Below are 57,302 nucleotides of genomic sequence, written 5' to 3'. Positions count from 1 at the left end.
GCCGCGCACCAGCGCATGCCAGACCGAATGGTCGCCCACATGTGCAGAGGCGATGCCCAGTTTGCACTTGGCGCGGCCAGTCACCGCAGGTGCCGCCAGCCCTGATCGGGCCGCCCAGCCGGCCATCAGGCGAGCGCACAGCGCGCCATAGGTACCCAGCACTTCGCGGTTGTTGTGGGCGTCATAGGCCAGGTAGAAAGGCTGCTGGGCTCCGACGGCCGAGTGGGCATCATTGGGCTGGTGCACCGTGAGCCAGCCCTGGAACTTCTTGAGCTCCTTGGCAAAGCTCTGCACCCCTTCTTGCTGCTCGGCGACGGTCTGGGGCACGGCCGGCAATTGCGCCATGACCAACCCCCAGCGCGCGGCGACGAATTTGCCGTCCAGCGCGGCTGCGGCCCGGTAGGACTCGCGCGCGGCGGTGGCATCGCCCTGACGCATCAGCGCGTTTCCCAGCCATAACAGCGCATCGGCTTGCCGAGGCTGGGATTGCAGCGAGCCGCGCAGCAGGACCGCGGCTGTGTCCCATTGGTCCTGCTGAATGCGCAGCATGGCCAAGTTGAAGCTGGCCTGCGCCAGATCAGGCCGAAGTTGCAAGGCCCGCTCCAGGTGGGCACAGGCCTCATCGGCGCGGCCCAGGCGCTTTAACAACGCCCCCAGGTTGGCGTGCGCATCGGCGTGCGACTCCTCCGCCACCAGCGCTGCATGGTAGTGGTCCATGGCGCCATCGAAGTCCTCTCGCGCCAACTGGATGTTGCCGAGGTGAAACCGGGCATCTGCCAGCCCCGGCTCGAGCGCTACTGCGGCCAGCAGCAAGTCGCGCGCCTTGTCGACCTGGCCCAGCCTGATCGCCAGCAAGGCCAGATGCAACCGGGGTTCGGCGCTGTCAGGCGCCAGCTTGAGTGCCTGCTCCAGCCGTTCCCGCGCCGCTGCCTGGCGTCCGGCCGCCAAGCAGGCCCGCCCCAGCGCGGTCAACAGCAACGCGTCCGCCGATGTGCCGCGCGGCGCCTTGTCAAGCAAGCGCTGGCCTTGCACGACATCGCCCTGGTCCAGCGCCAGGGACCCGCAGACCAGCAGAGCCTCCACATTGCGCGGATCGGTGGCCAGCAGCTGGGCAGCGGCACGTTGTGCGTCTTCCCGCAGCCCCGCGCGGTACAGCGCCCAGGCCTCGGCAAATCCTGCCGGTAGAAGCGCAGTCGCGGGCGGCGCCTGTGCCTCCTCCCGCCCAGCCTTTACCCATGTCGAAAGAAACTTGATCAGCATGCAACTTGACGCGCACACGGCGCGGTCCGTTCTGTTGTGCCTTGGCTCAAGACATCATTTGATGCACACCGACCGGACCATCTTCAGGTCGGTCAGCCCCATCATGATCTTTTCCATGCCGTCCATCTTCAGCGTACGCATACCGCCTTCCACGGCGGCGGCGAACAGCTCGGCCACCCTGGCGCGCTCCTGGATCAACTTCTTGACACCATCGTCGGCCACCAGCAGCTCGTGCAGACCCACCCGGCCCTTGTAGCCGGTCTTGTTGCACTTGTCGCAGCCGACGGCGCGGTAGAACTTCAGCTCACCGTTCTCGCCATAGGTTTCGACCCATTTGTCCATCAGCTTTTCGAGTTCACGCTCGTAATTGGCCTTCCAGGCGGCTGAGTGGCGCAATTCCTCGGCGTATTCCATCGCGAAGGTACGCAGCTCTTCCAGCGACGGCACGAAGGTTTCCTTGCAATCGCACAGTTTCTTGGCCAGGCGCTGGGCCAGGATGCCCAGGAGCGCGTCGGCGAAGTTGAACGGGTCCATGCCCATGTCCATCAGACGGGTGATGGACTCCGGCGCCGAGTTGGTGTGCAGCGTGGAGAACACCAGGTGGCCGGTGAGCGAGGCTTCCACGCCCATGGACACGGTTTCCTTGTCGCGCGACTCGCCCACCATGATGATGTCCGGGTCGGCGCGCAGGAAGGCGCGCATGATCAGCGCAAAGTCGATGCCGGCCTTTTTGTTGATCTGCACCTGGCGCAGGCCCTTCTGGGTGATTTCCACCGGGTCCTCGGCGGTCCAGATCTTGGTGTCGGGCGTGTTCAGGAATTTCAGGATCGAGTGCAGCGTGGTGGTCTTGCCCGAACCGGTGGGGCCGCACACATAGAACAGGCCATACGGCTTGCTGACGGTGGCCTGCAACCGCTCCTTGTTGTGCGGCGTCAAGCCCAGCTTCTCCATGGGAATGGGCTCACCGGCGGCCAGGATACGCATCACCACGTCTTCCACGCCGCCGGCCGACGGGATGGTGGCCACGCGCAACTCGATGTCCAGCGGGCCGTACTTCTTGAACTTGATCTTGCCGTCCTGCGGCTTGCGGCGCTCTGAAATGTCGAGGTCGCACATGATCTTCAGGCGCGTCACCATGGCCTGGCGGAAATGCGCCGGCACCTCGATGTAAGGCTGCAGCGAGCCGTCAATGCGAAAGCGGATGCCGGTCTTGAACTTGCCCGGCAGCGGCTCGACGTGGATGTCCGACACCTTCTGGTTGTAGGCATCGATGATGATCTTGTTGACAAACTTGACCAGCTCGTTGTCGGCGGCAGCGGATTCCAGGGATGACTCGTCGCTGGTCCCATCGTCATCGGCGCTGCTCAGGCCGGCCAGCATCTCGTCGATGGAGCCGCTGGTGGCCTCGGTGCCGTACAGCTGGCTCAGCGTCTCCTCGAACTCGGTCTGCGTGGTCACCTTGTAGGAAAACTTGGTCGAGCGTGGGAACACCTGAGGCACCACCCGCGAACCGCGCACCGCCTCCGGGTCCATGCACATGATGACCAGGCCTTCCGGCGACTCCTCCAACGGGATCCAGCCCTGCTCCTCCAGAAAGTCGCGCTTCAGCGGCCCATGCAGCATCTCTGAGCGGATGCGGCCCGGGTTGAAGGGCTCATAGGGCACGCCGAAGAATTTGGACAGCGACGGGCCAATCTGCGCCGGCTTGATGTGGAAGCTGGCCATCAGCACATGCTCGACCGAGCGGCTGTCAGCGCGCGCGGTCTGTATGGTCTGCTCCAGCTCGTCGCGCGTCAGCACACCATCGTGCACCAGGCCATCAAACTTGGTGGCTTTGCGCTTGTCGCTGTCGCCGGCCGCACGGTGCATGCGCTGGCGTATCGCCGTGGCCAGGGTCTTGCACAACTCCAGCACACCGTCGATTTCCAGTTCGCTGAAGGGCTGGTCGCTCTTGTTGTTGATGACCTGCAACACGCCGTGCAAGGTCTCGCCTTCCAGCACGGGCGCGGCCAGCATCTGCTTGGTGCGGTAGCCCGAGCGCTTGTCCACCTCTTTCAGGAAGGTCAACTGCGGGTGAATCTGCTTCAGGGCCTCGTCGTCATAGACGTCGGGCAGGTTGACCAGGTTGCGGCTGAAGGCGGCGTAACCGGCGAGGCTTTGCGGTGTGATGGGCAGCTTCAGTTCGCGGCTGCTGTTCAGGCCCACCTTCACCTTGGAAATGATGGCGGTGCCGTCCTCGGTGACAGCGTACAGCGTCAGCCGGTCCGCATTGAGCAGCTTGCAGATGTCCGGGCTGACCTCCAGCATGATCTGCTCGACGTTCTCGGTCTCATGGATGCGCGCGGTGACATGCTGCAACTGCCGATAGAACAGCGCCTCGAACGTCATGCCGCGCTTGTCCGGCGGCAGCTTCTGCGACTCCAGAAAAGCCTGCTCGCCTTTTTCCGGTCCACCCGGCTTCATGACGGCGCTCATATTTCAAACTCCTGCCCCGCACGCAACCACCGGATGTCGTGGGTCACGTTGGGCCCGAAAGCAGCGGTCTGGTCGAATTTCTGGATCTCGGCCATGATCAGATCGGTTTCCGCCGGCTTGGTGTGGGTGATGTAGATGGGGAAATTCTTGCCCTTGGCGATGCAATCCAGCTCATCGGCCAGCACCATGGGCGACAGGTGCAGGCTCAGGTGGGCCAGATCCTTCTCGCGGTTGCTGAATGCGGTTTCTATGACCAGCATGGCCACATTGAGTTCATTCACCCGCGCCCACAGCGCCGGGTTGCGCTCGGTGTCGCCGGTGAACACCCAGCAGCCATTGCCCGTGGTGACGGCGAAGCCGGCCGCCGGCACCGTGTGCACAGCGGGCAGCACCTCGATCAGCTTGCCGCCCAGCTGCAGCGTGCCGCCTATGCTGATCTCATGGAAGGTGATGAACGGCGCCTCGGGCGTGGGGATGCGGCTGAAGTCGGGCCAGATGACGTTGTTGAAGATGTGCGCCTTCAGCGCCGCTATGGTGCCTGGCAGCGCATGGATCTGCAATGGCTCCTTGCGCGTGGCGGCGGTGGAATCCACCATCAACGGCAGGGCCGCGACGTGGTCCAGGTGCGAGTGGCTGAGCAGCACGTGCTGAATGCGGCCCATCTCCTGCAGGCTGAGGTCGCCCACGCCGGTGCCGGCGTCCACCAGCACGTCGTCATCAATCAGGAACGACGTGGTGCGGCAATCCTTGGCGATGGCGCCGGAGCAGCCCAGCACACGCACTTTCATCGCGAGGACCTCTTGCTACTTGGTTTCATAGTTGGTCGCACCATCCCATTCCGGATCAAACGGCAGCAACCTCATGGAGGCCACACGCTCCGAGTAGATCCGGTACAGGTACTTTTTGCCGTCCATGCGCAACAAATTCAGCATCAGCATATCGCACTGGTCCCAATCCTGGTTGCGATAGGCCTTGACGAAATTCGCCCAGGTTTTCAATTCCGAACTCTTGGCGCTGTCTATCTCGGCCCTCATGCCCTCGGGCCGGAAGATGGCCACCGCCTGCTCCTTGCCCTTGACGCGCACCTTGTCCAACTCCTGCCACGCGAAGTCGTCACCGGCCAGTTGGCGCGTGGTTTCGCTGATCACGATGTCGGTGCCGTAGGCCTTGGACAGGCCCTCCAGGCGTGAACCCAGGTTGACCGCGTCGCCAATCACAGTGTACGCCTTGCGGATATCCGAGCCCATGTCGCCCACGCACATGCTGCCGGTGTTCACCCCGATGCCAATGCCGATTTCGGGCAATCCCTTGGCCCGGTGTTCGGCATTGATTTCAACTATGGCCGTCACCATTTCCATCGCCGACTTGATGGCTAACCTGGCATGGTCCGTTGTTTCCACCGGCGCGCCCCAGAATGCCATCACGCAATCGCCCATGTACTTGTCAATGGTGCCGTTGTTGTTGCGGATGATGGCGGTCAGCCGGCTGAACACGCCCGTCAACAGCGCCTGCAACTGCAGCGGCTCCATGGTTTCGGACATCTTGGTGAACCCGCGCATGTCGCAGAACATCACCGTCAATTCCTTGTTGCGCGCCTCCATGCTGTAGGCGGCCGGATCCTTGGCCATCTCGTCCACCAGCTCGGGCGGCACGTAGGTGCCGAACAGGTTGGCCAGCTCGCGCTTGGAGCGGCTTTCAACGAAGTAGCCGTAGCTCATGTTCAGGCCGAAGGCGGCCATGGCCATCAGCAGCGCGGAAGCCAACGGCAGCACCAGACCGGCACCCAGGTACAACCACAGGTTGCTGGCCACCAGCACGGCAATCACGCCGCCGCTGAGCAGGATGGCGCGCGGCGCCGACAGCAGCGGCAGACCGAAAGCCAGGATCAGCCCGGCCAGCGTCAGTATCAACACCTCGTACCCGTCCGACCAGTCTGGCTTGTACAGCACCTTTTCATCCAGCAGGCCGCTGATCACATTGGCATGCGCCTCCACGCCGGGATAGACCTCGCCCACCGGGGTGATACGCAGGTCGTTCAGACCAGCGGCGGTGGTGCCCATGATGATGATCTTGTTCTTCAGCGTGCCGGGCGGCACGCGCTTGTGCAACAGGTCGGTGGCCGACACGTATTTGAACGACCCGCCGGTGGGGCCGCCCAAGCCGCGGTAAGGCACCAGCATGCGCACGCGGTCGTCCACCGGAATGGCGCGGCTCTGGCTGCCACGCGTCAGGATCACACTGTCCAGGTTCTGGTAATTGCGCCCGGCCAGACGCTCGGTGGCAAACCCCGGCGCCATGCTGGGCAGGCCGACCAGCATGCGGAACATGGCCACCGACAGCGACTCGTAATAGGCACCCTTGTACTCCGCCGCCACCGACACCGAGCGCACCACGCCATCGTTGGACACGGCGGGGTTGAAGAAACCGGCCATGGGGGCGGCCTTGCCCAACGCCTCGATGTTGCTGCTGTAGCCCTGGAAGCGCTCGAAGGCTATTTTGCGGCCCTGCATGGCCTCTTTCTGCATCACCGGCTTGGGCAGCACGCCCTTGACCTGACCGTCACCGTCACCGCCGATGAACACATAGCCCAACACCACGGCGCGGTTTTGCAGCGACTTGGCGAACAGCGCATCGTAGTTCAGCGGCTCCTGCAGCTTGGCCAGCTTCTCGGCAAAGCCGGCCTCGCCGCGCAACTCATTGCCGCCCAGTTCGTTGAGCACCTTCAGGCCCGAGCTCTCGTCGGACTCGGGGAACACCATGTCAAACCCCACCACGGCGGTCTGCTGGCGTTCGAACAGCTCGTTCATCAACTCGGCCAGCCGGTTGCGGCTCCAGGGCCAATGGCCGACTTCGAACAGGCTTTTCTCGTCGATGTCGACGATGACGATGCGGTCATCCAGCGTGCGCGGCATGGTGGCGCGCAGGCGCGAGTCGTAGATGATGTCCTCGAAGCGCTGCAGCACATCCAGGCGCAGCAGGCCCGTGGCGTGCGCCAGGGCAAACAGCAAAGGCAGCAGGGTGACGCCTATGCGAGCCCAGTGCTTGGCGAGTGCGGCCATGTGAGGTGTGTCAGCGGGCCGGGCTCAGGGCTTGGCGACTGGTCCCGGGTGCCGGCTCAACTCTGCACAAACTGCATCTGCGTGCCGGCCAGCTCGATCAGGTCGCCGCTCTTCAACGCCACCGGCTCCACGCCTATGGGGGCGCCGTTGAGGGTGGGGTTGCCGGCCCCTTCCACGTGCGCGACCACAAACCCGTGGTGGCGCCGCGTGATGGCCGCCACCGCCACGCCGGGCTTGCCGATGGTGGTGACCACCTTGGTCAGCGGCACCTCACGGCCCGAGGCCGCGCCGCTGAGCACCTTGATGGTGGCATTGAGCACCGGCATGGCCGGCGCCGGCGCGGCAGCGGGCGCCTGCGTCGGGGCGGAAATGGTGCTGGACTTGACCATCATGGTCTTCTCGAAATTGTCGGACGCACCTTCGCCCACGAACTTGATCTTGTACTTGCCCACCTCCACCACGTCGCCGTTCAGCAGCGGCTGCTTCTTGATGGCCTTGCCGTTGACGTAGGTGCCGTTGGTGCTGTTGAGGTCCTCCATGTGGACTTCGGCACCGCTCATCTGTATCACCGCGTGCTCACCGCTGACGGCCAGGTTGTCAATGACGATGTCGTTGTACGGACGCCGACCCAGGGTCGTGCGATCCTTGGTCAGCTGGACTTCCTTGATGACAACACCATCGATGGACACGATCATTTTCGGCATGCCCGACTCCTGTTCCTGATACTAGATTTTCCGATTCCCATCACACCACCGTTATTTTCCCAGCAACCTGGAGATTAAACCGCGCTTTTCGGGCGAAGCGGTGGCCTGGGTCAGCAATACCGTGATGTTATCGCGCCCCCCGTTCTCGTTGGCCAAGTCCACCAGGCTGCTGGCGCGCTGCTCCAGTGCCGCGTCGGACGCCAGTATGGTCTGTATGCCAGCATCATCCACCATGTCGGACAGGCCGTCCGAGCACATCAGGTAGATGTCACCGTCCTCGACGAAATGGTCATTGAGCTCCAGCGCCACGGCGTCTTCCACGCCCAGTGCGCGCGTCACCAGGTTCTTGTTCAGCGAGGTGGCGGCCTGCTCGGGCGTCAGCAAGCCGGCGTCGAGCTGCTCCTGCAGCAGTGAATGGTCCTTGGTGATCTGCTGCAGTTCACCATTGCGCAGCCGGTAGCAGCGCGAATCGCCAATGTGGCCCAGCATCAGCTTTTCATCCTGGAACACACCCACCACCAGCGTGGTGCCCATGCCCGAATACTGGGCATTGGCATTGGCGGCGTTGAAAATGGAACGGTTGGCGTTGTCGACGCAAATTTCCATCGCCCGGCGTATGTCGCGCGACTTGGCGTGCTTGCCAGCCTCGGCCAACCAGCGCGCCATCTCGGACTTGATGAAGGCCGTGGCCATGCCGCTGGCGATCTCACCGGCGTTGTAGCCGCCCATGCCATCAGCCAGCACGGTGACTTGCGTGGCCTCGTCAAAAGCCGCCGAGTCCTCGTTGTTGTCCCTGGCCCGGCCCGGATCGGTGTGCATGCAAAACTTGTAATTCATTGTCTGCCCAGGCTAAATCTCGATGTCGGCCGATCCGCCGCCGCTGGCCGGGCTGGAACCGGGTGCAGGCGCAGGTGCCTGCTGCACCATGGTACGGTCAAAATCCTGTGCCGCCGGCGCTGCGGGCTTGGCACCGCCGGCTGAAAACGCCATGGTCTTGTCACTGTCGGCCACCGCAGCCGCGGCACCTGCCGCTGCCGGAGTGGCACGCGCCATGCCAGCGCCGCTGCTCTCCATGCCGCCGCCGGCCATGGCCGCACGCAATTCGGCGGCGAACTGGTCGCCGTCCTGGTAACGGGCGTCCGGCGACTTGGCCATGGACTTGGCGACCACGGTCACCACGCCGTCGGGCAATTCCTTGCGGATGATGCGGATGTCAGGCGCCTCTTCGTTGGCGATCTTGAACATCAGCTCGGCCATGGAGTCACCGCGGAAGGGCAGCACGCCGGTCAGCATCTGGAACAGCATCACGCCCAGCGAGTACAGGTCGGATCGGCCGTCCACCTTCTTGCCGGCCAGTTGCTCGGGCGACATGAAGCTGGGCGTGCCCAACACCAGGCCGGTCTTGGTCTTGCTGGAGTCGGTGATGCGGGCGATGCCGAAATCGGTCACCTTGACGGTGTCGCTGTCGATTTCGTACATGATGTTGGCCGGCTTGATGTCGCGGTGCACCACGTTCTGCCGGTGCGCATAGGCCAGTGCCTCGGCCACGCGCGCGATGATGGACAGCACCTTGGGCACCGGCAGCAATGCGCCGTCCTTGCTGAAGTCCACCAGGTCCTTGCCCTTGAGGAATTCCATCGCGATGTAGGCCAGGTCATGCTCCTCGCCGGCATCGAAGATGGTGACGATGTTCTGGTGCTGCAGGCGCCCGGCCGTCTCGGCCTCGCGGAAGAAGCGTTCACGCGCGTCAGTCAGCTCGTCGCCTTCAAACTCCTGGCTCAAGGCCATGGTCTTGATGGCCACCACACGGCCGATCTTGGGGTCCTTGCCCAGGTAGACCACGCCCATGGCGCCCTTGCCCAATTCCTTTTCCACCTGGTAGCGTCCCAGCATGGGCTTTTCCACCGCACCGCCGTCCAGCAGCATGGTGCCGCCGGGATGGGCGCCGCCACCGCCCAGCATCACCGTCTCGGACAGGTTCTTGGCGCGCGACATCTTGGCCTTCAGGTCCTTGTAGTCCTTGTTGTACGCAGCCATGTGCTCGTACACCGCCTCGGCTTTGTTGAACTGGCGCTTGCGCTCGAAATCCAGCGCCAGGCTGTACAGGTTGCCCATCACGGCGTCATTCATGGGCACGCGGCGGAAACGGTCGAAAGCCGCGTCCAGCTGGCCCTGGCCTTGCAGCGCCAGGCCCATCATGCGGTTGGTCTCGGCGGATTCCTCGTCGGCCTTGACCTTGCCGGCCTCGGTCATCAGGAAGCGCTTGGTGGTCAGCCCCAGGTGGCCGATGACCAGCAAGGCGGCCGGAAACACCAGCTGCAGCCAGACACCGCCGCCCGCCAACAGCCCGAATTCGGCGCCCAGCAACGCGATGAACAGTGCCACCGTGACGCCGGCGGCCAGACCGGCCGACAAGCGCGGCAGAGCCGCGACCAGGTAGGCCGCCACCAGCAGGCAGATGCCGAACACGGCGATGCCGCCCCAGCTGGGCTCGACGATGAAATGCTCGCTCAGGATGCTGGAGGTGATGTTGGCAATGATCTCGGCCGGCGAGGCGGCCGGCGCAGCCGGCGTGGCGAACTGCGTGCCCACCCCGGTGGCGGTGGCACCGATGATGACGACCTTGTCGGCATACTTGCTGGCGGGAATCTTGCCGGTCAGCACGTCAAAGAACGAATCCACCGGGAACGCCGGCTTGCCGTCCTTGCCCTTGTAGAACAGCGGGCGCATTTGCGCCACCTCGTTGGTCTTGATGCGCAGCTTGCCGATCTGCACGACGCCTTCGCTGGCCAGGGGCTTCAGATCGGCGGTGTTCAGGTTCAGGCTCTTCATCGCCGCCAACAGCGAGATCGACGGCACGTCCTTGCCGTAGTAGTTGACCAGCAGGCTCTCCACGCGGATGGCGCCATCGGGGTCGTTGGTGTACTGGTTCAGGTGGCCCACGCCAGCGGCGGCGCTGCCCACGGACTCTATGGGCTGCTGCTGCTTGGAGGCGGGGATGGAAAAGCCACCGGCATCGTCGATGGCGCTTCGGAGCGCAAAGGCCGGCAACGGTGCGTCCGGCTTGCCCTGGGGTTCGCCTGGCACCAGCGTGAAAAAGGAGGGCACAGACACGTTGCCGGCTTTTTTCATGCTGGCCACCAGCTTGGCATCAGAGTCCAGCGCGCCCTCGGCTTCGGTGACCAGCTGACCCAGCTGCTCCATCACCGGCGCGGGTGTGGCGGCCGGGTCGGTGCCGGCAGCCATGGCGTCCTTGATCTTGCGGATGTAGGTCAAGCCGCGGTCGGTCTGCGGCTCGAAGAAAAAGGTGGTGTTGACGATGGCCTTGGCCTTGGCGCCGGCCAGCTGGTCGATCATCTGCGCCTGCACCTCGCGCGGCCAGGGCCAGCGGCCGATGTTGGCGATGCTCTCGTTGTCGATGGCGATGACGGCGATGCGGTCAGAAGGCTGCTTGGAGCCGCTGGTGCTGCCGAAGTCGTAGAAGCGACGCTCCAGGCCGCCGAACAGATCGGTGGCGCTGTTGACAATCAGCACGGCCAACACGAGAAGCACACCCACGAACCAATCGGTGCGCCAGAACTTCCCCATTTTTTTCGATGCCGCCACTGAATGCCCCTGCTACTCCGCCCGGTGTGGGCCGCCAAAACTGTAGCCCCCACCCTCAAAATGGCTACACCATTTTGAACTGCGTCTGTATAAAGGGCAGACCTTAGCAGACCCGCCCGGGCGCGACAAGGGCGCGGGCGGCGAGGGCGTGTCGTTTTTTTGCAAAATGCCGGAAATCCGCCAGGCGGCAGACTCAGCCGGCTGAACGGCCCTGCCGCAGCTTGCCCACCCCCAACACCACCACCACGCCCAGCGCGGCGGCCGCGTAATGCAGCCACGGCATGGTGTGCACGACGTCCTTCAGCGCAGCGTCGCTGGCCACGGTTTCGCCGCCCACCCAGCCGATCAGCGCGGCACCCAGGATGACGATGACGGGATAGCGCTCCATCAGCTTGATCATCAAGGTGCTGCCGAAGATCACCAGCGGGATGCTGATGGCCAGGCCCAGGATCAGCAGCAGCATGCTGCCCTTGGCCGTGGCGGCCACGGCAATGACGTTGTCCAGGCTCATCACCAGATCGGCCACCAGGATGGTGCGCACCGCGGCCGACATGCTGCCATGGTGCTTTTCAGTCTCGTGCGCGTCGTCCTCTTCGCCCATCAGCTGCACCCCGATCCACAGCAGCAGCAGGCCACCGACGATCTGCAGGTAGGGCAGGGCCATCAGTTTGACGGCCACCACGGTCAGCACGATACGCAGCAGCACCGCCGCGCCCGAGCCGAACAGCACCGCCTGGCGCTGCTGCGCCGGCGGCAGCGTGCGCGCCGCCAACGCGATGACCACCGCGTTGTCACCCGACAGGATGATGTTGATCCAGACGATCTGCAACAGGCCTATCCAGAAATCGGCACTCGTCAGGAAATCCATGGTGCTCCCAAGGCAAAGTCAAAAACATGGCGGCAACCGCCACAAAGCAAAAGGCGCCCAAGAACCGGTCTTGAGCGCCTTGAATTGTGCCGCATGGCAGGCGTCAAACGACCGGGTGCAAACCCGGCTGCGGCTGACGCCCCGCCCGGCTTAGAGCAAGGCCTTCAGCAACTTGGCCATTTCAGACGGGTTGCGCGTGACCTTGAAGCCGCACTCTTCCATCACCGCCAGTTTGGCATCCGCCGTGTCAGCGCCGCCGGAGATCAGCGCACCGGCATGGCCCATGCGCTTGCCGGGGGGGGCGGTGACGCCGGCGATGAAGCCGACGATGGGCTTCTTCATGTTGGCCTGGCACCAGCGCGCGGCTTCCGCCTCGTCGGGGCCGCCGATTTCACCAATCATGATGACGGCGTCGGTGTTCGGGTCTTCGTTGAACAGGCGCATGACGTCGATGTGCTTCAGGCCATTGATGGGGTCGCCACCGATGCCGACGGCGCTGGACTGGCCCAGGCCGATTTCGGTCAGCTGCGCCACCGCTTCATAGGTCAGCGTGCCGGAGCGGCTGACCACGCCAATGCGGCCCTTGCGGTGGATGTGACCGGGCATGATGCCGATCTTGATTTCGTCGGGCGTGATCAGGCCGGGGCAGTTCGGGCCCAGCAGCAGCGTCTTCTTGCCGCCTGCGGCTTCCTTGGCGCGCATCCTGTTGCGCACTTCCAGCATGTCGCGCACCGGGATGCCTTCGGTGATGCAGATCGCCAGGTCCAGATCAGCCTCGACGGCCTCCCAGATGGCGGCGGCGGCACCGGCCGGCGGCACGTAGATGACGGACACGGTGGCGCCGGTTTCACCGGCGGCTTCCTTGACCGAGGCGTAGATCGGGATATCGAAGATCTTCTCGCCCGCCTTCTTGGGGTTGACGCCGGCGACGAAGCAGTTCTTGCCGTTGGCGTATTCCTGGCATTTTTCCGTGTGGAACTGGCCGGTCTTGCCGGTGATGCCTTGGGTGATGACTTTGGTGTCTTTGTTGATCAGTATGGACATGATGCTTCCTAGGTCTGGCGTGCTCGGGCTCAGGCGCCCTTGACGGCGGCCACCACTTTTTGTGCAGCTTCGGCCATGGTGTCCGCGCTGATGATGGGCAGGCCGGACTCGGCCAACATCTTCTTACCCAGGTCTTCGTTGGTGCCCTTCATGCGCACCACCAGCGGCACATTCAGGTTGGTCGCCTTGCAGGCGGTGATGATGCCGGTGGCAATGGTGTCGCACTTCATGATGCCGCCGAAGATGTTGACCAGGATGGCCTTGACCTTGGGGTTTTTCAGCATGATCTTGAAGGCCTCGGTGACCTTCTCGGGGGTGGCGCCGCCGCCCACGTCCAGGAAGTTGGCCGGCTCGGCGCCGAACAGCTTGATGGTGTCCATGGTGGCCATGGCCAGGCCGGCACCGTTGACCAGACAGCCGATGTTGCCGTCCAGGCTGATGTAGGCCAGGTCGAACTTGCTGGCTTCGATCTCGGCCGGGTCTTCCTCGTCCAGGTCGCGGAAAGCCACGATCTCGGGGTGGCGGAACAGCGCGTTGGAATCGAAGTTGAACTTGGCGTCCAGCGCCTTGATGTTGCCGTTGCCTTCCAGGATCAGCGGGTTGATCTCGACCAGGCTGGCGTCGGTCTCCATGTAGACCTTGTACAGCTTTTGCAGCACGTCCACGGCTTGCGCGGTGGATGCGGCCGGAACACCAATGCCATCGGCCAGGCCCTTGGCTTGCGCGTCGGTCAGGCCAACGGCCGGATCGACGAAAGCCTTGATGATCTTCTCGGGCGTGGCGTGCGCCACTTCCTCGATGTCCATGCCGCCTTCGCTGGAGGCCATGAAGGCCACGCGCTGGGTGGCGCGGTCGGTCACCGCGGAGACGTAATATTCTTTCTTGATGTCGGCGCCGTCTTCGATCAGCAGGCGGCGCACCTTCTGGCCGGCCGCGCCGGTCTGGTGGGTGACCAGTTGCATGCCCAGGATTTCGCCGGCCAGCTTTTTGACGTCGTCCACTGAGCGGGCCAGCTTCACGCCACCGCCCTTGCCGCGGCCGCCGGCATGGATCTGTGCCTTGACCACCCACACCGGGCCGCCCAGTTTCTGCGCGGCTTCCACCGCTTCTTGCACCGTGAAGGCGGGAATGCCGCGCGGCACGGGCACGCCGAAGTTGCGCAAGATTTCCTTGCCTTGATACTCGTGGATTTTCATGAGGTCTCTCTCAGGAACAGAACTGGTAGATTATCGTCGCCCGGCCGCCGTCTGAAACGGATACGCTAAACCGGCGCAGGCACTGGACAGGGGGCCCCAGAACTGTATCATGCTGCGACGCACCATCCTTTACCCCAGCTTACGCGCAACCATGGCGGTTGTGGTAGCTTATACGTACCATGTACAAAGTTTTCATCGACGGTGAGGCTGGCACCACCGGCCTGCAAATTCGCGAGCGCCTGCATGGCATGGCGCAGATCGAACTGCTGAGCATCGCGCCGGAATTGCGCAAGGACCCCACCGCCAAGGCCGCGCTGATGGCCCAGGCTGACGTGGTCATCCTGTGCCTGCACGACTCGGCTGCCAAAGAATCGGTCGCCATGATCGACGCGCTGAAGGCTACCCGCGTGCCGGGCGGCCCGAAGGTGATCGACGCCTCCACGGCCCACCGGGTGGCGGATGGCTGGGTCTACGGTTTTCCCGAACTGAGCGGCACGCAAACCGCAGCCGTACGCCAGGCAGGCCGCGTCAGCAATCCCGGCTGCTACGCCACTGGCGCCATTGCGCTGATTCGCCCACTGGTGGATGCCGGCCTGGTGCCGGCCGACTTCCCATTGGCCTTGCCCTCCGTCAGCGGCTATTCCGGTGGTGGCCGCAGCATGATGGAGGCTTATGAGTCGGGCACGGCGCCGGCCTTTGAACTGTACGCGCTGGGCCTGAAGCACAAGCACCTGCCCGAGATCATGAAGTACACCGGCCTGAAGCGCCGGCCCATCTTCATTCCCGCCGTGGGCAATTTCGCCCAGGGCATGCTGGTGCAGTTGCCATTGCACCTGGACACGCTGCCGGGCAAGCCCATCGCGCAAGACCTGCACGACGCACTGGCCAAGCATTACGCCGGCAGCGAGTGGGTGACCGTGGAGCCGGCCACCGAGGACGGCAAGCTGGACCCGTTGGCGCTGGTGAACACCAACAAGATGGAGCTGCGCGTGTTCAGCAACCCGGCGGCCGACGCCGACGGTTTCGCCCACGCGGTGCTGGTGGCCCGCCTGGACAACCTGGGCAAGGGCGCCAGCGGCGCTGCGGTGCAGAACCTGAAGCTGATGCTGGGGCTGTAACGCCCTTCGCCCTTCAAATTCCCAGCGCCAAGTTGGCTTGAGAGATCAGGCCGACACGGCACTCGGCTCCGCGGCTGTCCCCCGGGCCTGCGGCCCTCCTCCTTGATGCCGCTGCGCCGAATGCCGCATCGACCTGATCCTGCGAGCATGGCTGGCGTTCCGGCGTTCTGGTGTCCCAACGTCACGCACGCCAATTGACCCGATGTCGCTGGGGCGCGTGGCGGAGGGAAATCAAGGGGGAGGCCGAAGGCCGGAGGACATTCCCGTAGCCACGCGCCCCAGCGGCGTCGGCAGCCTACCAACTGGCGGTATTCGCAGCGCGGCGCGCTAATCCTCGTCACCACCCTTGACGACCCGGCCGATCACTTCGGCCGTGAACCCGCGTGCCGCCAGAAAGCGCGCTTGACGGCCACGCTCCGTAGCGTCCGTAGGCGGCTCGCCGAACTTCTTGAGCCAGATCTCGCGGCAACGCTCCAACTCGGTGGCGCGCAGGGACGTGACGGCTTCGGCCACCAACTGGGCGTCCAGGCCCTTGTTTTGCAGCTCCTGGCGTATGCGCATGGCGCCCAGCTTGGGCGCGCGCTGGTGGATCACCGAGGCCACCACGCGCTGCTCGCTGATGAAACCCTTGGCCTGCAGCTCATCCAACGCGCGCGCCAGGCTGCCCGGCTCTTCCTCGTAAGCGGCCAGCTTGCGCTGCAGCTCGACGCGGGAATGCTCCCGGCCACTGAGCAGGCGCAGGGCGCGCCCTTTCAGCGACGGCGCAGGACCCCCTCGCATGCCTGTGTCAGCCCCTTACTTGCCGTCCGTGAGCACCGTCGGCAGCAACGGGATGCCCAGCGACTCGCGCACCTTGTTCTCGATCTCGTGCGACAGCGCGGGGTTCTCGCGCAGGAACTCGCGCGCGTTGTCGCGGCCTTGGCCGATCTTTTCGCCGTTGTAGGCGTACCAGGCGCCGGATTTCTCCAGGATGCGCGCTTCCACGCCCATGTCGATGATCTCGCCGTGGCGGCTGATGCCCTCGCCAAACAGGATGTCGAACTCGGCCGTCTTGAAGGGCGGCGCCACCTTGTTCTTCACCACTTTGACTTTAGTCTCGTTGCCGATGGCGTCTTCACCGCGCTTGATGGTGCCGGTGCGGCGGATGTCCAGGCGCACCGAGGCGTAGAACTTCAGCGCATTGCCGCCGGTGGTGGTTTCGGGCGAGCCGAACATCACGCCAATCTTCATGCGGATCTGGTTGATGAAGATCACCATGCAGTTGGTCTTCTTGATGGTGGCGGTCAGCTTGCGCAGCGCCTGGCTCATCAGTCGGGCTTGCAGGCCGGGCAGCGAGTCGCCCATTTCGCCTTCCAGCTCGGCCTTGGGCGTCAGCGCCGCCACCGAGTCCACCACGATCAGGTCCACCGCGCCAGAACGCACCAGCGAATCAACGATTTCCAGCGCCTGCTCACCGGTGTCGGGCTGGCTGATCAGCAGGTCTTGCAGGTTAACGCCCAGCTTTTGCGCGTACTGGATGTCCAGCGCGTGCTCGGCATCGACGAAGGCGCATTGGCCACCCTGTTTCTGCATTTCGGCAATCACTTGCAGCGTCAGCGTGGTCTTGCCCGACGATTCCGGGCCGTAGATCTCGACCACCCGGCCGCGCGGCAGGCCGCCCACGCCCAGCGCAATGTCCAGCCCCAGCGAGCCGGTGGAGACCACCTGGATGTCCTCGATCACCTCGCCCTCGCCCAGGCGCATGATGGTGCCCTTGCCAAACTGCTTTTCGATCTGTGCCAGTGCGGCCTGCAAGGCCTTGGCTTTTTCACTGTTGGGGGCGAGACCCTTGACTGCTGCGTCCATGATGAAAACTCCTTGTGAATCAACCGTTTAGGCCAAACTTTGAACAGGTTATATTCACAGTCTGGATGCTTGAACAGTAGTCTAACGCAGCCAGTCACGCGAAGTAAACAGGATTTTTAGTCAGTTTGCATTACTATTTATGCATGGCATCGACCGACCCTGACCAGCGCTGGCGCGACGCCCACATGGGCCAGTTGCTGGCACTGGCGCTGCGCCGCTTTGATGCCCGGGTGCTGGCGTTGATGGCTCAAAGCGCCGACGTGCCGCTGGGCCTGGCCAATCTGGCGGCGCGCCAGCAAGTGGGTGCAGCCCACATGCAGATCACCCGACACCTGGCGCTGCAAGGCATGCGCCTGACCGACCTGGCCGCGCGCGCCGGCATGACCAAGCAGGCCATGGGCGCACTGGTGGACCAATGCGAGGCCTGGGGCTTGATCGAGCGCAAGCGCCACGCCCGCGACGGCCGCGCCAAGTGGGTGGCCTTCACCCCTTTGGGTTTAACATGGCTGGGCGCTTTTCAACAGGCGGTGGCGCAGGCCGAGGCCGAGTTGCGCCAGGCCGTGGGCGATGAGGTCGCCACCGTGATTGCCATTGGCCTGGAAGCGTATGGCGTGTGAGTGACGCGTTGGAATAAAACACCAGAAAACCAGGAGACTTGGGCATGCGGATATTGATCGCCGAAGACGACCAAGTGCTGGCCGATGGCCTGCTGCGCACGCTGCGCAGTTCCGGCGCGGCGGTGGACCATGTGGCCAGCGGCACCGAGGCCGACGCGGCACTGATGACCAACACCGAATTCGACCTGCTGATCCTGGACCTGGGCCTGCCCAGGCTGCACGGGCTGGAGGTGCTGAAAAGGCTGCGCAGCCGCGGCTCGGCGCTGCCGGTGCTGATTCTGACCGCCGCCGACAGCGTGGAGGAGCGCGTCAAGGGCCTGGACTACGGCGCCGACGACTACATGGCCAAGCCCTTCAGCCTGCAGGAACTGGAGGCGCGTGTGCGCGCACTGGTGCGCCGCGGCATGGGCGCTTCCAGCAGCACCATCAAGCACGGCCCGCTGACCTACGACCAGGCTGGCCGCGTGGCCACGATTGACGGCAAGATGGTGGAGCTGTCGGCACGCGAACTGGGCCTGCTGGAAGTGCTGCTGCAGCGCGCTGGCCGCCTGGTCAGCAAGGACCAGCTGGTGGAGCGGCTGTGCGAATGGGGCGAGGAAGTCAGCAACAACGCCATCGAGGTCTACATCCACCGCCTGCGCAAGAAGATCGAGAAAGGGCCGATCCGCATCGCGACCGTGCGCGGCTTGGGCTACTGCCTGGAAAAAATCCCCAGTTAAGGCCAGACTGCGTGGCCGCGCGATGAAATTATTCCAGCGCGAGCAACGCTCGCTGTTCGGCGAAATCCTGGACTGGATGCTGACGCCGCTGCTGCTACTGTGGCCGGTCAGCCTGGTGCTGACCTGGCTGGTGGCGCAGGGCATTGCCGGCAAGCCCTTTGACCGCGCGCTGGAGTACAACGCCAGCGCGCTGGCCCAGCTGGTCACCTACCACAACGGCCGCGCCCAACTGAACCTGCCACTGCCAGCACGCGAGCTGCTGCGCGCCGACGAGTCGGACACGGTGTTCTACCAGGTGCTGGGCACGCGCGGCGAATACGTCAGCGGCGAGCGGGATTTCCCCGGCCCGCCTGAGGACGAGGCCACCGCCGTGGGAGAGATACGCCTGCGCGCCGACGACTACCGCGGCCTGGGTGTCAAGGTGGCCTACACCTGGGTCAACCTGGAAGTCGCCGGTACCAAGCCGGTGCTGGTGCAGGTGGCCGAGACGCTGGACAAGCGCTCCACGCTGGCGACCGAAATCATCAAGGGCGTGATGCTGCCGCAGTTCGTCATCCTGCCGTTGGCGGTGCTGCTGGTGTGGCTGGCACTGGTGCAGGCCATCAAGCCGCTGAACCAGCTGGAAGAGCGCATACGCGCGCGCAAGCCCGACGACCTGAGCCCGCTGGACATCCAGGCCGTGCCGCTGGAGGTGGCGCCGCTGGTGTCCTCGGTGAACGACCTGCTCACCAGGCTGAAGGACTCCATCGCCACGCAAAAGCGCTTCCTGGCCGACGCCGCCCACCAGTTGAAGACACCGCTGGCCGGCCTGCGCATGCAGGCCGACCTGGCGCAGCGCGAGGGCGCCAGCGCCGACGACCTGAAGTTGTCGCTGCGCCAGATCGTGCGCGCCAGCATGCGCGCCACCCACACCGTGAACCAGCTGCTGGCGCTGGCCCGGGCCGAGGGCAGCGGCACCGCGATGACGCGCCAAAACTGCGACCTGGCGCGCCTGACGCAGGAAGTGGTGCGTGACAGCGTGCCACGCGCGCTGGAAAAGCACATCGACCTGGGCTACGAGGGTGCCACGCCCGACGCTCCAGGCGGCCAGCTGCAGGGCAACCCCACGCTGCTGAAGGAACTGGTGCGCAACCTGCTGGACAACGCCATCGCCTACACCCCCTCCACCCAGGCGAGCCCGGCGATGATCACCGCGCGGGTGCTGGCCGACCCGTTCGGCAAGGTCATCGTGCTGCAGGTGGAGGATTCGGGGCTGGGCATCGCGCCGGCCGAGCGTGAGCTGGTGTTCCAGCCGTTCTACCGTGCTTTGGGCACCGAGACCGACGGCTCGGGCCTGGGCCTGCCCATCGTGCTGGAGATCGCCCACCAGCACAACGCCACGGTGGTGCTGGACGACACCCGGCCGGGCCAGGTGCCGCCAGGCGCGCGCTTCACCGTGCGCTTTTCGGTGGAGCAGAAGCCTGAGGAGCGTTAGAAGCTGTTGGGGCCGAGGCGCCACGCGGCGCGGACGCGGCACTGACTGCTGACGCCGGCGCAGACGCCGCGCCAGCGGGGCCAGCAGCCGGCTTGGCGCAGGCACGCAGCGGCTTGCCAGCCAACTGCGCCTTGATCTCATCCAGCTTGGCGCGCAGCGCATCGTCCACCACCGGCAGCTTCAACTGGCTGCCACGCACCTCGGCATGCTCCTGCACCACCTTGGCGGTGTGCACGCCGCGCTTGCCCAGGCGTGCCAGCTCGGCATTGGCGTCCGCTTGCGTGGTGAACGCGCCCAGCGACAGCCCCGGCTGCAGCGCGGGGTTGCTCAGCACCTCGTATTTCAGGTTCAGGTTGACCAGCTCGGCGCGCTTCTTGGCCAGCGTGTCGTCGTTCGGGTAGCGGCCCATGTAAACAATCCAGCGCGCCGGCTCCACCGCGTCGTCGAACTGCCAGGCGCCCGGCGCCGGCAGCACACGGCCCAGTGCGGCGCGCAAGGCGGTGGTCTGGGCGGCGTCGAACAGACCCGCCTGCAGGCACTCGGCCGGCTTGACCGCTGCCGCGGCGGCGGCAGCCTGGTCAATGCGTCGCAATTCATCGTTGCTGAGCACCCGCACCCCTTCGGGCCGCAGTTGCTGCGCCAGACGCTGCGGCTCGGTCTGCTGCATCGGCCCGCTCCAGGGGCGCAGATGGCCCTGGCTCCAGGCGTAATAGCCGGCGTTCAGCAGGATCAGCGCCAGAACAAGCAGTCGCAGCATGAATCAGTCAAGGTCGGTATCGGCGTCATGGCGGGGCACCACCGGGCGCACGCTGACTTCCGAGCTGGTTATTTTTGTCACTCCGGCAGCAGTATGCACCAGCAAGGCACCGCTTTCATCCACCCCCATGGCCACGCCCACGGTGGCGTCGCTCAGCTCCACCGGTCGGCCGGCCAGCGCGTCCAGCGCGTTGAAGCGGGCCTGGAAGGGCGCGAAACCCTGGGCTTCGAAGTCCTTGATGGCGCCCACCAGTGCCGGTGCCAACAGGCCCAGCGCCTGCGCCGCGTCCAGCCCCGGGCGCAGCTCCTGCACACAGGCCGGCGGCACCGACAGGCCGTCTCCCTCTGGCGGGCGGATGTTGATGCCCACGCCCACCACCACGTAGCGCAACTCGCCCACGCTGGCGGTCTCAATCAGGATGCCGGCCAGCTTGCGGTCGCGCAGCCAGACGTCGTTGGGCCATTTCAGCCGCAATTCGGGATGCAGGGCTTGCGCCACCACCGTGCCCACCACCAGCGACAGGCCGGACCAGCTGCGCGGCGCCAGCGGCAGACCGAGCGAGAACGTCAGCGAGGCGCCAGCCTCATGCTCACCGGCGCTGCGCCAGGGCCGCCCCAGGCGGCCACGGCCGGCGGTCTGCCGCTCGGCCAGCAGCAGCACCGGCTCCATGCGGCCGGCGCGGGCTCGGCGCATCAACTCGGTGTTGGTCGAGTCCACCTGCGGCAGGATCTCAACCGAAAAGTCGGCAATCAGCGGGTACACCGCCTCCCAGATCGCCTCGGCCGGCCATGGCAGCGGCACGGGGGTGCCGGCAGCTTGCAATGGCGGGTCGCTGCTCAAGGGGCCTGCCTGCCTTTCAGCGCCGGCCGCGCTTGGGGGCCAGCAACGTGCCGCGACACTTGCTGGCACCGCACCAGCACGGGTATTCGGCCTTCAGCTTGGGGGTATAGCGCTCGTCGATGATCAGGCCGTAGTCATAATTCAACTCCTCGCCGGCCCGGATGTTGCGCAGCGCCTTGATGAAGACGCGGCCTTCCTGCTCGTCGGCCTCGCAATTGGGGGCGCAGGAGTGGTTGATCCAGCGCGAAGAATTGCCACCGTACAACGCATCGATGACGTTTTTCTCATCGATGTGAAAATAGAAGGTATGGTTCGGGTCTTTGGGATTGTGGGGATGGCGCCGCTGCGCCTCGGGCCAGCTGATGACCTCGCCCACGTACTCGATGATGATCTCGCCTTCGGCGATATCCTGGATGGCAAACACACCCTTGCCGTGAACACCGGAGCGCCGGGTCTGGATGCGGCGCTGGGCCGTGGATGCCTTGGAGTAGGGCTTTTTTGACACAACGGTAGACACGGCAGGAAAAAATTTGGTATGTTGAATTCGTATGGGCGCGCAGGCGCGCGCTCACGTATGCATGCGTGCGCGTACGCGCACGCGAGAAGTGGATTGTAGTCAGATGAAGACCTTAGTCATTGCAGAGAAGCCATCGGTGGCCCAGGACATCGTGCGGGCACTCACGCCCGTGTCCGGAAAATTCGACAAACACGAGGAACATTTCGAGAACGACACCTACGTCGTCACCAGCGCGGTGGGCCACCTGGTGGAGATCCAGGCGCCGGAGCAATACGACGTCAAACGCGGCAAATGGAGCTTTGCCCACCTGCCGGTGATCCCGCCGCATTTCGACTTGAAGCCCATCGACAAGACCAAGACGCGGCTCAACGCCGTGGTCAAGCAGGCCAAGCGCAAGGACGTGGACGCCCTGGTCAACGCCTGCGACGCCGGGCGCGAGGGTGAGCTGATCTTCCGCCTGATACAGCAGTACAGCAAGGTCAAGCACCCGGTGCAACGGCTGTGGCTGCAAAGCATGACGCCGGAGGCGATTCGCGAGGGCTTCAAGACCCTGCGCAGCGACAAGCAGATGCTGCCGCTGGCCGACGCCGCGCGCTGCCGCTCCGAAGCCGACTGGCTGGTGGGCATCAACGGCACCCGCGCCATGACGGCCTTCAACTCGCGCGACGGTGGCTTCTTCCTGACCACCGTGGGCCGGGTGCAGACGCCCACACTGTCGGTGGTGGTGGAGCGCGAAGAAAAGATCCGCAAGTTCATCAGCCGCGACTATTGGGAAGTGCACGCCAGCTTCCAGGCCCTGGCCGGCGAATACGCCGGCAAGTGGTTCGACCCGGCCTGGAAAAAGACCCCGCCCAAGGAAGGCGAAGAACCGGACAACGAGCAACGTGCCGACCGCGTGTGGAGCGAGCAGCAGGCGAAAACCATTGCCGACGCGGTGCGCGGCAAGCAGGCCACGGTCACCGAGGAGAGCAAACCCAGCACCCAGGCTTCGCCAGCGCTGTTCGACCTCACCTCGCTGCAGCGCGAGGCCAACGGCAAGTTCGGCTTTTCGGCCAAGACCACCTTGTCCATCGCGCAAAGCCTGTACGAACGCCACAAGGCGCTGACCTACCCGCGTACCGACTCGCGCGCGCTGCCCGAAGATTACGTGCCGGTGGTCCACCAGACCTTCGACATGCTGGCCAAGAGCGCCATGAAGCACCTGGCACCGCATGCGGCCACCGCCATCAAGGGCGGCTACATCAAGCCCAGCAAGCGCATTTTCGACAACGCCAAGGTCAGTGACCACTTTGCCATCATCCCCACGCTGCAGGCACCACACGGCCTGAGCGAAGCGGAACAGAAAATCTATGACCTGGTGGTGCGCCGCTTCATGGCGGTGTTCTTCCCCAGCGCCGAATACCAGATCACCACGCGCATTTCCAGCGCTGGCGGCCACAGCTTCAAGAGCGAAGGCAAGGTGTTGGTGAAGCCCGGCTGGCTGGCCATCTATGGCAAGGAAGCGCAGGACGAAACCAAAGAGGGCGACGAGAAGGCCGGCGCCATGCTGGTGCCGGTGAAGGCCGGCGAACAGGTGGGCGTGCTGCAGGTGGAGCCCAAGGGCCTGAAGACCCGGCCGCCGGCGCGCTACTCCGAGGCCACGCTGCTGGGCGCGATGGAAGGCGCCGGCAAGTTCGTGGAAGACGACGAACTGCGCGAGGCCATGCAGGAAAAAGGCCTGGGCACGCCAGCCACCCGCGCCAGCATCATCGAAGGCCTGATCGCCGAGAAGTACCTGTTGCGCGAGGGCCGCGAGATGATCCCCACCGCCAAGGCCTTCCAGCTGATGACGCTGTTGCGCGGCCTGGGCGTGGAGGAGCTCTCCAAGGCCGAGTTGACCGGCGAGTGGGAATACAAGCTCAACCAGATGGAGCACGGCAAGCTCACGCGCGACTCCTTCATGGCCGAAATCGCCGCCATGACTGAGCGCATGGTGAAAAAGGCCAAGGAATACGACCGCGACACCATTCCGGGCGACTACGCCACGCTGAAGACGCCCTGCCCCAACTGCGGTGGCGTCGTCAAGGAAAACTACCGCCGCTACACCTGCACCGGCAAGTCGGGCACCGAGGAGGGCTGCGGCTTTTCCTTCGGCAAGACGCCGGCCGGCCGCACCTTCGAGGTGGCCGAGGTGGAGCAGTTCATGCGCGACAAGCACATCGGTCCCCTGGACGGTTTCCGCTCCAAGGCCGGCTGGCCGTTCACCGCCGAGATGGTGCTGAAATTCGATGACGAGACCAAGAACTACAAGCTGGAGTTCGATTTCGGCGACGACAAGGCGGCCGAGACCGGCGAGCTGGTTGACTTCAGTGGCAGCGAAAGCCTGGGCGCCTGCCCTATTTGTGGCAGCGCCGTGCATGAGCATGGCAACAGCTACGTGTGTGAGAAGTCCGTGCCGACCATGGCCCAGCCCACGCCCAGTTGCACCTTCAAGAGCGGCAAGATGATCCTGCAGCAACCGGTGACGCGCGAACAGATGGGCAAGCTGCTGACCACCGGCAAGACCGACCTGCTGGACAAGTTCGTCTCCATGCGCACGCGCCGCCCGTTCAAGGCCTTCCTGGCCTGGGACAAGGAGGCAGGCAAGGTGAACTTCGAGTTCGCGCCGTCCAAATTCCCGCCGCGCAAGACGGCGGCGAAGTCAGCCGCGGGCGCTGAGGCAGGCGCGCCGGGCGCAGCAGCCAAGACCTCGGCCAAGACGCCGGCGAAAAAGGCCGCCGCCAAAGCCCCGGCGAAGAAAGCCGCAGCCAAGAAGAGCGCGACCGGTACGGCGGCCAAAAAAGCCCCACGCAAACCAGCCGCCGGCCTGCAACCCAGCGCCGCGCTGGCTGCGGTGATAGGCGACGAGGCAGTGGCACGCACCCAGGTGATCAAGAAGCTGTGGGACTACATCAAGGCCAACGGCCTGCAGGATGCCGCCAACAAGCGCGCCATCAACGCCGACGCCAAACTGCTGCCGGTGTTCGGCAAGCCGCAGGTGACGATGTTCGAACTGGCGGGGATTGTGGGCAAGCACCTGGGCTGAGCAAGCCAACTCAGCCCGAACGGGGCGGCTCAGCCCCGCCCGCGACCTGCTTCTGCGCTTCTTCCCACACCCGCTGCGGGATGTGGGTGGTGAGCTTTTCAACCACCTTGTCCATCAACTCGTCACTCAGGTCATGGCCGACGAAGGGGATGACCTCGGCGGTGATGTCGGTGCCCAAGTCACGCAGATGGTGGGCCGCCTCCACCGTGTGGCGGTAGGGGATGGTGTCGTCGCTCTTGCCGTGCAGGAAATGGATGGTGGTGACGGCCGGCGCCACCGGCGGCAGCAGCGCGAAGCGCCCGGCGATGGCGATGATGCGGCTGGCCACCGGCGGCATCTGGGTGCCGGCCTCCAGCGCCATGATGCCGCCCTGCGCAAAGCCGATCAGCGCCGTGGCCTTGTCGTCCAGCCCCACGCGGGCCTGCCAGCCGCGCAGGTCTTCCAGCAGGGCCGGCATGGCTTCGCCAACACCATAGGCGATGTCCTTGTCCAGCTCACCCAGCTGGATGAACCACTCAAAACCATCGCCTTCCCCCAGGGGCACGGGGGCTTGCAGGCATACGATGGCGGCATGGGGAAACGCCAGCCGCAGGCGGCGCCCCAGCGGTGCCATGCTGGCCGGCGTGGCGCCGGCCGCGTGCAGCAGCGCAATGAGTTGCTGGGCCTGGGTTTGGGGTTGCTGGATGACCAGCGCGGTGTCATGCATGGCTGTCTCCGGTCGGACCTTTCTGCAGATATTGTGCGCCCAAGCGCAGGCCCTTGAGCGTGGCCCAGCACACACAGGGCGGCGCCAAAAAAAGCCGCCCGAAGGCGGCTTGTGTCATGCGGGCGGGCCGTTTACTTGGCCATCACCACCCGCGCCATTTCCAGGCACTTGTTGGAGTAGCCCCACTCGTTGTCATACCAGCTGACCAGCTTGACGAAGGTGCCGTCCAGCGCGATGCCGGCGTCGGCATCAAAGATCGAGGTGCGGGTGTCGCCACGGAAATCGGTGGCCACCACCTTGTCCTCGGTGTAGCCCAGGATGCCCTTCAAGGCGCCTTCGGACTGGGCCTTGAACTCGGCACAGATGTCTTTGTAGCTGGCTTCCTTGACCAGCTCCACCGTCAGGTCCACCACCGACACGTCGGAGGTGGGCACACGGAAGCTCATGCCGGTCAGCTTCTTGTTCAGCTCGGGGATCACCACGCCCACCGCCTTGGCCGCGCCGGTGGAGGAGGGGATGATGTTTTCCAGGATGCCGCGGCCGCCGCGCCAGTCCTTGTTGGACGGGCCGTCCACGGTCTTTTGCGTCGCCGTGGCGGCGTGCACGGTGGTCATCAGGCCGCGCTTGATGCCCCACTTGTCGTGCAGCACCTTGGCCAACGGCGCCAGGCAGTTGGTGGTGCAGCTGGCGTTGGAGATGATGGCCTCGCCCTTGTAGGTCTTGTCATTGACGCCGAACACGAACATCGGTGTGTCGTCCTTGCTGGGCGCCGAGATGATGACCTTGGGCGCGCCGGCCGCCAGGTGCTTGCCGGCGCCTTCCTTGTCCAGGAACAGGCCGGTGGATTCCAGCACCACGTCGGCACCGACCTCGTTCCACTTCAGGTTGGCCGGATCGCGCTCCTGCGTCAGGCGGATCTTCTTGCCGTTGACGATCAGCGTGTTGCCGTCCACCGCGATGTCGCCCTTGAAGCGGCCATGCACCGAGTCGTATTGCAGCATGTAGGCCAGGTAGTGCGGCTCCAGCAGGTCGTTGATGCCCACCACCTCGATGTCGGGGAAGTTTTGCACCGCGCTGCGCAGCACATTGCGGCCGATGCGGCCGAAGCCGTTGATACCCAGTTTGATCGCCATGAGAGTTGCTCCTTTTGAGGCAATGATATAGAACTACGACAATTTCAATTCGGTGCAGGGGATGGCGACGTTCAGCGACTCGCCGATCAGGAAGGGCTCTGCATTGGCCGGCAGCTTGTATTTGAGCTTCGCCAGCCATTTCAGGAACGGCTGGCGGCTGGCATCGTAAGTCTCCAGCTCGGCCACGAGGTTGGCCGCGTAAGGTTGCAGCAGGGTCAGCTTGACCGCAAACGGACAACCGGTGGCATTGAGATCGAAATCCACCGCGCCCCAGCCGGCCCGGTCCGTGCCGGCCAGAAACTCGACCAGCCGCAAATCCTTGATCGCGTACTCCGCCTGGTCAGGCATGCGAAAGCGAAATTGCTGAAAGGCCGACACCGGCCGCGCCAGCGGCGTGGCGCAATGCACGCGGTAGGCCTTGGCCCAGTTGACGACAGATTCCGACAGTCCCCGGTCTGCGCCATACAGCACGGTCAGTTCCGGCTCGGCATCGGACTGGTTGAAGTTGACCTTCAGCGTGACGTTGCCGGCCTTGCGGCGCCCGAAGGAGATCGGGTACGAGGGCCGGCCCTGTGGTGCCTGCACCTTGCAATTGCCGTTCAAGATCGGGTTGTCGGCCGTCAGCGGACTGGTGGCGACCTTTCGGGTGTCTGACACGAAGTCGAACTGCTGGGTAAGCACCGCCTTTTCGCCCGCAACCAGGCAGGGCAGACGGTAGCGCTTCACCTGGGCCTGCACTGCGCGCTTGAAGGCCAGAAAGTCGTCGTCGTCATTGCTGCGGTCGTCCAGCACCTTGACGTCCGGCGCCGCGTCGCTGGCGTCAAAGCGCAGCTCCACGCGTACGGATGCGCTCTTTCTGAGCTGGAGCTGCCGGTTGGGGTACTCCGGCGCCCCGCGTTCGGCAGCGGCAGGCGACAGGCATTCCAGCAGCGCCGGGTTGCCGGCCTGGAACTGAAGCCCTGTGTCCGGCTGTGCGGCCAAGGCATTCGCCCCGGCCAAGCCACCTGCCACTATCGCGATGATCCACCTCGCTGCCTGAAGGCTGTTTGGCATCCTGTCGTCCTCCCTGATCCGCCTGCAGCCGATGTGCCCCGGCTGGCAGTTCTGATTGTCTGGCGTAGCGGCTGCACGCCGCCGCGGTCAGCGCTTGGGTCCGCTCAACGCCACCCGTACCGTGTCCGCCACATTCTCCGCCGTGAAGCCGAAGTGCTTGAACAATACCGGCGCCGGCGCCGATTCGCCATAGGTGTTGATGCCCACCACCGCCGCGCAGCCGTATTTCCACCAGCCGTCGGTGACGCCCATTTCCACCGCGACGCGCGGCACGCCGGCCGGCAGCACGGCCACCTTGTAAGCCACGTCCTGGCGGTCGAAGGTGGTGGTGCTGGGCATGGAGACCACGCGCACGGCGATCTTCTGCGCCGCCAGCAGCTCTTGCGCCTTCAGCGCCAGCTGCACCTCGGAGCCGGTGGCGATGATGACCGCCTGGGCCTTCTTGCTCAGGCCCACTTCGATGGGCTCGGCCAGCACGTAGGCGCCCCTGCTGATGTCGCCCAGGTCCATCTTGGGGGCGTAAGGCAGGTTCTGCCGGCTCAGCAGCAGGGCGGTGGGTTTGTCCTTGTTTTGCAGCGCCACGGCCCAGGCCACAGCCGTCTCGGCCGTGTCGCCCGGACGCCAGACGTCCAGGTTGGGGATCAGGCGCAGGCTGGCGGCGTGCTCGATGGACTGGTGGGTGGGGCCGTCTTCGCCCAGGCCGATGGAGTCGTGGGTGAACACATGCACCACGCGCTGCTTCATCAGCGCGGCCATGCGGATGGCGTTGCGGCTGTAGTCGCTGAAGGTCAGGAAGGTGCCGCCGTAGGGGATGTAGCCGCCATGCAGGCCCAGGCCGTTCATGATGGCGGCCATGCCGAACTCGCGCACGCCGTAGTTGATGTGGCGGCCGCCCAGCAGCGTGCCGTCGGCACCGGCGCTCTTCACCACGTCGCCGGCCTGGTTGAAGCGCAGCGGCGGCGTGCTCTTGGTGTTGGTCAGGTTGGAGCCGGTCAGGTCGGCCGAGCCGCCCAGCATCTCGGGCAGCGCGGCGGTGAAGAACTCCAGCGCGATCTGCGAGGCCTTGCGCGAGGCCACGGTTTCGGCCTTGGCGTGGGCGGACACGGTGGCGTCCACCGCCACCTGGGCGAAGTTCTTCGGCAGCTCGCCCTTCATGCGGCGGGTGAATTCCTTCGCCAATTCAGGGTGGGCGGCCTTGTAGGCTACGAACCGGGTATTCCACGCGGCCTCGGCCTTGGCGCCCTGGGCCTTGGCGTTCCAGGCTTCGGAGATGGCTTTGGGAATCTCAAACGGGCCGTAAGGCCAGCCCAGCGCTTCGCGCGTCAGCTTGATCTCTTCGGCACCCAGCGGCTCGCCGTGGGCCTTGGCGGTGTTGACGCGGTTGGGCGAGCCCTGACCGATGTGGGTCTTGCAGATGACCAGCGTCGGGCGGTCGGCGCTGTTCTTGGCGTCGGCGATGGCGCGCGCCAGCACCTCGGGGTCGTGACCATCCACCGGGCCGATGGTGTGCCAGCCATAAGCGGCAAAGCGCTGCGCCACGTTGTCGATGTACCAGGGGGCCACCTGGCCGTCGATGGAGATGCCGTTGTCGTCGTACAGCGCCACCAGCTTGTTCAGTTTCCAGGCGCCGGCCAGCGCGGCGGCCTCGTGGCTGATGCCTTCCATCATGCAGCCGTCACCCATGAACACATAGGTGTGGTGGTCGACGATGGCGTGGCCTTCGCGGTTGAATTCGCCGGCCATCAGCTTCTCGGCCAGCGCCATGCCCACGGCATTGGCAAACCCCTGGCCCAGCGGGCCGGTGGTGGTTTCCACACCGGCAGTCAGCACGTTTTCCGGGTGGCCGGGCGTCTTGCTGTGCAGTTGGCGGAAGTTCTTCAGCTCGCTCATGGGCAGCGGGTAGCCGGTCAGGTGCAGCAGCGCGTACAGCAGCATGGAGGCGTGGCCGTTGGACAGCACGAAGCGGTCGCGGTCGAACCAGTGCGGGTTGGCAGGCGAGTGCTTCAGGTGGCGGTGCCACAAGGCGACAGCCATGTCCGCCATGCCCATGGGTGCGCCAGGGTGGCCCGAATTGGCTTGCTGCACCGCATCCATGGCCAGGGCCCGGATCGCGTTGGCCATGTCGTTGGGGGTGACTGCGGGGGAAAGGTCGGACATGGGGCGCGGGCTCCGGGGCAAGGGTTGGGGGAAACCCGACATTTTAGCGGGCGGCATTTACAACCAGGATGGTGGGGGATCAGGCCGACACGGCACTCGGCTCCGCGGCTGTCCCCCGGCCCTGCGGGCCTCCTCCTTGATGCCGCTACGCCGAATGCCGCATCGACCCGATCTTGCGAATACGGTTGGCGTGCCCACGTTCCGGCGTGCCGTGTACCAAATGACCCGATGTCGCTGGGGCGCGTGGCGGAGGGAAATCAAGGAGGAGGCCGCAGGCCGGGGGACATTCCCGTAGCCACGCGCACCAGCGGCGTCGGCAGCCGCCAACCATCAAGCCGCGCAATAATCCACCATCGGAACCGCCAGAGACCAAAGACCCCATGCAAGGACTCCACCTGACCGCCGACCTGCACGACTGCGCCTGTGAGCCACGCTGGCTGACAGATGCCGCGCTGCTGGGCCAACATTGCGTGGCGGCGGTGCGCTCGGTGGGCCTGCAGGCGGTGGCGCAACTGTTCCACACCTTCGAGCCGCTGGATGCCGACACGCCGGCCGGCGTCACGGCCACCGTGCTGCTGGCCGAATCGCACCTGTGCGTGCACACCTGGCCGGAGCGCCAGGCGGTGACGCTGGATGTCTACGTGTGCAATGTGGGCGGCGACCACAGCGCCAAGGCGCAGGCACTGCTGGAGCGGCTGCTGGCCATGTTCCAGCCCGGGGCTGTGCAGCGCCATGCGTTGCAGCGTGGCGAGCTGGCAGCGGCCGCCATCCCAGCCAAGTAAGGCCGGGGCGAGCCCGCCGCCCTCGGCGCTCAGTAACGCCGCGGCGGCAACGTGATGCCGTTGGGCTTGCGTATCAGCGGCAGCATGGCCGACGGCGCCACCGCCGTGCTGTCATACGGCAGCGTGCCCACGCCCACCGATTTGAGCACCCGCAGCACGTAGGCGCGCGTCTCCAGGTAGGGCGGGGTGCCGCGGTAACGCTCCACCGTGCCCTCGCCGGCGTTGTAGGCGGCGGCCACCAGCGCCACGTCACCCTCGAAATAGGCCAGCAACCAGCGCAGGTAGGCCATGCCGGCGCGGATGTTCTGCGCCGGGTCGTAAGCGTTGCGTATGCCGAAACGCGCCGCCGTGTCGGGGATCAGCTGCATCAGCCCCTGCGCATTCTTCGGCGAACGCGCCAGCGCGTCGAAGTTCGACTCGGCGTGGATGATGGCAAAGGTCAGTTGCGGGTCCACCTTGTTCAGCAGCGACTGGCGCATCACCAGGTCGTAGATGTGGCGCGGGGCGATCAGCTGGTAATCCACCGGTGGCTTCACCGGCTTCTTGGCCGCAAGCTTCACCGGCGGCGGCGGTGGGTCCTTCATGCATGGGGGTACGTAGATGTTGGACAGCCCGCCCACGTTCTTCAGCATGCGCTTGGCAGCCTCCAGGCCCTGCTCGGCGGCGGCGTTGAACAAGTAGGCGGCGTACAGGTCTTCGCGCTCCACGCCGCGTGCGTTGGTGTACATCCAGCCCAGGTTGTACTGCGCCTCGGGGTCGCCCAGACGCGCGGCCCGGCAGTACAGGCTGGCGGCCAGCGCCAGGTCGCGGTCCACGCCCTCGCCGTTTTCATATGCAATGGCCTGGCGGCGCAGGTGCGCGGCATACCTCAGCTCCGAATCCGGGTCAGCAGCAGCGGCGGCCAGCGTGGTGCTGGGCACGGCCCTGGTTGGCCCGCTGTCCGGCGCCGGTGCGGAGGCAGGAAGTGCGGCGGCCACCGGCGCAGTCGACGGCTCGGTGCTCTGGCTCCAGGCGGACGGCTGGGCCAGCGCCAGGGCGGCACCCAGCATAAAACGCAATGCAAGCATGGCCGCGAGTATCGTCTGCCAACAAAAACGCGGTCAAGCCGCCCAAGGTTGCGTTGCGGACGGCATCAGCGGCCCGTGGAAATTGCCCGCTGTTCGTCCAGACCTGCCGCCGTCCATCGCCCGGGGGCGCGTTTGGTCGCATGCCGGCCGGCAACCGCCCCCGCCATGGTATTTTTCACCCCTTTGCTTCTTTTTTCCCCAATTCACGCGCTATGAAGAGATACCTTGCCCTGGTGGGCGTCTGGGCTTGTGCCCTTGCGGTGCACGCCGCACCCGTGACCGCTGATGGCTATGCCCATGTCAAAACCGTTGGCGCCATCGACGAGTACACACTCACTTCCAATGGTTTGCAGGTGCTGCTGCTGCCCGACCGCTCCACGCCCACGCTGACCTTCATGGTCACCTACCGGGTGGGTTCACGCAACGAGGTCACCGGCACCACGGGTGCCACCCACATCCTGGAACACCTGATGTTCAAGGGCAGTGCCAACCATGACCGCGTCAAGGGCAACAACGTGGACCAGCTGCTGGAGCGCAGCGGCGCGCTGTACAACGCCAACACCTGGCTGGACCGCACCAGCTACTTCGAGAACCTGGGCAGCGAGCATCTGCCGGTGGTGGTCACCATGGAAGCCGACCGCATGCGCAACCTGCTGCTGCGCGACGAGGACCGCAAGCCGGAGATGACGGTGGTGCGCAACGAGTTCGAGCGCGGCGAGAATTCCCCCACCGGCGCGCTGGACAAGGAAATCTACCAGGCCGCCTTCACGGCCCACCCCTACCACCACAGCACCATCGGCCACCGCAGCGACATCGAGAAGGTGTCGATCGAAAAGCTGCGCGAGTTCTACGACACCTTCTACTGGCCCAACAACGCCACCGTGTCGGTGATCGGCGACTTTGACCCGGCCACCGCGCTGGCGCTGGTGAAGAAGGCGTTTGGCGTCTACCCGCGCTCACCCAAGCCGATTCCCGAGATGTACACCGAGGAGCCGGAACAGACCGGCCCGCGTCGCGTCGTCGTCAAGCGCGCCGGCCAGCTGGGCGTGGTGGGCGTGGCCTACAAGGTGCCCGGTGCCACGCACGCGGACTACGCCGCCGTGAAGCTGCTGACCGACATCCTGACCGATGGCAAGAACAGCCGCATGTACAAGGCCATCACCAACAAGAACCTGGCCACCAGCGTGGACGGCGATCTGGGCATGTTCCACGACACCTCGATGGACATCCTGTACGCCAACCTGGCACCCGGCGCCAAGCATGAGGATGTGGAAGCCCTGGTGCTGCAGGAGGTGGAGCGCGTGAAGAAAGACGGCGTCACCGAAGCCGAGCTGAAGGCCGCCGCCGCCAAGACGCTGGCCCGTGCCGCCTTCAAACGCGACGGCTCGTTTGCCATTGCCGGTGAGTTGACCGAGAACATCGCCGCCGGCGACTGGACGCTGTTCTACACACTGTCCGAGGCCATCAAGAAGGTCACGCTGGCTGACGTGCAGCGCGTGGCCAACAAGTACTTCCAGGCCGACCAGAGCACCACTGGCTGGTTCATTCCCACTGCAGCGGGCGGCGCTGCCAAGCCCGCAGCCAAGGCCAGCCTGATGGCCGAGGCCGAGGCGCAGCACGACGGCCACCGCGGCCCGCACTACTACCGCACACCTGGCGTTGATGCGCCGGCACCGGCCCTGGCCCCCATGGCCGATGCCGCCGGCAGCGCTGGCAGCGCTGGCGCCGCCGCCAGCAAGATGGCGGCCCATGCCAAGCGCAGCAAGGTCGCGGGCGTGGACTTCATCGCCTACCCCACCGGCGCCAAGGACGTGGTGACGCTGCGCGCCTCGCTGCCGGTGGGCCGCGCACTGGCGGGCAACAACCCGGCACTGGCGACGCTGACCGGCATGATGCTGGACCAGGGCACGCAAAAGCAGGACAAGTTCGCCATCGCGCAAAAGCTGGAAGAAGTGGGCGCCGCGCTGAGCTTTCGCGCCGGCGCCGACCTGCTGGAGATCAACGCCCGCGCGCTGAAGAAGGACGTGCCGCTGGTGCTGGCCCTGATGGCCGAACAACTGCGCACGCCAGCCTTCAGCGCTGAAGAGTTCGACAAGGCCAAGAAGCAATATGCCGGCAGCGTCAAGCGCAGCCTGGAGAGCACCGATTTCCGCGCCGCTGACGCGCTGACGCGTGCCATCTACCCGGTGGGCCACCCCAACCGCAACCCGGCGCCTGAGGACCTTCTGGCCGCCATTGAGGCCACCAAACTGGATGATGTGAAGGCCTTCCACAAGGCCCACTACGGCCCGGCCCACATGACCCTGGTGGCCGTGGGCGACCTGGACCTGCCAGCCCTGCAGGCCGAACTGGCCAAGTCTTTCAGCGGCTGGAGCGGTGGCAGCGCCGCCGTGCGCGCCGCCAAGGCGCCGGCCATCACGGCACCGCAGACGGTGGACGTGGCAATCCCTGGCAAGACCAGCGTGTCGCTGGTCATCGGCCAGCCCAGCGGCCTGCGCTACACCGACCCCGACTACCAGGCGTTGCGCCTGGCCACCGCCATCCTGGGCAGCGGCTTCACCGGCCGGCTGATGGGCAATGTGCGCGACAAGGAAGGCCTGACCTATGGCATTGGCGCCGGCCTGGCGGGCGACACGCTGAACGATGGCGACTGGCGCATTGCCGGCACCTTCGCGCCCAGCCTGTTGGACAAGGGCATCGCCTCCACCCAGCGCCAGCTGCAGCTCTGGTACGACCAGGGCGTGACGCCGGCCGAAGTGGCCGCCCGCAAGAGCAACCTGGTGGGCTCGTTCAAAGTCGGCCTGGCCACCACCACCGGCATGGCCAACGTGCTGCTGGCCACGGTGAACCGCGGCTACGACCTGAACTGGCTGGACGAGATGCCCGGCAAGATCAACGCGCTGACGGACGCACAAGTGAACGGCGCGATCAAGAAATACCTGAAGCCCAGCGCCATGGTGATGGTCAAGGCCGGCACCTTGCCAGCACCCGAGAAAAAGTAAGCAGGCCTGTAACCCTTTCCTTCCACGCCACAAGCGTGCTTGTCAGCCAATCCGGCGTGCTCAGCCGGGTTGGCTTTTTTTTGCCCCGGCTCAGGCCATGCCGGCCGCGTGACCTTGGGCGAAGGCTTCCTCGAACACTGAATAACCGGCCCAGTCACTGTGCGCAAAACCCAGCCGGGCGCTGGGCGCGTGCGCTGGTGGCAACACCGGCAGGCCCGGCACCGGCACGGCCATCGCGTGGCCGTAGCGGGTGATCTCCATGCGACGGGCCTTGTGCGGCAGGTCCGGGTGTGCCTGCGCCAGCTCGGTCAGGATGGTGTCGCGCCAGACCTCGAACGGCGTCTCCAGCAAGCGGCGCCGACCGTCCGGCACATCACCCAGCGCGCGGTAATAGGTGAGCACGGTGGCGCCAGGCACCGGCCGCAGGCTCTGGTGCATGGCATCCACATACCCCAGGCCGGGTGTTTGCCCGCCAGCGCCGTAGAGCACGTTGTCCCAGCTCGGTGCGGCACCGGGCTTGTCGTGCAGGGCTTCGACTATGTGGATGTTGGCCACCAGCCAGGGCGCATGCGGGGTGCGGCTCGCCGCCTGGCGCAGGAAGTCGGGCGGACCCTGCACCACCCGCGCCGCCACGAACAGAGGCAGCGCCACGATGGCGCGCTCAGCCTGCCAGCGCTCCACCGCGTGGGTGGCGCTGTCGTAGGCATCCACCTCCACGCCGCCCTTGACCTCGGCAATGCGCAGCACGATACGCCCGGTGTGCAGGCGCGGACCCAGCGAAGCAGCCAGCTTGCGCGCCAGCCAGCCGTTGCCCTCGGGCCACGTCAGCACGCCTTCTCGCTCCACGCTGTCCACGCCGGGCGCATGGAAGCCATGGCGGCTGGCAAAGTAATGGATGCCGGCCCAGGCCGACACGGTGGCGCTGCCGGCACCGTAGTCGTCGCGGCAGCAGTAGTCCAGGTACCACAGCAGCTGCGGGTCATCCAGGCCTTGCTGCTGCAACCAGTTGGCAAAGGTTTGCGTCGTCAGCACCCGCTGGTGCGGCGTCAGCGGTACATGCGCCGCCGGCAGGCTCCAGCGTGACAGCTTGCGCGCTTCCTCCACCAGCTGGGCAAAGCGCTGGTACTGCCTCAGCGTGCCGGCCTCGACGCCCTGCACCGGCAGCAGGCCGTCCTGCCACTGGCCCTGGAAATACAGGCGCTCCTGAGGGCTGTGGCACAGATGCCGTTCGTCATACTCCCAACGGCCGGCCACGCGGCGGCGCAGGCCCAGTTCTTCCAGCAGATCCTGCACGTCGTGTGCATCGTCACCGGGCAAGGGCAGGTAGTGCGCGCCCATGGGGCAGGCGAAACCAGCCACGCTGGTGCCCCGGCTGTTGCCGCCGGCGCTGTCTTCCAGCTCCAGCACCGCGTGGTCTTCCACGCCGCGCAGGCGCAGCGCACGCGCGGCCGCCAGGCCGGCAATGCCACCACCAGCCACCACCACTTGGGTCTTGCGGGTGACCGAAGGCGCGGGCCAGGCGCTGGTGTCGCGCAACTGGTGGCCGCGCTGCAGGTTGACGCCGGTGAAGCCGCCTTCAATCGCGTGCGGCTTGTCGCAGCCCAACAGCGCCAAGGTGCCGGCGGCGGCGCTGCTGCCCAGGAAATGGCGGCGTTTCATGTCTGACAAGCAAGAAAGTCGTCAACAGGCGCTAGTGCGCAACGACTTTGCCCCACTCCTGCTCGTAGGTCGTCACCAGCACCTGGTTGGACAGCCGGTTGACCTCGGCCGGCACCCGCGCCATGTCCAGCGGGAAATCGAACAGCAGCGGCAGTGTCTTCAAGTCCAGGTAGCGCAGGCCTGCGGGCAGCGCTTGCGGCTGGTGGTAGGGCCGGCGGCTGGCGATCACGTAGCCCCATTCGCCAAAGCTGGGCACATGGGTGTGGTAGGGCGTGGCGGTCAGCCCCACCGATTCCACCGTGGTGACCACAGTCCAGAAACTGTGGCGCGCCACCAGCGGCGAGGTGGTCTGGATCACCGCGTAGCCGCTGGCGCTCAAACGCCTTTCCAGCAGCGCGTAGAACGAGTTGGTGTACAGCTTGCCGATGGAGAAGTTGGTGGGGTCGGGGAAGTCCACCACGATGACGTCGAAACTCTCGCTGCTGGTGTCCAGCCATTGGAAGGCATCGGTGTTGACGACCTTCAGCTTGGGCGAGTTCAGCGCATTGCCGTTCAGCTTGGTCAACGCTGGCTGGGTGGCGAACAACTTCGTCATCGCCGGGTCCAGTTCCACCAGCGTGACGCTTTGCACACTGGGGTATTTGAGGATTTCGCGCACCGCCATCCCGTCGCCGCCGCCCAGCACCGCCACCCGTTGCGGCGCGCCGTGCGCGGCCATCACCGGGTGCACCAGCGCCTCGTGGTAGCGGTATTCGTCGCGCTCGGCGAACTGCAGGTTGCCGTTGAGGAACAGCCGGTGGCCCAACTTGCCCTGGGTGACGATGATGCGCTGGTAGGGCGTGGTCTGGCTGATCACCACCTTGTCCTGGTACAACTTGTCTTCGGCCCAGGTGGTGACCGCGTTGGCCGATGCGAAGCCCGCCACCAGCAGCGCCAGCGTCAGGCCAGTGGCCATGGCATGCGCACTGAACTGGCGCAGCTCATGGCGAAACACGCGCAACGCCCACAGCGCCACCGCGGCGTTCATCAGCCCGAACAGGAAGCCGGTGCGCAGCAGCCCCAATTGCGGCACCAGCACCAGCGGAAAAGCGATGGACACGGCAAGCGCACCCAGGTAGTCAAACGTCAGCACCTGCGACACCAGGTCCTTCAGCGCCACGTTGCGCTTGAGGATGCGCATCACCAACGGGATCTCCAGCCCCACCAGCACGCCCACCAGCAACACCCACAGGTACAACAGCAGGCGAAACGCATCCGGCACATGCGCATTGGCCAGGAACAGGCCGGCCGGCATGGCGCCGCCGGCCAGCGCCACCATCAATTCAATGCGCAGGAAGTGCGCCGGCAGCTGCCGCTCGAGAAAGCGCGACAGGTAGGAGCCCACCCCCATCGCAAACAAATAGCTGCCGATGACGGTGGAGAACTGCAGCACCGAGTCGCCCAGCAGGTAGGACGCCAACGCACCAGCCGCCAGCTCGTACACCAGGCCGCAGGCGGCCACCACGAACACACTGGACAGCAGTGCAACTTCCAGCGGACGCGGGTGCTGGACTTGGGCGTCGTTGGCCGGAGCTGGTTGGCCCTTGTCTTCGTCCACTGGGGCGTCGGATGGGGCTGCGCCCACCCGGTCAGTGGATGGCCGCGGCAACAATGATGCAAATTCCCAGCGACATGGAGGCCACGACCAGTGCCAGGGCCAGGTTTTGCTTTTCCACGATCTCGCCCCACAGGTCGTACGGGGTGATCTTGTCGATGATGAGGAAGCAGAGCCAGAAGATGACCACGCCGATCAGCGCGAACATCACCGAGCCCAGTATCGCGGCGGGTTTCAGCCATTCCATGGTGTACTCCTTCTGTGGTCAGGGTGCTTTGAAAGCGGGTGCAAAGGCATAGCGGGCCGGGCGCGCATCACTTGTGCCCCCCGCCGCCGCTGGATGACGAACCGCCATACGAGCCGCTGGACGTGCGCGGTGCATACGACGATGACGATGAGCAGTTCTGGGTCGCCGGGTCACAGCTGGAAGAGCACTGGCTCAGCAGCGCCAGCAGAACCAGGATGACCACCAGCATGATGATGACGGCGCCGCAGCCCAGGCCCTTGGCGCTCAGCGGCCCGGCGTCGCCGCGCTTGAACAGGTTGGCCTGCTTGTCCAGCTTGAAGGCGTTGGCCACCATCGCGCTGTCCACCTTGTTGCCCACTGACCAGACTGCTTCGTTGGGTGATTTTTCCAACGACAGCAGCGTGTTGCCGCTGGTGTAGTCGCGGTTGTTGGTGACCTGGCCGCGCTGCACCTGCCAGTAAAACTCGCCCAGCACGTAACCGGTCTCGGCCTTGTAGGTCTCTTTCAGGTTGTAGACCGCGCCCAGGTAGCGCGCGGTCTGGCCGTTGCCGCCCACCACCGGTGCGCCCGTGGTGGGCTTGACCATGCTCCAGCCGTCCACCGAATCCACCAGGAAGGAAAAGCCCCGCTTCTTGTTGTACAGCAGGTACTCGCTCCAGCCGAAATGCTCGTCCGGGTCTTCGGGGTCGGTGCCCATGCGGTGCTGGAAGCCCACCACCTGCCATTGCACGCCTTGCAGCTGGCCCTGTGCACCCAGCGGAATCAGCGGCGACACCGGCTCGTCCTGCGTGGCGGCCTTCAGCTCACCACCTATGCCTTTGGAAACGTCGATGATGGCGTGGCAGCTGCCGCAGGTCAGGCTCTTGGTGGCGGACAAGGTCACCGCCACCGAGGCGCCGCAATTGGGGCAGGCGAAGGAGCGGCCACCGCCCTCGTCCTTGGCCTGCTCATCGCGCAAACCGGTCAGCTGCATGTCGTCCAGCAGCACCGAGCCGCCCATGACGAGCACCGGTGGCTGCGAGCCGTAGTCCACGCTCAGCACCTGGCCTTCGGGGCTGCGCAGCTCCACCATCGCAAATTGCTGGTTCAGCGGCGGCAGGTGGGGCAGTTCGCCCTGGGCCGAGATCAGCGACACCTGCTCGTTGGACCCCACGGTGAACGGCTTGCCGTTGACAGGCGTGGTGTTGCCGACGCGGAAGTAGTCGGCCGCCGGCACGTCGTTGCGCGGGGGCAGCGGCGTGCCGAAGACGAAAGCGCCGTTGTCCTCGCTCAGGAAGCCGGGGCTGCCGTCACCAAACAGCGCGTACCACTCGGTCCAGGTGCCCTCGCCGTATTTGTATTGCAGCCGGCCCACCAGCGTGAACTTGCGCTGCTGCCAGACGCCGGCCGTGCCCAGCTGCAGCACGCTGAAGTCATTGAACAGCTCGGCCATCTTGCCGATGCGCGCCAGCGTGTCGCCCTGACGCACCACCGTGCTCTGGCAATAGCCGCACACCGCATGCGTGGACTGCGCGCTGCGGAACTCTACTGGCGCGCCACAGCCCGGGCAGGCTGCCCGGTACGCGCGCTGAGGCGAGTCGGTGGCCAAGGGGCTCTGGTTTTAAGTGTTGGTGTAGAGCGCGAGATTACCGTGACGCCGGGCGTCAGACCAGCTTTTTCAGCAACTCTGCCTTTTTGGCGTCGAATTCTTCCTGCGTCAGGATGCCTTTGGTCTTGAGGTCGCCCAGCTTTTCCAGCGTGGCCATCACATCTTCCGCCGACACGCCGGCGGCTTGCGCGGGCGCGGCGGGCGCAGCCTGTGTGTTCTGCAGGCCGGCCGCCAGGTTCTGCGCCATCACCTGGCCCAGCGCCACGCCGGCGCCCAGGCCCATGGCGTCGCCGGCAATGCCGCCGCCACCGCTGCCAATGCCCTCGGCCAGCTTGGGGATGGCCTGCGCGGTCTGGTATTGCATGAACTTGCCCATGTCGTTGCCAACCATGCCCATGCCGATCTTCTGGTCCAGGATCTTTTGCAGCTCCTCGGGCAAGGAGAGGCTTTGCACCGTCATGTTGTCCAGCTTCAGACCGATCTTGGCGAACTCGGGCGTCAACTGGGTGATCAACGCCTGGGCAAAGGCCATCTGGTTGGAAGCCAGGTCCAGGAAGGGGATGCCGCTGGCGGCAATCGCATTGGAGATGTTCTGCAGCACCAGGCCGCGCAACTGGCCGTCCAGGTCGGCCACGGAGTAGAGCTCACGCGTGCCGGAGATTTCGGTGTGGAACAGCTTGGCGTCGGCAATGCGGAAGGCGTAGTTGCCGAAGGCGCGCAGGCGCACGGCGCCAAAATCCTTGTCGCGGATGGTGATGGGCTGCGGCGTGCCCCATTTCTGGTCGACCTGCTGGCGCGTGCTGAAGAAGTAGACGTCGCTCTTGAAGGGCGACTGGAACAGCTTGTCCCAGTTCTTCAGGTAGGTCAGCACCGGAATGGTCTGCGTCGTCAGCTTGTGCATGCCGGGACCGAACACGTCCGCGATCTTGCCCTCGTTGACGAACACCGCCACCTGCGACTCGCGCACCGTCAGCGAGGCGCCATACTGGATTTCCATGTCCGCCATGGGGAAGCGCCAGGCCAGCGTGCCGTCGCCGCTCTCGGTCCATTGGATGATGTCAATGAACTGTTTCTTGATGAAGTCCATCAGGCCCATGTGCAGCTCCTACAGGTTGAAAGAACGATTTGCATCATACCGCTGCGGGTTGCCGCAGCAATGGAAATTCGGCGGCTGACGGCCAGCGCTCGGTGAATGACGCTTTCTGGCCGGTCAGGCATCCAATTGGTTGATTTGCGGAAACTTTTGCCGGAAGCTCTCCGGCATGGCCACCACCTTGGAGCGCTGGTAGTCGAAGAACACGAAGCCAGATTTGGCCAGCGCCACCAGCACGCCGTCCGCCGGGCGGCTGATGCGGAACATGAAGTCGCCGCCATAGCGGTTGAAGTCCATCAGACCGACCTCGAAGCGCAGCACGTCGCGCGCATAGGCCTCGGCCTTGTACGAGGCCGCCAGGTCAGTGACGATGAGGCCAACGCCGCCGCTGCGCAGCTCCTGGATGTCGGCCTCATGCATGAAGCGGGCGCGCGCCTCGGAGATCATGGAGATCATCGAGTCGTTGCCCAGGTGCTTGGCCGAGTTGATGTCGGTCACCCGCACGGTCTGTTGGGTGCTGTAGCAGAACTGGTGTTCGGGCAGGTGCAGGTGCAGGCGGGCCATGGTTTCGCGGCTAAGTAGCGGGTAAGTGGGGGACTGGGTGCAGTCTAAACCCGCACACTGAGGCCGAACTGTGGAGGCTGCGTCCACAATCCGCAGCGCGGGGCGACTAGCATAGGGCCTGTACAAGGCCACAGGGCGCATTGCCGCCACACCCCCACCATGCGCCTGCGCATCGTCCACCAGCTGTCCCTGCTGCTCGTCAGCGGCGTGCTGCTGGCCTTGCTGGCCATGGCGGCTTTCGCCACCTGGAACCTGAGCAGCGGGTTTTCCGACTACCTGCGCGACCGCGACCAGCAGCTGTTGGCGCGCTTTGCCATCCTGGTAACGCAACGCGCACAGGCGGATCCCACGCTGGCCTCGCTGCAATCGCGCCAGGGCATGCGCGGGTTGATGGACGAGTTCCTGCAAGGCGAAGGCATGGCGCAGCCCGCCCAGCGCGACGACGACGGCCCGCCCGAGGAACGGCGGCCACCGCCGGTGGAGCAAAGGCCGCCGCCCGCTCCACGGGGCGGCGGCAGGCCGGGCGGGCTGGCCGAGCACCTGCGCGAGCGCCTGCACATCGTGGACACGCAGCACCGCCACCTGGCTGGCCGGCCGGTGCCGCGCGAACGGCCGGCGCAGGAGTTGCCGGTGCTGGTCAACGGCAACGTGGTGGCCTACGTGCGGCTGGCGCTGGCGCCGGACATGCAGGATGTGGACCGGCATTTCTTGCGCCGCCAGTATCAAGGCCTGGCCTGGGCCGGGGCGCTGACCTTGCTGGCTTCGCTGGGCCTGGCCGTGCTGGCGGCACGCCGCTTCGGCCGGCCCTTGCAGCGCCTGCAAGGGGCCAGCCGGCGCATTGCCCAGGGCGAATTCGACGTCCATCTGCCGCCCGAAGGCGCGCAGGAGATTGCGCAGCTGATGGGCGACATCAACCAGATGGCGGCCGCGCTGAAGCGCCTGGAATCGGCACGGCGCGCCTGGATCGCGCAGATTTCGCATGAGCTGCGCACGCCGCTGGCGGTGCTGCGCGGCGAGCTGGAAGCCATGGAAGACGGCGTGCGCCAACCCACGCCGCCCATGCTGGCCAACCTGCGCGAAGAGGTGCTGCAACTGATACGGCTGGTCAACGACCTGCACACGCTGTCGGTGGCGGACCTGGGGCAGTTGCGCTGCGAGTTTGCCGACCAGGAGGCGGGCGCTGTGGTGGCGCATGCCGTGCAGCGCTTCGCGCCGCGCATGGCCAAGGCCGGCCTGCGCCTGGAGCTGCTGGCCCACCCACAGCCGCTGCGCGTGCACTGGGACCTGGGCCGCATCGAGCAGCTGCTGGCCAACCTGCTGGAAAACAGCCTGCGCTATACCGATGCGCCCGGGCACCTGCGGGTGCGCTGGCAGCCGGTCAACGGGCCTGAGGGACAGGCGGTGGAGATCTGGGTGGAAGACAGCCCACCGGCCGTGCAGCCGGCCGAACTGAACCAGCTGTTCGAGCCGCTGTACCGCGCCGACACCGCCCGCCAGCGGCCACGCGCGGCACCCGGCACAGCGGCGGTCGCGGATGGCAGCGCGGATGGCAGTGCCGGTGGGGGCAGCGGCCTGGGCCTGGCCATTGCCAAGGCCATCGCGCTGGCCCACTCGGGAGACATCAGCGCCCACGCCTCGCCGCTGGGTGGGCTGGCGGTGCGCGTGCTGCTGCCGGTCGACCCCCATCCGCCTTTACAGTCGCCCCAGCACACCCCGTAGGAGCAGCGCACCATGCCCGATGCCAAGGACCGCGACATCCTGATCGTGGAGGACGACGCCAAGATCGCCGACATGCTGGCCAACTACCTGCAGGCCAATGGCTACACCACGCGCGTCATCGCCGACGGCCTGGAGGTCCTGCGCGAGGTGCAGCGCAAGCCGCCCTCGCTGATGCTGCTGGACCTGATGCTGCCCGGCATGGACGGCGTGGCGGTGTGCCGCGAGGTGCGGCGCGTGTCCGGCCTGCCCATCATCATGGTGACGGCGCGGGTGGACGAGATCGACCGCCTGCTGGGGCTGGAGGTGGGCGCCGACGACTACATCTGCAAACCCTTCAGCCCGCGCGAGGTGGTGGCGCGCATCAAGGCGCTGCTGCGGCGCGCCCAGGGGCACCTGGCCACAGGGGGCACGGCCAGCCATGGCTTCCGGGTGGACGAGGGTGCACTGCGCATCGCCTGGCAAGAGCATTGGCTGCCGCTGACGCCGGTGGAGTTCCGGCTGTTCAAGCTGCTGCTGTCGCGGCCCGAACACGTGTTTTCGCGCGCCCGCCTGCTGGAGGCGGTGCACGACGATTTTCGCGACACCACCGACCGGGCAATAGACAGCCACATCAAGAACCTGCGACGCAAGGTGGACACGGTGCGGCCGCAAGGGTCGGGCATCGTGTCGGTGTACGGCGTGGGCTACCGCTTCGACCCGGAGAGCGAAGGCGCCTGAAAACCTCAAGCGTCAGATTGTGGAGGACCGCTCCACAGTGCGTCCATGATTGCCGCACACTGTGTCGCTGCAATGAAGCCTCTGCTACACCCGAGGAGGCTTTCCACCATGCGCACCCTTTCCCCGCTCGCGACCCTGTTCAAACCGTTGCGCCGGGCCGCAGCATCCCCCGCCGTGGTCACCGTCATCCTGGTGGCCTCCGCCAGTGTGTTCGCCACGCCGCCCTTGCCACCACCACCACCGCGACCTACGCAGGGCGCGCAGCCAGTGCTGCAGACCATCGCACCGGCGGCACCGTCCGTCACACCCTTGTCGGCCACCACGCTGGCCGGTATGCGCGAGTACCTGAACCTGGACGTGAACAATCTGTTCAACTATGCCAACCAGCCATTGCCGGCGCACTACGGCGGGCCGGCGGCGCGCGGCGACAACACACCGCCCGACAACCGCACCACCGATGCCGGCGCCACGCTGGGTCGGGTGCTGTTCCATGACCGGCGCCTGAGCTTCACCAACAACGTCGCCTGCGCCTCCTGCCACCAGCAGGGCATAGGCTTCACCGACGCCAGGCGCTTCAGCAGCGGCTTCCTGCCCAACACCTTCACCACAGCGCATGCGATGCGGCTGGGCAATTCAAGTCTCTACACGCCGGGGACCATGTTCTGGGACAAGCGCGCGCCCACGCTGGAGGCCCAGGCCACGCAGCCGATACAGAACGCGGTGGAGATGGGCTATGACGCCAGCCACGGCGGGATGGCGGCGCTGATCACCAAGATGCAGGCCCTGCCCTACTACCCGGTGCTGTTCCAGTGGGTGTATGGCGACCCGGCCATCACCGAGGTCCGCATGCAGCGCGCGCTGGCGCAGTTCCAGCGCGCCATGCTGAGCACTGGCAGCCGCTGGGACAGCGGCTTTGCGCAGGTCTACAACCCGCAGCTGCCTGACCGTGGCCTGAGCCTGGACGTGCCGGGGCTGACGGCGCAGGAGAACGCGGGCCGCCGGCTGTTCATCGTCGGGCCGCAGCAGGGCGGTGTGGGGTGCGCCGCCTGCCACACGCCACCCAGCTTCGCGCTGAGTGCCAATGCGCGCGGCAACGGGCTGGATGCAGGTGCCACCACGGTGTTCAAGTCACCATCGCTGAAGAATGTGGGGCTCGGAGCCGCCTTCATGCACGACGGCCGCTTTGCCACATTGGAGCAGGTGGTGGACCACTACGACCGTGGCGTGCAAAACGGCCCGGCGCTGGACAACCGGCTGCGCGGCCCGGGCGGCCAACCCCGGGTGCTGAACCTGAGCGCGGCCGACAAGGCGGCGTTGGTGGCTTTCATGAAAACGCTGACGGATACGGATTTCCTGGGCGATCCGAAGTTCGCCAATCCGTTCAGGAAGTAGGTGTGGGAGGATCAGCCGCGATAGCCCAGCAGGCGGGCCGGCAGGAACAGAATGGCCTTGACCAGCGCCAGCACGGCGGCGATGCTGATGCCCAGCAGCAGCAATGGCAGCGACAGCAGCCACAGCAGCGGCCACAGCACCAGCGCGGCGATGGCCAGCGGCCAGGCCAGCACGAACAGGATGCACCAGCCGATGATGGCCAACAACAGCATCATGGTGTGAAGTTCGTCCTTGTCAATTCAGATGCTTGTGCGCCTGGCGCTCAAGCATGCGTGGGGACGATGGTCACCGGCTCCAACTGCACCACCGGCAGCGACTTCAGGTAGCCCTGGGTGGCCATGTTGTCGATCTTCAGCAGCAGGCCGCCGTGGATGGCCACAGCCATCACCAAGGCGAACGCCATGCCGGCAAACTTGGAAGAACGGTCGTTGGTGTAGCGCATGTCACTCTCCTGAAAATCGAACCAGGCTGGCTCGTTGGAGGCAACTGTAGGCAAGCCCACGCGGGCTTGCACGCGGATTGCGACAGGACGCGGATTGGGCCGCGCAAGCCCAGCTTTTGGCGGACGAACGGTGCCGCCAATGCGGGCAAACCCGTAGATCCCCGTCGTTTTTTCAATGTCTGAACGGGTTGGACGTGGCAAACCACAGGCCCAGCCCGGTGGCGATGATGAAGGCACCGTCGGTGACCCCCGCCACCAGGAAGAACTTGGTCTGCAGCTTGTCCATCAGCTCGGGTTGGCGGGCGCTGGCCTCCAGAAACTTCATGCCCACCATGCCTATGCCCAGGCACGAGCCCACCGCGCCCAGGCCCACCAGCACGGCCACCGCCAGCGGCAGGATGTCAAACGCATTCATATCAAGTCCTTTCTTTGTCATGCTTGAAGCGCCCTGAAATGCCAGGCGCAATGACAGTGTGGGAGCACTGTCGTAAGAAAGCGATGACCCTGGAGGTCAAGGGCCGCGCAAGCCCGCGTTTTGACGGACGAACGGTGCCGCCAGCGGGCCCGATGTGGCAAACCACATACCTGCGCCCGCCGCACGCGTGCACAGGCCTGCCGGCCTACAATGGCCCTCCCGATGGCGTGGGTGGGGTTGTCCCCCTGGATGATCTTCCCGGCCTGCCCGCGGGCAGCAGGAGACTTTTTGATGGCATCGACTACGCCCGACAACGCGCAAGAGAACAAGCGCACCGAACTGCGCCGCGCCGCGCTGGAATACCACGAGTTCCCGACGCCGGGCAAGGTGGCCATCGCCGCCACCAAGCAGCTGATCAACCAGCATGACCTGTCGCTGGCGTACTCACCCGGCGTGGCGGCGCCCTGCGAAGAGATCGTCAAGGACCCCAACGCCGCCTACCGCTACACCAGCCGCGGCAACCTGGTGGCCGTCATCACCAACGGCACCGCCGTGCTGGGCCTGGGCGACATCGGCCCGCTGGCGGCCAAGCCGGTGATGGAAGGCAAGGGGGTGCTGTTCAAGAAGTTCGCCGGCATCGACGTCTTCGACATCGAGATCAACGAAAAGCACGACCTCGACAAGCTGGTGGACATCATCGCCGCACTGGAGCCCACCTTCGGCGGCATCAACCTGGAAGACATCAAGGCACCCGACTGCTTCTATGTCGAGCGCAAGCTGCGCGAGCGCATGAAGATCCCGGTGTTCCACGACGACCAGCACGGCACCGCCATCGTGGTGGGCGCGGCGCTGCTCAACGGCCTGAAGGTGGTGGGCAAGGACCTGAAGAAGGTCAAGCTGGTGACCTCCGGCGCTGGCGCCGCCGCGCTGGCCTGCCTGGGCCTGCTGCTCAAGCTCGGCATGCCCCGGGAAAACATCTACGTCACCGACCTGGCCGGCGTGGTCTACAAGGGCCGCACCGAACTGATGGACGAGGACAAGGTGCAGTTCGCGCAGAACACGTCCGCCCGCACCTTGGGCGAGATCATTGAAGATGCCGACATCTTCCTGGGTCTGAGCGCCGGTGGCGTGTTGAAGCCCGACATGGTGCGCAAGATGGCGCCCAAGCCGTTGATCCTGGCGCTGGCCAACCCCAACCCCGAAATCAGCCCCGAGGACGTGAAGGCGGTGCGCAACGACGCGGTGATGGCCACCGGCCGCACCGACTACCCGAACCAGGTCAACAACGTCCTGTGCTTCCCCTACATCTTTCGCGGCGCGCTGGATGCAGGTGCCTCCACCATCACGATAGAGATGGAAATCGCCGCGGTGCACGCCATCGCCGAGCTGGCCCAGGCCGAGCAGAGCGAGGTGGTGGCAGCGGCCTATGTGGGCGAAAAACTGGCCTTTGGCCCCGAATACCTGATCCCCAAGCCGTTCGACCCGCGGCTGATGATGAAGATCGCGCCGGCAGTGGCCCAGGCCGCCGCCGACAGCGGCGTGGCGCTGCGACCCATTGCCGACATGGACGCCTACCGCCAGAAGCTGCAAAGCTTCGTCTACGCCTCGGGCAACACCATGAAGCCCATCTTCACCGCCGCCAAGAAGGCGGCCAAGAAGCGCGTGGCCTATGCCGAGGGCGAGGAAGAGCGCGTGCTGCGAGCGGCGCAGATCGTGGTGGACGAATGCCTGGCACGGCCGACGCTGATCGGTCGCCCGTCGGTGATCGCCCAGCGCGCCGAGAAGTTCGGCCTGCGGCTGGAAGAGGGGCGCGACTACGACGTCGTCAACGTCGAGCAGGACCAGCGCTACCGCGAGTTCTGGCAGACCTATCACCAGATGACGGAGCGCAAGGGCGTGACCATGCAGATCGCCAAGATCGAGATGCGTCGCCGGCTGACACTGATCGGCGCCATGCTGCTGCACAAGGGCGACGTGGACGGCCTGATCTGCGGCACCTGGGGCACCACCGCCATCCACCTGCACTACCTGGACCAGGTGATAGGTCGGCGCCCCGGCGTCAACACCTATGCCTGCATGAACGGCCTGCTGCTGCCCGAGCGCCAGGTGTTCCTGGTCGACACCCACGTCAACTACGACCCCACGGCCGAAGAGCTGGCCGAGATCACCGAGTTGGCGGCCGAGGAGATGATGCGCTTTGGCATCCACCCCAAGGCGGCGCTGCTGTCGCATTCCAACTTCGGCTCCAGCAGCCAGCCCAGCGCGCTGAAGATGCGCCACGCGCTGGAGCTGATTCGCCAGCGCACCCCCTGGCTGGAAGTGGATGGTGAAATGCACGGCGATGTGGCGCTGGACGGCGCCGCCCGCGCCGCGCAGATGCCCAACAGCACGCTGCACGGCAACGCCAACCTGCTGGTGCTGCCCAACATCGATGCGGCCAACATCGCCTACAACCTGCTGAAGACAGCGGCCGGCGGCAACATCGCCATCGGCCCGGTGCTGCTGGGTGCGGCCAAACCGGTGCATATCTTGACGGCCAGCGCCACGGTGCGCCGCATCGTCAACATGACAGCTTTGACAGTCGCCGACGCCAACGTGCAACGGTAAGAGTTGGCGCGCTAGCGGGCGCCAACTTCTTTACAAAAATAACCTTGCTTTACTGCTCATTTTTTGAGCAGAGCCTTGCTTTTTCCGGCCAAATAGCGGACACTCTCTGCTTTGAAAACTGTCGGGCTTGCCCGTTGGTTTGGTGAATAGGCGTCTTTTTCATGCTGCGTGTCTCAAGCTTTAAGTTGGTGCTCACTGGCTTTTTGCTTGCAGCAGCTTCTGTGTACCACCTGGCCCCGGCCAAGGAAATTCCAGCAGCAGGCAGTCAGAGCATCAGCGTTGGTGAATTGCCAGCGCAGGGAGCAAAAGTCTACCGACTGATTCGTCAGGGCGGTCCCTTCCCCCATGAGAAAGACGGCGTTGTGTTCGGCAACCGGGAGCGCCTGCTGCCCGCCAAGAAGCGCGGCTACTACCGCGAATACACGGTGGACACGCCGGGCACACGCAACCGGGGCGCTCGACGCATCGTCTGCGGCGGCCCGCCCACCACGCCGGACGATTGTTATTTCACCGCCGATCACTATGCGAGCTTCCGCAAGATCGTTCCGTGACCGAGCCCATTGCCATGATGAAGAATTTTGACCATCGAGAAAGAGAAGCGGGAATGGATACGCCACTTCGTACCGTACGGACCAATATCGTCCAATCGATCCGAGCCTTCCGGGTGCAGGATCTGCAGGAGGCCGCCCAGCATCTGGGGCAGCACTTCCTGTATGCCAATCTGGCCAACGCCCAGACCAAACAGGACGTGCTGGACATCATCGGCCAGCAATTCCGCCTGCCGGCCCAGTCCGGCAAGAATTTCGACGCCCTGTACGACAGCATGACAGATCCGCTGCACAAGTCTGGCCCGCAGCCCGGCTTTGTGGCGGTGCTGGAGCACATTCCGGCCAACGTCAAGTTCGACAAGGAAGCGCGCGAGCAGCTGTTGGACATCTTCCGCGACGCCGCAGATTACTGGGGGGACCGAAAAATACCCTTCAGATGCTTCTATTCTTTTCTGTAGCCCGTTCTGCACACACTTGCCAAGCAGAACGGGCCAACGAGGCAACCACCAGCACCCCCATCGCCGCCGAAAGCGAGATCGAGGTACTGACCGAATCGGGCGAGAAAATGCCCACCGACAAGATACTGGACGTGTCACCGCTGGCGCTGCGCATGAGCAGCCCGTTCAACGCGGGGTATTGGCTGGCAGCGGCGTAAGCCGTTAGTTGGCACTTCAGCATGAAAGCCCGTCTCTGACGGGCTTTTTGTTTGGTCAAATGTGGTGTGAGTTTTCCATTTGAAGGGAATAGCGGCGTACCATGAAAATAGGCCCATCTACCCGGCACGCTGCCTTGCTGGCTGCATTGATATCGGTTCAGGGCTGCACCGGGACAAGAATCGGAGATGGGCCGCTCAACGAAGGCCATCGGGCCTACCCGGATACCAACCCGAACCCCACAAAAATCGTGCAGGTCTCTGGAACCATCGCGCCAGAGATACAGATCAATGTTGTCGCCACCTATCGGGCATCAGCATATTCCAAGTGCACCACAAGCCCGACACTTATTGCAGGAGCGATCAGCGGAGCGAAATTCCCCGAGTACGTTGAGTTGAAGATTCCAATCGAAATTGCCAACGGGAACTTCAATTTTTCTGTTGCGCAGGACCATTTTGCCCCGACCAATTGCAACTGGTCGCTGTCGGCCGTTACTGCCGAACTCCAAGTCGGACACATGAGGACCCGGGAGCCATTGGGTTTTGTTCAACGCATCACGCATGAGATTGTTACGCGGGACAAAGATGGCGCCGTTAAGGACGTCAGCCAGGTGATGGCCGTCAAGGAAGATCTATTCATGAATGCAAGCCCCGCGCCCGTGATCAAGGCTTGCCAGATCAAAACAGATGATCAGACTGGGCAGAAGTCCCTGGACTGTCATGGCGACCCGAGGCGCAAACCCATCAAGCAAGCCCACGTGATCTACGATCAGACTCGCAGCTTTCTGGCATCGATATCGCTCGAACGCCCCCAGCCTGCCAATTAGCCTCGAAGCGGGGCTAGCCCGAAGGCAGTTCATTCAATTGGGCATCCAGCCCAACTGGCTGATCCAAACGCCTGATACGACTAATGGGTGTCTTTGAACGCGTGCATGGCCAGCGCCACGAACTCGTCCACCGGCACTTCCTCAGCCCGCCGCTGCACATCGAAGTCACCGGCAAAGCCCTTGTCCTCCAGCCAGCGCCCCAGCGAATGGCGCAGCAGCTTGCGACGCTGGCTGAAGGCGACCTGCACGATTTCGCTCAGGCGCTTCTCGTCTACTGCCGGGGGCTGGGCCAAGGGCACCATGCGCACCACGGCGCTGTCCACCCGGGGCGGGGGGTCGAAGCTTTCGGGCGGCACGAACAGCACGTTTTCCATCGCGTAACGCCATTGCAGCATCACGCTCAGGCGGCCGTAATCCGAGGTGGCGGGGGCAGCCACCATGCGGTCTATCACTTCCTTTTGCAGCATGAAGTGCTGGTCTTGCACCACGGCCACATGGTCCAGCAGATGGAACAGGATGGGGGTGGAGATGTTGTAGGGCAGGTTGCCGACCACGCGCAGCTTGCCGGCCGTGCCCACGTCGCCGGCAAGCGCGGTGAAGTCCACCTTCAGCACATCGGATTCGACCACGGTCAGCTGGGGATGCTCGCGCAGGCGCTTGGCCAGGTCGCGGTCCAGCTCGATCACGGTGAGCTGACCCAGGCGCTCCACCAGCGGCTGCGTCAGCGCCGCCAGGCCGGGGCCGATCTCCACCATGCGCTGCCCCGGGCGCGGCGCGATCTCACGCACAATGCCATCGATGATGCCCGCATCGGCCAGGAAGTGCTGGCCGAAGCGCTTGCGCGGGATGTGGGCGCCGCTGCCGTGTTTCACAACGTGCTTATTGCGGTGGCTCCCGCATTTCTATGTAGGCGCGGCCACGGATGTCCTTGGACCAGGTGGCGTAGTTTTCCTCGGTCTTTTTCTCGCGCAGGATGTCACGCACGAAGTCGCGCTGCTCCTTCTCGGTCAGCGGCACTTCCTTGCGCTCGTTGAGCTTGATGATGTGCATGCCATAGCGCGAAACGAAGGGCTCGCTGATCTGGCCCGGCTGCAGGCGGGCCAGCACCTCTTCGAACTCGGGCACGAACAGGCCGGGCCCGGCCCAGCCCAGGTCACCACCGTTGGCAGCACTGCCGTCCATCGACGTGGCCTTGGCTTCGGCGGCGAAGTCGGCGCGGCCGGCCTCCACGCGCTTCTTGATGTCCGTCAACTTGGCGCGGGCAGCAGCCTCGTCCAGTTGGGCGCTGGCGCGCAACAGGATGTGGCTGGCGCGGTTCTGCACCGTGGTGGTGGGCGGCAGGCCGGCCACGCGGCGCTGCAGCACCTTCAGCACGTGAAAGCCGGCGCCGGAGCGCACCACCTCGGACACACCACCCACCGGCAGCTTTTGCGTGGCGTCGACAAACAGCTGCGGATAGCGGTCGGCCGTGCGCAGGCCGAATTGGCCGCCGTTGTCACGGTCGGGCGAATCGGAAAACTGCTTGGCCAGCGCGGTGAAGTCTTCGCCGGCGCGGGCGCGCGCCATGGCCTTTTGCGCCTTGTCCTGCAAGGCCGCCACCTGCGGGGGCGTGGCGCTGTCGGGCACGGCGACCAGGATCTGGCCCAGGTTGGTTTCCAGCGCTGAAGGGTCGGGGTTGTTGGCCTTGTCCTTCAGGTACTGGTCGATTTCGGGCTCGCTGACGCGCACGCGCTGGCTCACCTCGCGCTCGCGCACACGCACCAGCAGCAGCTGGTCACGCAGCTGGTCGCGAAACTGCTTGGGTGTCACGCCTTCGGTGCGCAGGCGCCGGCGCAGTTCGGTCACGGTGATCTGGTTTTGCCGCGCCACACCTTCCTCGGCCTGGTCCACGGCGGTCTCCTCCACCTTCATGCCGCCTTCCTTGGCCCACTGCAGTTGCGCCTTCTCGATGATCATGCGCTCCAGCACCTGGCGCGTCACCTCGGCCATGTCCGGCTGGGTGCCGCGCTGCTGCGCAATTTGCTGCGCCGCCCGCCCCGCCTCCATGCGCACCTCGTGGTTGGTGATGGGTTCGGAATTCACCAGCGCGACGATGTAGTCGGCCTGCTGGGTGGAGGTGACGTTGGGCAGCGGCACGCTGGGCGGCGTGGCGCCCGCGGGACGCAGCTGCGCCAGGCCGGCAATGGGGGCCAACAGGCTGAGGCAGGCCAGCGTGATGGCCAGGAGGCGATGGTTCATGGTCGTACGGGTCCAGGTTGGCTGGGGTAGGGGCTGGCGCATTTGGACGGGTAAAAGCGTCAATCGTAATTGCTGAAACGGCTGGGCGTGGTGATCTGTTCGCGCAGGTACTGGTAACGGGGAATGTTGGCCTTCAGCGTCTGCAGCGGATTGGAGCCCAGCCGCGAGAAGCCCACGAATTCGATCTGGAACATGATCCGTTGGTTCGCCGATGAGGTGCTGGTTTGCAGCCGCTCCAGCACCACCCGGCCCAACCAGCAGCCGGCATCGTACTCAAACCCCACCACGGCGTCGACCAGCTTGCGCTCGCTCAGGGAGTAGTTGAGCCGCCCCACACTGTACCAGCGCCCCGGCCCCTGGCCCTGGCCGGCGCCCAGGTTCTCGCCACGGTCGCCCCACAGGTCGTTCAAAGGCCACTGCCAGCCCAGGTCCAGCTGTTCGCTGGAATCGCGCTGGAAACGGTAGGCCGCCGTCACCACCCGATAGTCGCTAGGGCTGTAGCGCCCGCCCACGGTGGCGCGCACCGATTGGTCGGTCTTGGGGTTGAACTGGAAGGTGGAGTCAAACGACCACTTGGGGTCGAAATTGATGGAAGCGCCCAGCAGCACGTCGCTCAGCCGCTCGGCCACGGGCGCGGCGCCGGGCAGGGTGACGTTCTGGTCGGCAAAGCGGAAACGCTGTGCAATGCCGAAGCGGGCATCCTCGGCACCGGTCTTCGGATCCAGGAAGCGGGTGGTCACGCCCAGCGTCAACAGGTTGTTGTCGGCGATGCGGTCATGGCCCACATAGGCGTTTTCGGTGTAGATGCTGGCGAAGTTGTAGTCGTTGGCGCCGGTGTCGTAGATCGGCAGCTGGTTCTGGTTGCGAAACGGCGTGTAGACATAGAAGGCACGCGGCTCCAGCGTCTGGCGGAAGCTGTGGCCGAAGAAATTGGCATCGCGCTCGAACACCAGGCCGCTGTCCAGGCTGAAGGTGGGCACCACCACGCTGGCCGCAGTGCTGCCGTCGGCCAGCCGCGAGTCGAACTGGTAATTGCTGACGTGCAGCTGCAATTTCGGCGTGATGAAGCCGCCCGGCGCCAGGAAAGGCCGGCTGATCTGCGCCAGCGCGAAGCTGCGCTGCGCATTGGGCTGACCGGTGAGCACGGTGTCGGCCTGGAAATGGGTGAAGTCAGCGTCCACAGAGAAGTCGTAGCCATTGACGTTGTCACGCGCATAGCGCGCCGCCAGCTGCGGGAAGCGGTCATACGGCGGCACGATGGGCGAGGTGACGTCCTGCAGCGTCTGCCAGTTCAACGTGCGGAAGTTCACCGTCAGGTCGCCCTTGGCCCACATCAGGTTGACGTCGTTGGGCAGCAGACGCTGGGTCAGCGACGGGGTCTGGCGCGAGAAGTCTTTCCAGTAGTTGTCGTCGCTGACGCGGTTCAGGTTCAGGTTGACGGCCACACCGCCGAAGCCGCTCACGCCGGTGTCCCAGACGCCGGTGTGCAGCAGGGCTGCGCCCCAGCGCGTGCGGTCGCGCAGCTTGTCGTCGGGCATGTAGTCCAGCCGCAACTGGCCGTTGTAGTTGGCCTCCAGGTAGCGGAATTCGCCGCCCAGGTCGACACCGCGCTTGGTCATCAGCGTGGGGTACAGCGTGGCGTCGCGGTTGGGCGCGATGTTCCAGTAATAAGGCTGGGTCAGCTCCAGGCCGTTGACGTTGTCCAGGCCTATGGTGGGGGGCAGAAAACCCGACTTGCGCTTGTCGCTGAGCGGAAAGCTGATGGACGGGAAGGGCAGTATGGGCACGTCCTTGAAACGCAGCACCGCGCCCTCGGCCTGGCCGACGTCGGCTTCGTTGTCCAGCCGTATGCTGGTGGCGCGCAATATCCAGTCGGGCATCCAGCTGGGGCCGGGCTGGCGCTTGCAGGTGGTGAAGCTGGCGTTGTGGATCACCGCCCGCTTGTCGTCGATGAAGTCGATGCGGCTGGCCTCGCCATGCGCCTGGTTTTGCAGGAAGGTGTAGCTGGGCTCGGTGAAAAAGCCCTCGAAGGCGTCCAGCCGCAGCTCCATGGCCGGGCCTTCGTACACGTTGCCGGCACGGTTGACGCGCACATTGCCCCGGGCCTTGGCCAGATCGTCGGGCTGGTAGTACTCCAGCCGGTCAGCGCGCACGCTGAGGTCGCCCCGACGCAGCATGGCGTGTCCCTCCAGCACGGTCTGCACATCGGTCTGGCCCTCCACGCGGTCGCCAGACAAGAAGCTGGGCAGTTGCTTGCGCACATTGGCCGGGATGGCCTCCTGCAGCATGGGGCTGGCGCGCAGCACAATGGGCTCGACCGGCGCCGGCTGCTCCTGGGCCATGGCCGGCGCAAAGGCACGCACCAGGGCACAGGCCAGCACTGTCCTGGACAGGCTGGCGCGGTGACGGGAAACGGCGGCCCGGCGGTGAACGTCGGACTTCAGGGAGCGCATCGGGTGACAACGGCCATCGGGCAGGGGAACGGCAAGAGCGGCGGCAGGCTGGGCATTTGTAGAATGGGATTATCCATGAGCCTGCCCGTTCCCCCCGCCAGCCGCAACGCGCCGGCACCGTTGTTACAAGCTGCCGATGCGCTGCTGACCTGGCAATTGACCACCCCGCAGCAAGGTTTGACCCTGCTGGCACCGGCCTGGCTGCGCCAGGGCCTGGACGGTTTCGCCCAGCATTACCTGGCCCCCCGGCAAGCCCAGCTGGCGCCTGCCATGCTGGCGCTGGTTCCAGCGGCCTTCGACGCGCTGCTGGCCCAATTGGCCGCTGAGCCCCTGGCAACCCTGCACAGCCCTGCCGATGCCCAGCAGGCCTGCCTGGGCCCGGTCAGCTGGGCCATTGCGGCGCTGACGCGCGACCCGGCCCTGCCTTGGGATGAGGAACTGGCGCTGGACGTCACCGTGCGCTATTGGCAGAAGGCGCGCCCAACCGGGTTGCCGGTGCCGGAAGATTTTGGCGAGTTCTACAAGGCGGTGGAATGGAGCGGGCTGCAGCAGCACCTGGCGGCGCTGGGCCACTGGGCGCAGCGGCCCGGGGCGGACTGGCCGCAGCCCACCCACGCCACGCTGCTGCGAAGCGCGCACAGCGCAGCCGACCGGTATCGTGAGCTCAAGGCCCTGGCCCGGCTGATGGAGCAGGCCGAAGGCGTGCAGCAGGCCAGCGGCTACGCGTTTGGCCGCGTCTGAGCCCGCCATGCCGCGCTTTTACTGCGACACCGCGTTGACCACCGGAGAGACCCTGGAACTGCCCGCCGTGGCAGCCCGCCACGTGCAGGTGCTGCGCCTGCAGCCCGGCGACAGCATCACGCTGTTCAATGGCACGGGCGGCGAGTTCAGCGCCAGCGTTGCACAAATGGGCCGCAGCATGGTGTCGGTGCAGGTGGGCCAGCACCATGCGCTGGAGCGTGAAGCCCCGCGCGCTGTGCACCTGGCGGTGGGCATGCCCGCCAACGAACGCATGGACTGGCTGGTGGAAAAAGCCACCGAACTGGGCGTGGCCGCCATCTGGCCGCTGCAGACCGAGCGCAGCGTGCTGCGCCTGAAAGGCGAACGGGCCGACAAGAAACAGGCGCACTGGCAAGCGATTGCCATCGCCGCCTGCGAGCAGTGCGGGCGCAACCGCGTGCCACGCATCCACGCCGTCAGCGACTTGTCGGCCTGGCTGCTGCAGCCTGACCTGGCACAGCACGACCGCTTCGTGTTGTCCTTGCGGCCGGAAGGCCGGCCTTTCAATCCTGACCCGGCACCGACACAGCCGGCCCGGGCCGCGCTGTTCCTGTCCGGCCCAGAGGGTGGATTGAGCCCAGCAGAAGAAGAGGCCGCCATCGCAGCAGGTTTCGCCCCCGTCAGCCTGGGTCAGCGCGTCTTGCGGGCGGAGACTGCGGCCATCGCTGTTCTGGCGGCGTTGACTTTGACTGCCCGATGAGCCG

The 57,302-nt window shown here is 65.4% G+C and carries 49 protein-coding genes (1 of these 49 cut by a window edge); 17 read left to right on the top strand and 32 right to left on the bottom strand.

Annotated elements, in window-relative coordinates:
• The 10 genes from AC1DX2_RS22455 to sucC form a co-directional block, all read right to left on the bottom strand.
• Positions 1–1,278, bottom strand: the 5' portion of a protein-coding gene (locus AC1DX2_RS22455; protein ID WP_477198641.1) for a tetratricopeptide repeat protein. Its footprint begins 1,008 nt before the window's first position; 1,278 of the gene's 2,286 nt are visible here — the first part of the coding sequence; the start codon lies at positions 1,276–1,278; the stop codon falls past the left edge of the window.
• Positions 1,279–1,314: 36 nt separating this feature from the next.
• Positions 1,315–3,735 carry an ATPase, T2SS/T4P/T4SS family gene (locus AC1DX2_RS22450; protein ID WP_477198640.1) on the bottom strand — a complete coding sequence of 807 codons (2,421 nt, stop codon included), beginning with the start codon at positions 3,733–3,735 and terminating at the stop codon, positions 1,315–1,317.
• Positions 3,732–4,523 carry a 3',5'-cyclic-nucleotide phosphodiesterase gene (locus AC1DX2_RS22445; RefSeq protein ID WP_477198639.1) on the bottom strand — a complete coding sequence of 264 codons (792 nt, stop codon included), beginning with the start codon at positions 4,521–4,523 and terminating at the stop codon, positions 3,732–3,734. The genes AC1DX2_RS22450 and AC1DX2_RS22445 overlap by 4 nt, the downstream gene beginning before the upstream one ends.
• 15 nt (positions 4,524–4,538) lie before the next feature.
• Positions 4,539–6,794, bottom strand: a complete 2,256-nt coding sequence (locus tag AC1DX2_RS22440) for a CHASE2 domain-containing protein (RefSeq protein ID WP_477198638.1) — start codon at positions 6,792–6,794, stop codon at positions 4,539–4,541.
• Positions 6,795–6,850: 56 nt separating this feature from the next.
• Positions 6,851–7,498, bottom strand: a complete 648-nt coding sequence (locus AC1DX2_RS22435) for an FHA domain-containing protein (RefSeq protein WP_477198637.1) — start codon at positions 7,496–7,498, stop codon at positions 6,851–6,853.
• A gap of 51 nt (positions 7,499–7,549) precedes the next feature.
• Positions 7,550–8,335, bottom strand: coding sequence for a Stp1/IreP family PP2C-type Ser/Thr phosphatase (locus AC1DX2_RS22430; protein ID WP_477198636.1), 786 nt, complete (start codon positions 8,333–8,335; stop codon positions 7,550–7,552).
• A gap of 12 nt (positions 8,336–8,347) precedes the next feature.
• Positions 8,348–11,086, bottom strand: coding sequence for a CHASE2 domain-containing serine/threonine-protein kinase (locus AC1DX2_RS22425; protein WP_477198635.1), 2,739 nt, complete (start codon positions 11,084–11,086; stop codon positions 8,348–8,350).
• Positions 11,087–11,297: 211 nt separating this feature from the next.
• Positions 11,298–11,972 carry a TerC family protein gene (locus AC1DX2_RS22420; RefSeq protein WP_477198634.1) on the bottom strand — a complete coding sequence of 225 codons (675 nt, stop codon included), beginning with the start codon at positions 11,970–11,972 and terminating at the stop codon, positions 11,298–11,300.
• A 150-nt stretch (positions 11,973–12,122) separates the two neighbouring features.
• Complete coding sequence (gene sucD, locus AC1DX2_RS22415) at positions 12,123–13,016, bottom strand: succinate--CoA ligase subunit alpha (protein WP_477198633.1); 894 nt, start codon at positions 13,014–13,016, stop codon at positions 12,123–12,125.
• 29 nt (positions 13,017–13,045) lie between these two features.
• Positions 13,046–14,212: an ADP-forming succinate--CoA ligase subunit beta gene (gene sucC, locus AC1DX2_RS22410; protein WP_477198632.1), complete on the bottom strand. Its 1,167-nt coding sequence runs from the start codon at positions 14,210–14,212 to the stop codon at positions 13,046–13,048.
• Between the two features lie 179 nt (positions 14,213–14,391).
• On the opposite strand from sucC, the gene argC reads away from it, so the two are divergent.
• Entirely contained in the window at positions 14,392–15,330 is a 939-nt protein-coding gene (gene argC / locus AC1DX2_RS22405) for an N-acetyl-gamma-glutamyl-phosphate reductase (protein ID WP_477198631.1), read from the top strand.
• 327 nt (positions 15,331–15,657) lie between these two features.
• Here the strand turns inward: argC and recX are convergent, their stop codons facing one another.
• Together recX and recA are read right to left on the bottom strand one after the other, a co-directional pair.
• Entirely contained in the window at positions 15,658–16,110 is a 453-nt protein-coding gene (recX, locus tag AC1DX2_RS22400) for a recombination regulator RecX (RefSeq protein ID WP_477198630.1), read from the bottom strand.
• A 15-nt stretch (positions 16,111–16,125) separates the two neighbouring features.
• Positions 16,126–17,175, bottom strand: coding sequence for a recombinase RecA (recA, locus tag AC1DX2_RS22395; protein WP_477198629.1), 1,050 nt, complete (start codon positions 17,173–17,175; stop codon positions 16,126–16,128).
• Positions 17,176–17,318: 143 nt separating this feature from the next.
• Here recA and AC1DX2_RS22390 point away from each other — a divergent pair, with 143 nt between their 5' ends.
• The 3 genes from AC1DX2_RS22390 to AC1DX2_RS22380 are packed head-to-tail and all read left to right on the top strand — an operon-like array spanning position 17,319 to position 19,985.
• On the top strand, positions 17,319–17,792 hold the full coding sequence (locus tag AC1DX2_RS22390; RefSeq protein WP_477198628.1) for a MarR family winged helix-turn-helix transcriptional regulator: 474 nt from the start codon (positions 17,319–17,321) through the stop codon (positions 17,790–17,792).
• Positions 17,793–17,836: 44 nt separating this feature from the next.
• A complete protein-coding gene (locus tag AC1DX2_RS22385; protein WP_477198627.1) occupies positions 17,837–18,511 on the top strand; it encodes a response regulator in 675 nt (224 codons plus the stop codon).
• Between the two features lie 22 nt (positions 18,512–18,533).
• Positions 18,534–19,985 carry a sensor histidine kinase N-terminal domain-containing protein gene (locus AC1DX2_RS22380; protein WP_477198626.1) on the top strand — a complete coding sequence of 484 codons (1,452 nt, stop codon included), beginning with the start codon at positions 18,534–18,536 and terminating at the stop codon, positions 19,983–19,985.
• Here the strand turns inward: AC1DX2_RS22380 and AC1DX2_RS22375 are convergent.
• From AC1DX2_RS22375 to AC1DX2_RS22365, 3 genes are read right to left on the bottom strand one after another with little or no spacing between them, the layout of a single operon-like run.
• Entirely contained in the window at positions 19,942–20,742 is an 801-nt protein-coding gene (locus tag AC1DX2_RS22375; RefSeq protein WP_477198625.1) for an SPOR domain-containing protein, read from the bottom strand. The two genes, AC1DX2_RS22380 and AC1DX2_RS22375, sit on opposite strands and share 44 nt — an antisense overlap.
• 3 nt (positions 20,743–20,745) lie before the next feature.
• Positions 20,746–21,582, bottom strand: coding sequence for a biotin--[acetyl-CoA-carboxylase] ligase (locus tag AC1DX2_RS22370; RefSeq protein WP_477198624.1), 837 nt, complete (start codon positions 21,580–21,582; stop codon positions 20,746–20,748).
• A 16-nt stretch (positions 21,583–21,598) separates the two neighbouring features.
• Entirely contained in the window at positions 21,599–22,087 is a 489-nt protein-coding gene (locus AC1DX2_RS22365) for an SET domain-containing protein (RefSeq protein ID WP_477198712.1), read from the bottom strand.
• A gap of 115 nt (positions 22,088–22,202) precedes the next feature.
• On the opposite strand from AC1DX2_RS22365, the gene AC1DX2_RS22360 reads away from it, so the two are divergent.
• Positions 22,203–25,163, top strand: a complete 2,961-nt coding sequence (locus AC1DX2_RS22360; protein WP_477198623.1) for a DNA topoisomerase III — start codon at positions 22,203–22,205, stop codon at positions 25,161–25,163.
• A 10-nt stretch (positions 25,164–25,173) separates the two neighbouring features.
• On the opposite strand, the gene ypfH is transcribed toward AC1DX2_RS22360, so the two are convergent.
• The 4 genes from ypfH to tkt all read right to left on the bottom strand — a co-directional run bounded on the left by ypfH (position 25,174) and on the right by tkt (position 30,212).
• Positions 25,174–25,869: an esterase gene (gene ypfH, locus AC1DX2_RS22355; protein WP_477198622.1), complete on the bottom strand. Its 696-nt coding sequence runs from the start codon at positions 25,867–25,869 to the stop codon at positions 25,174–25,176.
• A 131-nt stretch (positions 25,870–26,000) separates the two neighbouring features.
• Complete coding sequence (gene gap / locus AC1DX2_RS22350; protein ID WP_477198621.1) at positions 26,001–27,002, bottom strand: type I glyceraldehyde-3-phosphate dehydrogenase; 1,002 nt, start codon at positions 27,000–27,002, stop codon at positions 26,001–26,003.
• A gap of 33 nt (positions 27,003–27,035) precedes the next feature.
• Complete coding sequence (locus AC1DX2_RS22345; protein WP_477198620.1) at positions 27,036–27,983, bottom strand: hypothetical protein; 948 nt, start codon at positions 27,981–27,983, stop codon at positions 27,036–27,038.
• A gap of 159 nt (positions 27,984–28,142) precedes the next feature.
• A complete protein-coding gene (gene tkt / locus AC1DX2_RS22340; RefSeq protein WP_477198619.1) occupies positions 28,143–30,212 on the bottom strand; it encodes a transketolase in 2,070 nt (689 codons plus the stop codon).
• Between the two features lie 380 nt (positions 30,213–30,592).
• Here tkt and speD point away from each other — a divergent pair, with 380 nt between their 5' ends.
• The gene (gene speD / locus AC1DX2_RS22335) at positions 30,593–30,994 is read left to right on the top strand and encodes an adenosylmethionine decarboxylase (RefSeq protein ID WP_477198618.1); all 402 of its coding nucleotides are present in this window, start codon (positions 30,593–30,595) and stop codon (positions 30,992–30,994) included.
• Positions 30,995–31,023: 29 nt separating this feature from the next.
• On the opposite strand, the gene AC1DX2_RS22330 is transcribed toward speD, so the two are convergent.
• Positions 31,024–32,061, bottom strand: coding sequence for a transglycosylase SLT domain-containing protein (locus AC1DX2_RS22330; protein WP_477198617.1), 1,038 nt, complete (start codon positions 32,059–32,061; stop codon positions 31,024–31,026).
• Between the two features lie 212 nt (positions 32,062–32,273).
• On the opposite strand from AC1DX2_RS22330, the gene AC1DX2_RS22325 reads away from it, so the two are divergent.
• On the top strand, positions 32,274–35,063 hold the full coding sequence (locus AC1DX2_RS22325; protein ID WP_477198616.1) for a M16 family metallopeptidase: 2,790 nt from the start codon (positions 32,274–32,276) through the stop codon (positions 35,061–35,063).
• A gap of 90 nt (positions 35,064–35,153) precedes the next feature.
• Here AC1DX2_RS22325 and AC1DX2_RS22320 read toward each other — a convergent pair whose 3' ends face one another.
• The 6 genes from AC1DX2_RS22320 to AC1DX2_RS22295 all read right to left on the bottom strand — a co-directional run bounded on the left by AC1DX2_RS22320 (position 35,154) and on the right by AC1DX2_RS22295 (position 41,808).
• Positions 35,154–36,722: an FAD-dependent oxidoreductase gene (locus AC1DX2_RS22320; protein WP_477198615.1), complete on the bottom strand. Its 1,569-nt coding sequence runs from the start codon at positions 36,720–36,722 to the stop codon at positions 35,154–35,156.
• 31 nt (positions 36,723–36,753) lie between these two features.
• On the bottom strand, positions 36,754–38,319 hold the full coding sequence (locus AC1DX2_RS22315) for a polyamine aminopropyltransferase (protein WP_477198711.1): 1,566 nt from the start codon (positions 38,317–38,319) through the stop codon (positions 36,754–36,756).
• Positions 38,320–38,350: 31 nt separating this feature from the next.
• Positions 38,351–38,563, bottom strand: coding sequence for a DUF350 domain-containing protein (locus AC1DX2_RS22310; protein WP_477198614.1), 213 nt, complete (start codon positions 38,561–38,563; stop codon positions 38,351–38,353).
• Between the two features lie 67 nt (positions 38,564–38,630).
• Positions 38,631–40,151 carry a DUF4178 domain-containing protein gene (locus AC1DX2_RS22305; protein ID WP_477198613.1) on the bottom strand — a complete coding sequence of 507 codons (1,521 nt, stop codon included), beginning with the start codon at positions 40,149–40,151 and terminating at the stop codon, positions 38,631–38,633.
• 55 nt (positions 40,152–40,206) lie between these two features.
• A complete protein-coding gene (locus AC1DX2_RS22300; protein ID WP_477198612.1) occupies positions 40,207–41,247 on the bottom strand; it encodes an SPFH domain-containing protein in 1,041 nt (346 codons plus the stop codon).
• A gap of 114 nt (positions 41,248–41,361) precedes the next feature.
• Positions 41,362–41,808, bottom strand: coding sequence for a thioesterase family protein (locus AC1DX2_RS22295; protein WP_477198611.1), 447 nt, complete (start codon positions 41,806–41,808; stop codon positions 41,362–41,364).
• A 159-nt stretch (positions 41,809–41,967) separates the two neighbouring features.
• Between AC1DX2_RS22295 and AC1DX2_RS22290 the strand changes: the two genes are divergently transcribed.
• From AC1DX2_RS22290 to AC1DX2_RS22280, 3 genes are all read left to right on the top strand, one after another.
• The gene (locus AC1DX2_RS22290) at positions 41,968–43,527 is read left to right on the top strand and encodes an ATP-binding protein (RefSeq protein WP_477198610.1); all 1,560 of its coding nucleotides are present in this window, start codon (positions 41,968–41,970) and stop codon (positions 43,525–43,527) included.
• Positions 43,528–43,539: 12 nt separating this feature from the next.
• Positions 43,540–44,244 carry a response regulator gene (locus AC1DX2_RS22285; RefSeq protein ID WP_477198609.1) on the top strand — a complete coding sequence of 235 codons (705 nt, stop codon included), beginning with the start codon at positions 43,540–43,542 and terminating at the stop codon, positions 44,242–44,244.
• A gap of 108 nt (positions 44,245–44,352) precedes the next feature.
• A complete protein-coding gene (locus AC1DX2_RS22280; protein WP_477198608.1) occupies positions 44,353–45,636 on the top strand; it encodes a cytochrome-c peroxidase in 1,284 nt (427 codons plus the stop codon).
• A gap of 11 nt (positions 45,637–45,647) precedes the next feature.
• Here the strand turns inward: AC1DX2_RS22280 and AC1DX2_RS22275 are convergent, their stop codons facing one another.
• From AC1DX2_RS22275 to atpE, 3 genes are all read right to left on the bottom strand, one after another.
• Positions 45,648–45,851, bottom strand: coding sequence for a hypothetical protein (locus tag AC1DX2_RS22275; protein ID WP_477198607.1), 204 nt, complete (start codon positions 45,849–45,851; stop codon positions 45,648–45,650).
• A gap of 47 nt (positions 45,852–45,898) precedes the next feature.
• Entirely contained in the window at positions 45,899–46,078 is a 180-nt protein-coding gene (locus AC1DX2_RS22270) for a hypothetical protein (protein ID WP_477198606.1), read from the bottom strand.
• Positions 46,079–46,250: 172 nt separating this feature from the next.
• Entirely contained in the window at positions 46,251–46,493 is a 243-nt protein-coding gene (gene atpE, locus AC1DX2_RS22265) for a F0F1 ATP synthase subunit C (RefSeq protein ID WP_477198605.1), read from the bottom strand.
• Between the two features lie 291 nt (positions 46,494–46,784).
• Here atpE and AC1DX2_RS22260 point away from each other — a divergent pair, with 291 nt between their 5' ends.
• The 5 genes from AC1DX2_RS22260 to AC1DX2_RS22240 all read left to right on the top strand — a co-directional run bounded on the left by AC1DX2_RS22260 (position 46,785) and on the right by AC1DX2_RS22240 (position 51,127).
• Positions 46,785–49,100, top strand: coding sequence for an NADP-dependent malic enzyme (locus AC1DX2_RS22260; RefSeq protein ID WP_477198604.1), 2,316 nt, complete (start codon positions 46,785–46,787; stop codon positions 49,098–49,100).
• A 161-nt stretch (positions 49,101–49,261) separates the two neighbouring features.
• Entirely contained in the window at positions 49,262–49,651 is a 390-nt protein-coding gene (locus AC1DX2_RS22255) for a guanyl-specific ribonuclease (protein ID WP_477198603.1), read from the top strand.
• A gap of 17 nt (positions 49,652–49,668) precedes the next feature.
• Positions 49,669–50,106: a barstar family protein gene (locus tag AC1DX2_RS22250; protein WP_477198710.1), complete on the top strand. Its 438-nt coding sequence runs from the start codon at positions 49,669–49,671 to the stop codon at positions 50,104–50,106.
• Positions 50,085–50,303, top strand: coding sequence for a hypothetical protein (locus AC1DX2_RS22245; protein ID WP_477198602.1), 219 nt, complete (start codon positions 50,085–50,087; stop codon positions 50,301–50,303). The genes AC1DX2_RS22250 and AC1DX2_RS22245 overlap by 22 nt, the downstream gene beginning before the upstream one ends.
• Before the next feature lie 134 nt (positions 50,304–50,437).
• Positions 50,438–51,127 (top strand): hypothetical protein, encoded by a 690-nt coding sequence (locus tag AC1DX2_RS22240; RefSeq protein WP_477198601.1) that lies wholly within the window; start codon positions 50,438–50,440, stop codon positions 51,125–51,127.
• A gap of 80 nt (positions 51,128–51,207) precedes the next feature.
• Here the strand turns inward: AC1DX2_RS22240 and rsmA are convergent, their stop codons facing one another.
• From rsmA to AC1DX2_RS22225, 3 genes are read right to left on the bottom strand one after another with little or no spacing between them, the layout of a single operon-like run.
• The gene (rsmA, locus tag AC1DX2_RS22235; protein WP_477198600.1) at positions 51,208–51,999 is read right to left on the bottom strand and encodes a 16S rRNA (adenine(1518)-N(6)/adenine(1519)-N(6))-dimethyltransferase RsmA; all 792 of its coding nucleotides are present in this window, start codon (positions 51,997–51,999) and stop codon (positions 51,208–51,210) included.
• A 7-nt stretch (positions 52,000–52,006) separates the two neighbouring features.
• Positions 52,007–53,365: a peptidylprolyl isomerase gene (locus AC1DX2_RS22230; protein WP_477198599.1), complete on the bottom strand. Its 1,359-nt coding sequence runs from the start codon at positions 53,363–53,365 to the stop codon at positions 52,007–52,009.
• Positions 53,366–53,424: 59 nt separating this feature from the next.
• Positions 53,425–55,818, bottom strand: coding sequence for an LPS-assembly protein LptD (locus AC1DX2_RS22225; RefSeq protein WP_477198598.1), 2,394 nt, complete (start codon positions 55,816–55,818; stop codon positions 53,425–53,427).
• Between the two features lie 75 nt (positions 55,819–55,893).
• On the opposite strand from AC1DX2_RS22225, the gene AC1DX2_RS22220 reads away from it, so the two are divergent.
• Together AC1DX2_RS22220 and AC1DX2_RS22215 are read left to right on the top strand one after the other, a co-directional pair.
• On the top strand, positions 55,894–56,559 hold the full coding sequence (locus tag AC1DX2_RS22220; RefSeq protein ID WP_477198597.1) for a hypothetical protein: 666 nt from the start codon (positions 55,894–55,896) through the stop codon (positions 56,557–56,559).
• 7 nt (positions 56,560–56,566) lie between these two features.
• Complete coding sequence (locus AC1DX2_RS22215; RefSeq protein ID WP_477198596.1) at positions 56,567–57,298, top strand: 16S rRNA (uracil(1498)-N(3))-methyltransferase; 732 nt, start codon at positions 56,567–56,569, stop codon at positions 57,296–57,298.
• The last annotated feature ends 4 nt before the right edge of the window (positions 57,299–57,302 follow it).

It is taken from the genome of Hylemonella sp. P2_B10, assembly GCF_056404875.1.
The sequence above is the reverse complement of the archived record's forward strand: the minus strand, read 5'-3'. Positions and strand labels throughout refer to the sequence as shown.

Excerpts from the sequence above, each read along its gene's own strand:
- AC1DX2_RS22450 (WP_477198640.1), bottom strand. The coding sequence starts at position 3,735 with ATGAGCGCCGTCATGAAGCCGGGTGGACCGGAAAAAGGCGAGCAGGCT.
- AC1DX2_RS22445 (WP_477198639.1), bottom strand. The coding sequence starts at position 4,523 with ATGAAAGTGCGTGTGCTGGGCTGCTCCGGCGCCATCGCCAAGGATTGC.
- AC1DX2_RS22440 (WP_477198638.1), bottom strand. The coding sequence starts at position 6,794 with ATGGCCGCACTCGCCAAGCACTGGGCTCGCATAGGCGTCACCCTGCTG.
- AC1DX2_RS22435 (WP_477198637.1), bottom strand. The coding sequence starts at position 7,498 with ATGCCGAAAATGATCGTGTCCATCGATGGTGTTGTCATCAAGGAAGTC.
- AC1DX2_RS22430 (WP_477198636.1), bottom strand. The coding sequence starts at position 8,335 with ATGAATTACAAGTTTTGCATGCACACCGATCCGGGCCGGGCCAGGGAC.
- AC1DX2_RS22425 (WP_477198635.1), bottom strand. The coding sequence starts at position 11,086 with ATGGGGAAGTTCTGGCGCACCGATTGGTTCGTGGGTGTGCTTCTCGTG.
- AC1DX2_RS22420 (WP_477198634.1), bottom strand. The coding sequence starts at position 11,972 with ATGGATTTCCTGACGAGTGCCGATTTCTGGATAGGCCTGTTGCAGATC.
- sucD (WP_477198633.1), bottom strand. The coding sequence starts at position 13,016 with ATGTCCATACTGATCAACAAAGACACCAAAGTCATCACCCAAGGCATC.
- sucC (WP_477198632.1), bottom strand. The coding sequence starts at position 14,212 with ATGAAAATCCACGAGTATCAAGGCAAGGAAATCTTGCGCAACTTCGGC.
- argC (WP_477198631.1), top strand. The coding sequence starts at position 14,392 with ATGTACAAAGTTTTCATCGACGGTGAGGCTGGCACCACCGGCCTGCAA.
- recX (WP_477198630.1), bottom strand. The coding sequence starts at position 16,110 with ATGCGAGGGGGTCCTGCGCCGTCGCTGAAAGGGCGCGCCCTGCGCCTG.
- recA (WP_477198629.1), bottom strand. The coding sequence starts at position 17,175 with ATGGACGCAGCAGTCAAGGGTCTCGCCCCCAACAGTGAAAAAGCCAAG.
- AC1DX2_RS22390 (WP_477198628.1), top strand. The coding sequence starts at position 17,319 with ATGGCATCGACCGACCCTGACCAGCGCTGGCGCGACGCCCACATGGGC.
- AC1DX2_RS22385 (WP_477198627.1), top strand. The coding sequence starts at position 17,837 with ATGCGGATATTGATCGCCGAAGACGACCAAGTGCTGGCCGATGGCCTG.
- AC1DX2_RS22380 (WP_477198626.1), top strand. The coding sequence starts at position 18,534 with ATGAAATTATTCCAGCGCGAGCAACGCTCGCTGTTCGGCGAAATCCTG.
- AC1DX2_RS22375 (WP_477198625.1), bottom strand. The coding sequence starts at position 20,742 with ATGCTGCGACTGCTTGTTCTGGCGCTGATCCTGCTGAACGCCGGCTAT.
- AC1DX2_RS22360 (WP_477198623.1), top strand. The coding sequence starts at position 22,203 with ATGAAGACCTTAGTCATTGCAGAGAAGCCATCGGTGGCCCAGGACATC.
- ypfH (WP_477198622.1), bottom strand. The coding sequence starts at position 25,869 with ATGCATGACACCGCGCTGGTCATCCAGCAACCCCAAACCCAGGCCCAG.
- gap (WP_477198621.1), bottom strand. The coding sequence starts at position 27,002 with ATGGCGATCAAACTGGGTATCAACGGCTTCGGCCGCATCGGCCGCAAT.
- tkt (WP_477198619.1), bottom strand. The coding sequence starts at position 30,212 with ATGTCCGACCTTTCCCCCGCAGTCACCCCCAACGACATGGCCAACGCG.
- speD (WP_477198618.1), top strand. The coding sequence starts at position 30,593 with ATGCAAGGACTCCACCTGACCGCCGACCTGCACGACTGCGCCTGTGAG.
- AC1DX2_RS22330 (WP_477198617.1), bottom strand. The coding sequence starts at position 32,061 with ATGCTTGCATTGCGTTTTATGCTGGGTGCCGCCCTGGCGCTGGCCCAG.
- AC1DX2_RS22325 (WP_477198616.1), top strand. The coding sequence starts at position 32,274 with ATGAAGAGATACCTTGCCCTGGTGGGCGTCTGGGCTTGTGCCCTTGCG.
- AC1DX2_RS22320 (WP_477198615.1), bottom strand. The coding sequence starts at position 36,722 with ATGAAACGCCGCCATTTCCTGGGCAGCAGCGCCGCCGCCGGCACCTTG.
- AC1DX2_RS22310 (WP_477198614.1), bottom strand. The coding sequence starts at position 38,563 with ATGGAATGGCTGAAACCCGCCGCGATACTGGGCTCGGTGATGTTCGCG.
- AC1DX2_RS22300 (WP_477198612.1), bottom strand. The coding sequence starts at position 41,247 with ATGGGCCTGATGGACTTCATCAAGAAACAGTTCATTGACATCATCCAA.
- AC1DX2_RS22295 (WP_477198611.1), bottom strand. The coding sequence starts at position 41,808 with ATGGCCCGCCTGCACCTGCACCTGCCCGAACACCAGTTCTGCTACAGC.
- AC1DX2_RS22290 (WP_477198610.1), top strand. The coding sequence starts at position 41,968 with ATGCGCCTGCGCATCGTCCACCAGCTGTCCCTGCTGCTCGTCAGCGGC.
- AC1DX2_RS22285 (WP_477198609.1), top strand. The coding sequence starts at position 43,540 with ATGCCCGATGCCAAGGACCGCGACATCCTGATCGTGGAGGACGACGCC.
- AC1DX2_RS22280 (WP_477198608.1), top strand. The coding sequence starts at position 44,353 with ATGCGCACCCTTTCCCCGCTCGCGACCCTGTTCAAACCGTTGCGCCGG.
- AC1DX2_RS22275 (WP_477198607.1), bottom strand. The coding sequence starts at position 45,851 with ATGATGCTGTTGTTGGCCATCATCGGCTGGTGCATCCTGTTCGTGCTG.
- AC1DX2_RS22270 (WP_477198606.1), bottom strand. The coding sequence starts at position 46,078 with ATGCGCTACACCAACGACCGTTCTTCCAAGTTTGCCGGCATGGCGTTC.
- atpE (WP_477198605.1), bottom strand. The coding sequence starts at position 46,493 with ATGAATGCGTTTGACATCCTGCCGCTGGCGGTGGCCGTGCTGGTGGGC.
- AC1DX2_RS22260 (WP_477198604.1), top strand. The coding sequence starts at position 46,785 with ATGGCATCGACTACGCCCGACAACGCGCAAGAGAACAAGCGCACCGAA.
- AC1DX2_RS22255 (WP_477198603.1), top strand. The coding sequence starts at position 49,262 with ATGCTGCGTGTCTCAAGCTTTAAGTTGGTGCTCACTGGCTTTTTGCTT.
- AC1DX2_RS22250 (WP_477198710.1), top strand. The coding sequence starts at position 49,669 with ATGAAGAATTTTGACCATCGAGAAAGAGAAGCGGGAATGGATACGCCA.
- AC1DX2_RS22245 (WP_477198602.1), top strand. The coding sequence starts at position 50,085 with ATGCTTCTATTCTTTTCTGTAGCCCGTTCTGCACACACTTGCCAAGCA.
- AC1DX2_RS22230 (WP_477198599.1), bottom strand. The coding sequence starts at position 53,365 with ATGAACCATCGCCTCCTGGCCATCACGCTGGCCTGCCTCAGCCTGTTG.
- AC1DX2_RS22225 (WP_477198598.1), bottom strand. The coding sequence starts at position 55,818 with ATGCGCTCCCTGAAGTCCGACGTTCACCGCCGGGCCGCCGTTTCCCGT.
- AC1DX2_RS22220 (WP_477198597.1), top strand. The coding sequence starts at position 55,894 with ATGAGCCTGCCCGTTCCCCCCGCCAGCCGCAACGCGCCGGCACCGTTG.
- AC1DX2_RS22215 (WP_477198596.1), top strand. The coding sequence starts at position 56,567 with ATGCCGCGCTTTTACTGCGACACCGCGTTGACCACCGGAGAGACCCTG.